This window comes from Streptomyces sp. NPDC006384 (genome assembly GCF_042870695.1).
Lineage (GTDB): Bacteria > Actinomycetota > Actinomycetes > Streptomycetales > Streptomycetaceae > Streptomyces.
In genome coordinates this window covers 81606-132256 of sequence record NZ_JBIAHR010000009.1, presented here as the reverse complement: position 1 = coordinate 132256, position 50651 = coordinate 81606, and the positions used below count along the sequence as shown (strand labels likewise).

The window sequence follows — 50651 nt, the reverse complement described above, 5'->3', positions numbered from 1 at the left end:
CCGTCGCCCGAATTGTCAATTCTATCCGAGGACGTGCGTCCGGAGATGCTATTTATGCAGGTTGGTGCTGGTTTCTGGGCATCTTCCGGAGACATGGCCCGATCGTACCGGGCGCACTGTTCGACGGCTGCGAGTGATACCCGACGCACATGTGGCCGGAGCCGGGCACGGTGCCGTGCGTGACCGTGAGGATGAGGGCATGAGTGAATGGGGTATCGCACTGATCGCCGCGGGCGCGGCGATCGCGGGCAGCGTCGTCACGGGTTGGTACAGCAGGAGCGCCGGTGTGCGACAGGCCGAGGCGGCCCGCCACGCGGGCGACCGGCAGGCGGAAGCGCTGCTGGAGTCGGTTCGGATGACACTCCGGGGCGCGGAGGGCCAACGCGCGATCGCTCTTCGGCAACAGGTCTACGCGCAGTTCCTCGCCGCTGCGGAGACCAGGATCCTGGCCGAGCGCACGGGCCGGGGCAACGGTGACCAAGAGCTGCTTCTGCAGCGGGCTTACGCCGGAGTCGTTCTCGAGGGTCCTCCAGAAGCGGCGGCCGCCGCGAGCGCCTTCCTGGAGAGCCTTCGACGCCACGAGAAGCTGGATGACCTGCACCGTGCGAAGACGAACTTCGTCGAGGAGGCCCAGCGGGCGATGACCGCCCTCAGGAGTCCTTAGCGCTGGTCGGGAGGGGGTGGCCGTGGGAGGAACCGGGGTCGGCGTGCAGGCCGGGATCGGTGGGCAGCAGACCGCGTGAAGGGCGCCTGACGGATGAGAACCCGGGCAGGCGCCCTTCTCCCTGTGTCTAGAAGAAGCCCAGCTTCTTCGGGGAGTACGAGACGAGGAGGTTCTTGGTCTGCTGGTAGTGCTCCAGCATCATGCGGTGGTTCTCCCGGCCGATGCCCGACTGCTTGTATCCGCCGAACGCGGCGTGGGCCGGATAGGCGTGGTAGCAGTTCGTCCAGACGCGGCCCGCCTGGATCGCGCGGCCCGCGCGGTAGGCGGTGTTCATGTCGCGGGTCCACACCCCGGCGCCTAGGCCGTACAGCGTGTCGTTGGCGGTCCTGATCGCGTCGTCGAAGTCGTCGAAGGACGTGACCGACACGACCGGGCCGAAGATCTCCTCCTGGAAGATCCGCATGCGGTTGTGGCCCTCGAAGATCGTGGGCTGGACGTAGTACCCGCCCTTCAGCTCGCCCTCGTGCTCGAGGCGTTCGCCACCGGTGAGGACCTTGGCGCCCTCCTGCCTGCCGATGTCCAGGTAGGAGAGGATCTTCTCCAGCTGGTCGTTGGACGCCTGGGCGCCGATCATGGTGTCGGTGTCCAGCGGGTGGCCCGGCGTGATCAGTTCGGTGCGGGCGACCGCGGCCTCCATGAACTCCGCGTAGTGGCCGCGCTGGACCAGCGCCCTGGACGGGCAGGTGCACACCTCGCCCTGGTTGAGCGCGAACATCGTGAAGCCCTCGAGTGCCTTGTCGCGGAAGTCGTCGTCCCGCGCCCAGACGTCGTCGAAGAAGATGTTCGGCGACTTCCCGCCGAGCTCCAGCGTGACCGGCTTGATGTTCTCCGAGGCGTACTGCATGATCAGCCGCCCCGTGGTGGTCTCCCCGGTGAACGCGACCTTCGCCACCCGGGGGCTCGACGCGAGCGGCTTGCCCGCCTCCGCGCCGAAGCCGTTGACGACGTTGACGACACCCGGCGGCAGCAGGTCCGCGACCAGGCTCAGCCAGTAGTGGATCGACGCCGGGGTCTGCTCGGCGGGTTTCAGGACCACCGCGTTGCCCGCGGCGAGGGCGGGGGCGAGCTTCCAGGCCGCCATCAGGATCGGGAAGTTCCACGGGATGATCTGCGCGACCACGCCCAGCGGCTCGTGGAAGTGGTACGCGACGGTGTCGTCGTCGAGCTCGCCGAGCGAACCCTCCTGGGCGCGGATCGCGCCGGCGAAGTAGCGGAAGTGGTCGATGGCGAGCGGGATGTCGGCCGCCAGCGTCTCGCGCACCGGCTTGCCGTTCTCCCAGCTCTCGGCGACCGCCAGGCGTTCCAGGTTCGCCTCCATGCGGTCCGCGATCCTCAGCAGGATGCCGGAACGCTCGGTCACCGAGGTGCGGCCCCAGCCCGGGGCGGCCTCGTGCGCCGCGTCGAGCGCCCGCTCCACGTCCTCCGCCGTGCCGCGCGCGATCTCGGTGAACGGCTGCCCGTTCACCGGTGACGGGTTCTCGAAGTACTGTCCGCGCACCGGCGGTACGTACTCGCCGCCGATGAAGTGGTCGTAGCGCGACTCGTAGGAGACGATCGCGCCCTCGGTGCCGGGCGCCGCGTAACGGGTCATCCTGGTCTGCCTCCCTCAGCGTGCGCTGCCCGCCGTCGGACAGCTCCCGGCGAGGCTAGGCGGCGTGACGTTGCGGGGACGTTGCGTGCGCGGCGGCCCGGAGCCGGGGCGTAACCGGCTCCGGTCGACGGCCGTCGGGCCGTCATCGGGCGGGCGGGGCCGCCAGCTCGGACTCCAGCGCGGCGAGCCGGGAGCGGACCGCGGCGCTCGGCCGGACGGCGGCCAGCGCGCGCCAGACGTCCAGGTCGTCCTCGCCCCACGGCGCGTGCGCCCAGTCGGCCAGCAGGTCCGGGTCGCGGTGGGCGACGAGCGCGGTGCGCAGCCCGTCCGCGAGCCGGCGCCGGTGCCGTGCCACCGCCGGAGCCCGGGAGGCGGGCAGCAGTGGACCGGCGTACGCCCTCGCGGCCGCCCTCACGGCACCGGCCCGCAGACGCCGCTCGACGACGGCGGCGTCGGACTCGACCTGCACTGTGAGCCGGTACGGACGGGACGCCAGCAGCCCGGGCCCCAGCACCCCGCGCAGCCGCGCCAGTTCTGCGCGCAAGGTCACCGGCGGCACCCGCTCGTCCTCGTACAGCGCGCACAGCAGCTCGTCGCCGGTCAGGCCCTCCGGGCGGAGCGCCAGCAACGCCACGATCTCGCTGTGCCGCCGGCTGAGGCGCAGCCTGCGACCGCCGAGGTCCAGCAGCGCCTCGTCACGGCCCAGCAGGGTCAGCTCGGGCGTGCCGGTACCGGGCTGCCGCGGTGTCAGCAGCGCCAGCTGGGACTCCGCGGCACGGGCGACCGCCTGGACCAGGCCCAGGCTGTGCGGATGCGCCAGCCCGTCCCCGCCCGTGATGTCGACGGCGCCCAGCACCCGTCCGGTGCGCGGATCGCGCACCGGGGCCGCCGCGCACGTCCACGGCTGCACCCGCCGGATGAAGTGCTCCGCGGCGAAGACCTGGACCGGCCGGCCGACGGCCACCGCGGTGCCCGGCGCGTTCGTCCCCACCGCGGACTCGGACCACCGGGCGCCCGGCACGAAGTTCATCCGCTCCGCCCGCCGCCTGGTGACCGGGTGACCCTCGACCCACAGCAGCGTGCCGCGCGCGTCGCAGACCGCCAGCAGATGCTCGCCGTCGTCCGCGAACGTGCCCAGGAGCTCCCGGAACAGGGGCATCACCCGTGCCAGCGGATGCTCGGCCCGGTACGCGCCGAGGTCGCCGTCCATGAGTTCCACGCGCGCGGTGCCGTCCGGGCCGACGCCCGCCCGGACCGACCGCCGCCACGACTCCGCCACCACGGCGCGCACGGGGCGCGGGACCGTGCCCGCCGCGGTGAACGTCTCGTGCGCGCGCCGCAGCGTCCGCGCGCGCTCGACCGGATCGGCCCCCGGTTCCAGAGCCAGCCATGAATCGGTCAACTCGGCCTCCCCGGACGGTGATGCGTGGGCGGAGTGGGGACATCGTCACTCCGTGGGCGGGCGTGGACAACCTCTTCGACCGGTCCGGCCGGCCGATCACCGGAACGTGGTCCTCCGCCGCCGGTCAGACGGAGCCGACCAGCCGGATGTACCGGGTCCAGTCCCACAGCGGCCCGGGATCCGTGTGGTCGCTGCCCGGTACCTCGTGGTGGCCGATGATGTGCGCGCGGTCCCTGGGAATGCCGTACCTGGCGCAGATCGCCGCGGTGAGCCGCGCCGACTGTTCGTACATGGCGGCGGTGAAGTACTCGGGCCGGTCCACCCAGCCTTCGTGCTCGATGCCGATGCTGCGGGTGTTGTAGTCCCAGTTCCCCGCGTGCCAGGCGATGTCGGACTCGCGGACGCACTGCGCCACGTGTCCGTCGGAGGACCGGACGACGTAGTGCGCGGACACCTGTCTCCGCGGGTCGCGGAAGATGGACAGCGTGTCGGCGTACGTCTCCTGGGTGACGTGGACGACCACGTGGGTGACGGGGTAGGAGGCGGGGCGGGTCGACCGGGTGTAGTTGGAGGTGCTCGCCGGCTGCCATTCGGCGGTGGGGTGGTCGACGGCCGGCGGACGTGCGGCGGCGCGGGTGCCGGTGAGCAGGGCGGCGGGGACGGAGGCGAGTGCGGCGCTCCGCAGGAGCAGCCGCCGGGTCGGATGCGCTGGTGCCTTTTCCGTTTCCACGGGAGGACCGCCTTTCGTCGAGGGCTCTTGAGGCGTGCGGTTGCGGTTGCGGTCGCACGACGCGGTCGTCGCGTCGCGCACGGTCACCAACGGTGAGGTGACGGGTTGGTTGCGAGGGGCAGGGTCGAACGGAGAGAAGCGGGGTGGGGCAACGAGGCGGGACGATGCCGCGGCCCCGAGACGTGACCGCGTGAACCACCGTACGAGAGGGGCGGGTTGGGCAGAAGGACGCGTCGCTTACCGGTGGACGGCCGCCCGGTTGTGGATACCGGGCTCACTCGATCCGGTGACGGTGACGGTGATGGTGGCGGTGGACGGTGACAGTGACGGCTGTGGCTGTGGCTGTGGCTGTGGCTGTGGGACACGGGCTATGGCGACGGGGTTCGCCCGCGGGTCCGGGTCCGGGCCCCTGCCCGGCCGGGAACGGGCTCCGGCGGCGTCGGCCCCGGAACCCCGTTGCGCGGTTCAGGCCCGCTCGGCGACCGCCGCCGGATCGTCCAGCACGCCCCGGACCACCGAGTGGGCCGCCCCGAGCAACGGCCCCTCCGGGCCCAGTTCCGACACCGAGACCCGGCAGGCCGGACCGGCCGTGCGGCGGGCCAGCTCCTCCCGCAGCGAGGGCAGCAGCCAGGGCGCCAGTGCGGCCAGCGCCCCGCCCAGCACCACACTCTCCGGGTCCAGCAGGTTCACCGCCCCGGTCAGCGCGATGCCGAGCGCGGTACCCGCCTCGCGCAGGGCGCGCCGTACGCCCTCGTCGCCCGCGTCGGCGCGCCCCGCGAGCACGCCGACGCGGTCCTCGCCCGGCTCCACTCCGGCCGCGCGCAGGACCGCCTTCTCACCGGCGTACTGCTCGAGGCAGCCGCGCCCGCCGCAGGCGCACTCCGGCCCGTCCGGATGCACCGGGACGTGCCCCAGCTCGCCCGCGAAACCGCGGGTCCCGCGCAGCAGGCGTCCGTCGACGACCACGGCTCCGCCGATGCCGATCTCGGCGGAGACGTGCAGGAAGTCCCGCGGGGTGCCCTCCCCGAGCCACAGCTCGGCGAGGGCGCCGAAGTTGGCCTCGTTGTCCACGGTCAGCGGCATGTCGTACGGCAGCAGGGCGCCCAGGTCGGCGTCGTGCCAGTCGAGGTTCGGGGCACGTACGACGGTCCGTCCGTCCCGTCCCACCAGGCCGGGCACGGCCACGGCGAGCCCGGCCGGCCACAGTCCTTCGGCCTCCGCCTCCGCGACGACCTGTCGCACCAGGCCGGTGAGCTGCTCGGTCACCGGCTCCAGCGAGCGGCCCCGGTTGCTGCCGTGGCGGACGGCCCGCGCCCGGACGTCGCCGCGCAGGTCGACCGCGCAGACCGCGAGGTGGTCGACGCCGACCTCCGCGCCGATCCCGGCCGGGCCCCTGGCACTGACGGCGAGCGCCGACCCGGGCCGGCCCACCCGGCCGGGCCGCTCGGGGCCCAGCTCCTCCAGCAGGCCCGAGCGGATCAGCTCGTCGACGAGAGTCGACACCGCCGCACGCGTCAGCCCGATCCGTGAGGCGACGGAGGCCCGGGACAGTGGCCCCTCGGCGCTGACCGTGTGCATGACCCGGGCGAGGTTGCGGCGGCGCATGCCCTGCTGGGTGTCCGGCAGCGCGCGCCCGGGGCGGGGCGGACGGGCTTCGTGCGGCGGTGCGGTCATGCCTGTGTCAGTCCTGCTCCGGTGTCGTTCCTCGTCGTTCCCCACGGCCCCGTCGTTCCCCACGGTCCACGGCCCCGCGGTCCACGGCCCCGCGGTCCCCGCCGGGCGGCGGCATCGCCCGCCCGGCCCCTGACGGCGGGGTCAGCGGGCGTTCCGGTCCCGCTCCAGCAGCGGTGCCGCGTCGGAGACTACCCCGGCGATCCTGGCCAGTGTCGCCTCGTCCCGTTCCACGGCGTCGAGCACCGGCCCGGCGGCCGTGTTCCAGCGCCGGGCGACCGCCGCCGGGTCCTCGCCGGTCAGCAGGCCGGCCGCCTGGGCCGCGGCGCCGAGCGCCACCAGCTCCTTCGCCTCGGGGATCTGGACCGGACGGCCCGACAGGCGCCGCACGGTCTGCTGCCACGCCGTGCCGCGCGCCCCGCCGCCGATCAGCAGCAGCGGCGCGGAGGGGTCCGCGTCCGCGTCGAGGACCAGGTCGAGCGCGCCGAGCAGCGAGTGGACGGCGCCGTCGTACGCGGCCTGGAGCAGCTGGCCGGCGGTCGTGTCGTGGCGCAGCCCGTGGAGGAGGCCGGAGGCGTGCGGCAGGTTCGGGGTGCGTTCGCCGTCCAGGTAGGGCAGCAGCGTGACGTCCGTGCCGGGTTCGACGGCCTCGCGGTCCAGGCCCAGCAGGGCCGCCACGCGGTCGACGGCGAGCGTGCAGTTCAGGGTGCAGGCCAGCGGCAGCCAGTCGCCGCGCGCGTCGGCGAAGCCGGCCACGGTGCCGGTCGGGTCGGCGGGCCGCCGCCGCGTGACGGCGTACACCGTGCCGGAGGTGCCGAGGCTCATCACCGGCACGCCCGGGCGCACACCGAGGCCCAGCGCGGCGGCCGCGTTGTCGCCGGTGCCGCCGGCGACCAGGGTGCCCTTGGCGAACGGCAGGCCGTGGCTGTCGCGCACGGTGCCGGCCACCTCGCCGGGCCGGACGATCCGGGGCAGCAGCGCCGGGTCGAGGCCCACGCGCGCGAGGGTCTCCTCGTCGTACGCCTCCGTCCCGGCCGCCCACCAGCCGGTGCCGGACGCGTCACCGCGGTCGGTGATGCCCTCGCCGGTGAGCCGCTCGGTCAGGTAGTCGTGGGGGAGGCGTACGGCCTTGACGGCGCGGACCGCCTCCGGCTCGTTCTCGGTCAGCCAGGCCCACTTGGTGACGGTGAAGGAGGCGCTGGGCACACTGCCCGTGCGCTCCGCCCAGGCTCCCGGGCCGCCCAGTTCCTCGATCAGGCGGCGGGCCTGCGGTGCCGAGCGCACATCGTTCCAGAGCAGCGCCGGCCGTACCGGCTCGCCCGCGGCGTCCAGGGTGACGAGGCCGTGCTGCTGCCCGCCGATCGACACGGCGGCGGCCTCGCGGGCCGCGTCGCCGCACTGGTCCAGGGCCGCGCACAGGGCGTCCCACCACTGCCGCGGGTCGCTCTCGCGGCCGGCGCCGGAGGACACGGTGTGCGGTGCCTGACCGCTCGCGACGACCCGGCCGGTGGCCGCGTCGACGACCAGCGCCTTGGTGGACTGGGTGGACGTGTCCACACCGACGACGAGCGGACCCTCGGCTGCTGACATCGGGCTACTCCCTCTTCCGGGGCTCTGCGGCTCTGTGGCTCTGCGGGCTCGGGGCAAGCCTTGAGCCGGGGTTCTGTGGCGGACCGGGACGCCTGGGACCCGGACGCGATCCGTCGGGGGGACCTTGTTCCCTTCCCGGGACCGCGTGTGCATACTAATTTGTAAACCGCGATGACGAAATAGTCGCCAGCGAGCAAGGAGCCGTGAAATGAACTACCAGCCCACTCCCGAGGACAAGTTCACCTTCGGCCTGTGGACGGTCGGCTGGCAGGGCCGTGACCCGTTCGGTGACGCCACCCGTCCGGCCCTGGACCCCGTCGAGACGGTGCAGCGGCTGGCCGAGCTGGGCGCGTACGGCGTCACCTTCCACGACGACGACCTGATCCCGTTCGGCTCGGACGACACGGAGCGGCAGGCCACGGTCAAGCGGTTCCGGCAGGCCCTGGACGCGACCGGCATGAAGGTGCCGATGGCGACGACCAACCTGTTCACCCACCCGGTGTTCAAGGACGGCGCCTTCACCGCGAACGACCGCGACGTGCGCCGCTACGCGCTGCGCAAGACGATCCGCAACATCGACCTCGCCGTCGAGCTGGGCGCGTCGGTGTACGTGGCCTGGGGCGGCCGCGAGGGCGCGGAGTCCGGCGCCGCCAAGGACGTCCGGGACGCGCTCGACCGCATGAAGGAAGCCTTCGACCTGCTGGGCGAGTACGTCACCGAGCAGGGCTACGACATCCGCTTCGCCATCGAGCCCAAGCCGAACGAGCCCCGCGGCGACATCCTGCTGCCCACCGTGGGACACGCCCTGGCGTTCATCGAGCGGCTCGAGCGCCCCGAGCTGTACGGCGTCAACCCCGAGGTCGGGCACGAGCAGATGGCCGGCCTGAACTTCCCGCACGGCATCGCGCAGGCCCTGTGGGCGGGCAAGCTCTTCCACATCGACCTCAACGGCCAGTCCGGCATCAAGTACGACCAGGACCTCCGCTTCGGCGCCGGCGACCTGCGCTCCGCGTTCTGGCTGGTGGACCTGCTGGAGCGCGCCGGGTACCAGGGCCCGCGCCACTTCGACTTCAAGCCGCCGCGGACCGAGGACCTCGACGGCGTGTGGGCCTCGGCCGCCGGCTGCATGCGCAACTACCTCATCCTCAAGGAGCGGGCCGCCGCCTTCCGCGCCGACCCCGCCGTGCAGGAGGCCCTCGCCGCGGCCCGCCTGGACGAGCTCGCCCAGCCCACCGCCCCCGACGGGCTCAAGGGCCTCCTCGCGGACGCCACGGCCTTCGACACCTTCGACGTCGACGCCGCCGCCGCCCGCGGCATGGCCTTCGAGCAGCTCGACCAGCTCGCCATGGACCACCTCCTCGGCGCCCGCTGAGCGGCCCCGGCCCCGGACGACCGCCGCGGCCCCCGTCCCCCGGAACACGCCGGAAGGGGCGGGGCCGCGGCGGCCGGCGTGCGGCGACCGCGTCCGGCTTCCCGTCCTCCGGGCGTCTGAAAGGATGACGGACATGGCACAAGAGCGCGGCGTAATGGTTGCCCCAGGCTCCGATGGGTCCGGGTCCGAGGAGGGAAAGCCGCTCGCCGTCGTGGCTGCGGCGATCGTGCGACAGGGGCGGCTGCTGGTCGTGAGCAAGCGGGCCGCCCCCGACGTCTTCTACCTGCCCGGAGGCAAACCCGACGCGGGCGAGGGGCCGCTGGACGCTCTGACCCGCGAGCTGGACGAGGAGCTGGGCGTCGCACCACGGCGGCCCCGCCTGCTGGCCCGCATCGATTCCGTCGCGGTCCTCGAGAAGGTGCCGATGCGTCTGACGCTCTTCGAGGCGCACATCGACCGGCCGCCCCGGCCCGCGGCCGAGCTGGCGGACATGAGGTGGATCTCCGGGCACGAGAGCGGCATCCGGCTCGCTCCCGCGGTCACCGACCACGTCCTGCCGCTGCTCCGGCAGGCCGGCTCCATGGCGCCGTAGTCCGCGGCGGCCGGATCGGAGCGCGGGACCGCTCGCGGCCCGGCGGGACCACGCCCCGCCGTGCCCGTTCGTCCCCGCCGGACCGTGCGGCGGCACGGGGCGACCGGCGTGTCCGCCGGGCCCCGTGCCGCCGGGCGGTCACGGTGTCACGGTTCCTCCCCGTCCGCGGTCGCCGCCGAGGCCAGGGCCGTCGCCGGGTCCTGCGCCGGGCCGGCCACGGGCACCCAGCGGCCGTCCTCCCGGCGGAAGGGCCACCAGCGGCCGTACCGGTCCAGGCGGAGCTGGTACGGCGAACCGACGACGGTCCAGCGGTTGGCGTGCGCCCGCAGCGGCGGCCTCTCGTCCCCCTCCCACGCCGAGTCCAGCGCCGCACGCGCGCGTGCCAGCGCGTCGTCCCGCACCGTCCACTCCTCCTCGAGCACCGACAGCGCCGCCCCGCCCCCGAGCCGCCAGGCGCGTACGGCGTCGGCCAGCGACGCGCGGTCCCGGCCGGACCCCTCGGCGAGACGGTCCCGCACGGCCGGCCCCGGCTCGCCCGCGGCCAGCCGCACCGCGTCCCGCGCTGGCGTCGGCTCCGCGCCGACGGGCCGCCGGTCGTGCCCGGGGCGCAGGGCCTCGGCGAGCACACGGTGCGCCTCGGCCGCGGTACGGGAGGCCAGGAAGACCAGCGCCGCCGGGTCGACACCGGGCACGGGCGGCGCCGTCCCCGTGTCCAGGGCGGGCGGTTCGCCCGGCCCCTCCGGAAGCACCGGAGGCGTGGGCAGCGGGGGCAGCACATACCCGTCCGCGTACGCCTCGACGGCGTCCACTCCCTCCTGCGCCGACGCCTCGCCGGACGCCTCGTCACGCGTCCGCAGCGCGGCCAGTACGGCGTCCTCGCCACGTCCGCGCATCAGCAGAAGGACGAGGGGGTCCCGGTCCAGCAGCCGCGCCACCTGGTAGCAGAGCGCGGCGGTGTGCCCGCAGTGGTCCCAGGCCTCGCAGTCGCACTCGGGCTCCAGGTCGCCGAGGCCGGGCAGCAGGTCGATGCCGGCCGACGCTGCGTCCTCGACGAGATGCGGCGGCATCTCCCGGTCCAGCAGCGCCGCGACATGGCCGGACCGCTCGACCGCCAGGCCGGCGAAGCGGTCCCACTGCTCGTCGGACAGCCTCTCCAGCAGGACGTCGGCGCGGTGGGCCGTACCGTCCCGGTCCTGGACGACCGCCGTGATGCGTCCCGGCCGCACCGAGACCGCCCCGACCGCTCCCGCGCGCGCCAGCCGGCGTCCCGCCTTCAGCTGCGAGCCGTCCAGGGCCGTGTCCTCCAGGGCCTTCAGCCAGGCCAGGCCCCACCAGGTCTCGGCGAACCCCCGGCCGTGCGCGGGCGGAAGCGGGGCGAACGTCCGCTCCGGGTCACCGTCGTGACGACTCATCGCACACCTCCGCGCAGCTCCACCAGTTCGGCCAGTTCCTTGTCCGTCAGCTCCGTCAGCGCGGCCTCCCCGGCTCCCAGCACGGCGTCGGCCAGCGCGCTCTTGCGGCTCAGCAGGGCGGCGATGCGGTCCTCGACCGTCCCCTCGGCGATCAGCCGGTGCACCTGCACCGGCCGGGTCTGGCCGATGCGGTGGGCCCGGTCGGTGGCCTGCGCCTCCACCGCCGGATTCCACCAGCGGTCGTAGTGCACGACGTGCTCCGCGCGCGTGAGGTTCAGTCCCGTGCCCGCCGCCTTGAGGGACAGCAGGAAGACCGGGACCTCACCGTCCTGGAACCGCCGCACCAGCGACTCGCGTTCGGTGACGGACGTTCCGCCGTGCAGGAACAGCGACGGCACCCCGCGGGCGGCCAGATGCCGTTCGAGGAGACGGGCCATCTGCACGTACTGGGTGAACACCAGCACGCTCGCCCCCTCGGCGAGGATCGTGTCGAGCAGCTCGTCCAGCAGCTCCAGCTTCCCGGAGCGGCCCGCGATCCGCTCCGGGTCCGCCCCGTCCTCCTTGAGGAACTGCGCCGGGTGGTTGCAGATCTGCTTGAGGCCCGTCAGCAGTTTCACGATCAGCCCGCGCCGCGCCATGCTGTCGGCCCCGGAGATCGCCGCCATGGCCTCGCGCACCACCGCCTCGTACAGGCCCGCCTGTTCCGGGGTCAGCGACACGGGGCGGTCGGTCTCGGTCTTCGGCGGCAGCTCCGGCGCGATGCCCGGGTCCGACTTGTGGCGCCGCAGCAGGAACGGCCGTACCAGCCGGGCCAGCCGCTCGGCCGCGGCCGGGTCCTGGCCGCCCTCGACGGCCTGCGCGTAACGCCTGCGGAAGGTGCCGAGCCGGCCCAGCAGCCCCGGGGTGGCCCAGTCCAGGATCGCCCACAGCTCGGAGAGGTTGTTCTCCACGGGGGTGCCGGTGAGCGCGACGCGCGCGCGTGCGCCGATGGTGCGCAGCTGCCGTGCCGTCTGCGAGTACGGGTTCTTCAGGTGCTGGGCCTCGTCCGCGACGACCATGCCCCACGGCACGGCGGCCAGGCGGCGGGCGTCCAGCCGCATCGTGCCGTAGGTGGTGAGCACGAACCCGCCGCCGTCCAGGTCCGTCAGATCGCGCCGGGCGCCGTGGAAGCGCCGTACGGGCGTGCCGGGCGCGAACCGCTCGATCTCGCGCTGCCAGTTGCCCATCAGGGAGGTCGGGCAGACGACCAGGGTCGGCCCCGCGGCCGACGCGTCGCTCTGCCGGTGCAGGTGCAGGGCGATCAGCGTGATCGTCTTGCCGAGCCCCATGTCGTCGGCGAGGCAGCAGCCCAGGCCCAGCGAGGTCATCCGGGCCAGCCAGTTCAGGCCGCGCCGCTGGTAGTCGCGGAGTGTCGCGGCGAGCGCGGCCGGCTGGTCGACGGCGTCCTGCGCCTCGGGGTCGGCGATCCGTTCCCGCAGGGCCGCCAACCACCCGGTGGGCCGCACCTCGACGCGGTGGCCGTCGACCTCCGTCGAACCCGCGAGGGCGGCGGCGAGCGCGTCGACGGGCGTGACCTTGCGGCCCTGCCGCGCACGGGCCCGGCGCACATCCTCGGGGTCCACCAGGACCCACTGGTCACGCAGCCGCACCAGGGGCCGGCCGGCCTCGGCGAGCCGGTCCAGCTCCTCGCGCGTGAGCCGGTGGCCGCCCAGGGCGAACGACCAGTCGAAGGCCAGCAGCGCGTCCGCGGACAGGAACGACGGCCCGCTGCCGGAGGAGACGTCCCCCGGCCGGGACTCGTCGCCGGACGGGCCGACCTCCGCGCGGGTGACCAGGCCACGGGCCAGTCCACGCGGCCAGTGCACGTCGACCCCGGCGCCGGCGAGCGCCAGGGCGCCCGGTCCGAGGAGCTCGGCGACCTCGTCGTCGTCGAGTCCGACGGCTTCCGGCACGGCCGCCGACAGCAGCGGTGTCAGCGGCGGCCAGGCCCGTGCCGCACGGCGCAGGGCGAGCAGGGTGTCCGTCCGCGCGTGCGGGCCGAACGCGTCGCCCGTGCCGCCGGCCCACACCGCGGCGGCGTCCGCGACGAGCGCGGGGTCGCTCACGCTGTGCACCTGGGGCACGGCCCGGAACACCGGGGCCGCGGGGGACGTCGGGGAGGCCGGAGTGGCCGGGGAGGCGTCCTCGCCGTCGGCCGGCAGGCCCCGTACCTCCACCCGCAGCGACAGCCGTACGCCCGTGTCGTGCCCCGCGGCGACGTCGGCGGCCCAGGCGCGCAGCCCGGGCAGCCGCTGCGGCCGCGCCACCGCGTAGGCGGGGCCGCCCGTCACGAGCGCGGCGGCGGGGGAGCGGGGCAGCGTGTCGGCGACGGCGTCCAGGAAGGCGCGCACCAGCCGTTCCGGGGCGGGCAGCCGCAGGGGACCGGCGCCGGGCAGCGGGACCGCGTGCGCCTCGGGCGGCATGGCGGCGGCGAGATGGCGGATCCGCTCGACGTCCCGGGCGTCCAGCGGCCCCGTGCGCCAGGCGTCGTGGCCGGCCGCCGACAGGCCGGGCAGCAGCAGCCCCCGCGCCACGAGGTGCAGGGCCTCCACGGCGACGGCGCCCCAGAACACCGCGGCCCGGTGACCGGCGGCGCCGGCACGCGCGCGCGTGAGGACCGGCAGCGCGGCCCGCACCGGCAGCAGGACGGCGGGCACGTCGACCGCCACCACGCCGTCGCCGTCGTCGTCCGGCAGGACGACCGTCAGCTCCTCGACGGAGCCCGACGGGACGGACGGGACGGACGGGACGGACGGCGGGGACTCGCCGTCGGGCCGCCAGAAGGCGACGGTGCCGAGGCGTGCCGGGTCACCGGGCGTGAAGACGGCACAGCACTGGGCGAGTTCGGAGAGTGCGGAGAGGTCGGGAAGGCCGGAGGAGGTTGCCGGGAGGGGCGTCTGCGCAGCGATGATGGGATTCCTCAAATTTGACTACTGGAGTCGCGACCGCTGATGATACATCACCTCGACCTCTCCGGGGAGTGGCTTTTGTATGGCGTGGGTCACGCGGGGGTCGGGGGTTCAGGGATGTGCAGGGGCCCTTCTCAGGGATACGTCAGGGGATCCTCGGGGGCGGGACACGGAACCGCGGGAGACGCGAGCCCGTTCTCAGGACAGAGAGCGGCAGTGGCCGCGAAGGAGGCGCATCATGTCGAAGAACGCCAAGATCGCCGCAGGGGGTGTGGCGGCCGGGCTCATCCTGCTCATCTGGCTGCCCTGGTGGGCCGCCCTGCTGATAATCATCGGAGTCCCGGCCGCGGCGTACCTCACGCTGGACCCCTCGCAGCGGCGCAGGCTGCGCCGCGTCACCCGTAAAGAACTCGGTCGCTGAGAGGGCGACGCCGAGCCTCGTCCCACCGGTTCCACCGGTTCCACCGGTTCCACCGGTCCTGCCGGTCCGGTCGAGGCGTGTGCCCGGTGCCCGCCGGCCGGTGGTCCGCCGGTCCGCCGGTCCGGCGGTCGTCAGCTGGGCCGGACGGCCATCCTGTCGAGGGCGTCCAGGAGACCGGGCAGTTCGGGGCCACGGCCCACCGGCAGGACCTCACCGGGCTCCTCGTCCAGCAGGACGAAGGCGATGTCGTCGGTCCTGGCCACGAGGGACCAGCCGGGACCGTCGGCACGCAGGGTCCGCGCGTCGCCCGGCGCGAACGACGACCGGACCCGGCCGAGCGGCGGTGGCGTGGCGAGGTAGGCGCGTGCCTCCGCGAGCACCCGCCGGACACCGGGGTGCCCCGTGGCACCGGCCGCTGCCTCGGACCGGGCCCCGCCCGGCGGTGCGCCGGCTCCCTGCGGAGTCCCGCCGGCGGGCACTTCGTCCTTCTCCCCCTTCTCCGCGGCCTGCCGCACGCCGTCCCCTTCTCCCGGGCCCCCGGCCGGCGCGGGGAAGTCGGCGTCGTCGACCTGCTCGCGCCACTGCGTCCACCGCGCGGCGATCTCGTCGGCCCCCAGACGCCGTTGCGCCGGGCCCCACGCCGTCGTGTCCGGCGGAGCCAGCGCGGGCATGCCGGCGGACTCGGGGCCGGGATCGTGCGGTGCGGGCACGCCGGGCGCCGCCACGGCGACGGCCAGGGGCCAGCCGGGCAGGGCGGCGACGACCGTCCGCTCGTCCGGCGACAGGTCGTACTCCATGCCGCAGTCCCAGGAGGCCACGGCGACGGCGACCAGCGAGACGTCGTCGACGACGACGGTCCACCGGGCGCCGTTCCCGTCCTGGCCGAGCACCAGGCCGTAACCGTCGGCCGACGGCGGGAGGCCGAGCGCGGCGCACGCCTGCGGATAGTCGTCGCCCAGCACGCTGGGGAACTGCGCCGGTGTCAGCAGCACCGCGGTGAGCACGTAGAGCGCGTCGTCCGCGGCGGCGACGGCGTCCTCGTCCACCTCTGCCATCCCAGCCTCCCCGTCGGTCCGTCCAACGGCGCGCACCCTAGTGCGACCGGGAACCCCTTGTCACGGGCCCCGGACGCACCCGGGCCGCGGCGGCCCACCGCCAGGACGGGACGGACCGGCCACGCCGCGGTGCCACTCCCGTCACGCTGTGGTGCCGTCGCCGTCCCGTCACGCCGTGGTGTCGCTCCCGTCACGCCGCGGGAAGCCCCAGCAGCGCGCGGGCCACGTCCCGGGGCGACTCGCCGCGTTCTCGCGCGAGCGCGACGACCGCCCGGCACGCCAGCTCGTTCACCCCGAAGGACAGTGCCTCCGGCGACACCCACCCCGCCGCCTCGTCGGCGCCGTCCCGGTCGTCCTCGGCGCACGCCGCGACGTACACGGCGGCGGCCTCGAACAGATTGTGCGAGCGGGCCGGCCCCCTCTCCGCACCGGCCTCCGAGCGCCGGGTGCCGACCCACCTCTTCCACGCCTCACGGCTCGTGCCGAACAAGCCGACCACCCCCCTGTCGTTGCTGTCCGAACGTACATGTCCTGCTGCTCAACGTAGAGTTGAAACCTCGACGACAGAAGGGGGCGGCCACGGTGAAGCGTTACGACCGGCTGGCGGAGATCCGGCGGATGGACCCGTACCGGGACGCCTCGGAGATCTACCGGCTCTCCTCGGCCTACGAATTCCCGTGGGACTTCACCCGGGCACTCGAACTCGCCCTCTACCGCACCTACGCCGTCCCCAGCATCGGCCGGCTGCTGGCGCGGACGGCGGAACTCACGGACCGCGCCCAGAAGCGGTACGACGACACCGTGCTGCTCCTGGACGCGATCGTCGAGCACGGCTTCGACAGCGAACAGGGACGCACGGCCGTCCGCCGCATCAATCGGATGCACCGCAGCTACGACATCACGAACGACGACATGAGGTACGTCCTGTGCACTTTCGTCGTCATGCCCAGACGGTGGATCGACGCCTACGGCTGGCGCAGGATGTCCGGCCACGAGACCGTCGCCTGCGCCGTCCACTACCGCACGCTGGGGCGGCACATGGGCATCAAGGACATCCCCGAGTCCTACGAGGAGTTCGAGGCCTGCCTCGACGCGTACGAGGAGGCCCACTTCGCCTGGGACGAGGACTCCCGCCGGGTCTCCGACGCCACGCTCGGCCTCATGACCTCCTGGTACCCGCGCCCTCTCGCCCCGCTGCTGCGCACCGGCACGCTCGCCCTGCTCGACGACCCCCTCCTGCGCGCCTTCCGCTACACCCCGCCTGCTCCCGCCACCCGCGCGATCGTGCGCGGCGCCGTACGGCTGCGAGGACGCGCGGTCCGGCTGATGCCGCCGAGGCGGACCCCGCACCACGCCCGGCAGAACCGGGAGATCAAGAGCTATCCGAACGGCTACCGGATCGCGGAGCTGGGCACCCACCCGGTCCCTGGGACGGGAGGCTGCCCCGTGCGTCATCTCGGCACATCGGCCCACCGGTGAGCCGCTCCGCCGTCGGCCTCCGGCGTGGCTCGGAGCCCGTGATGCGCACCTTCCTCGAAGGGCCGGCGGCCGACCGCGTGTGCCCGCAGGGCGGACTCGGCGGCGATCCGGCGGACCGGGAGACCCCGGAGGCCCTGGTGCGCTGGAGACCGCCGGCGTACGGGTGGTGACCGCGCCGGACGCCGGGGACGACGTATGTCCGACGACCCCGGCGCCTCCGCGGCGGCCGTCGCCGGACGGACCTGAGCGTCAGTCCGTGCGGACGGCCAGGGCGAGGAAGCGGGTGTCCTCGTCGGTGTACGAGGTCAGGCGCCAGCCGGAACCGGCCAGCAGCGGCCGGAGGCGGGGCTCGGCGCGCAGGTCGTCCGGTGTGATGCGCCGCCCCTGCCGGGCGGCGAGCGCGGCCCGGCCGACCGGGTGGAACAGCGCCAGCGTCCCGCCGGGACGCACCACCCGCGCCAGCTCGCGCAGGTTCCCCGCCGGATCGGGCAGGTGCGCGATCAGCCCCGCGGCGAAGACGGCGTCGAACGACCGGGCGCGCAACGGCAGGGCGGCCACGTCGGCCAGCAGCAGGCACCCGTCCCGCTCCCTCCCGGCCCGTACGGCGGCATCGAGCATCGCCGGGGTCAGATCGGCGCCGACGACCAGCCCCGACCGGCCCACGGCCGCCCGCAGCGGCGGCAGGGCGCGACCGGTGCCGCACCCCGCGTCGAGCACCCGCGCCCCCTCGCGCAGCCCCATCCCGGCGACCGCGGCCGCGTAGGCGGGACCGTCGTCGGGGAACCTGCTGTCCCAGCCGGCGGCACGGGCGGCGAAGAACTCCTGGACGCGTGTGCGGTCGTCGCTCATGCCTCGCATGATCCCTCACCGGTACGGAGGGCACAGCAGTGCACATGTTCGAGCATGGAGCGATCGTTCCTGTATCCCTTGGCGTCATATCCCGCCAGCTTTCGAAACGTGCCCCCGTCGCACCCCCCTGACAGGGCTAGCGTCCCGGGGCCATGGGACACCTGGACCACGCCGCCCTGGGCTGGCTGACACCCGCGCTGTCGTACGCGATGGCCTGCGTCGGCGCCGCCCTCGGCCTGCGCTGCACCGTGCGCGCCCTCGGCACCACCGGGCGCTCGCGCCGCAACTGGCTGCTCACCGCGGCCTCGGCGATCGGCACCGGCATCTGGACGATGCACTTCGTCGCCATGCTCGGCTTCCGCGTCGGCGGCACCGACATCCGCTACGACGTGCCGCTCACCCTCGCCAGTCTGCTCGTCGCCGTGCTCGTCGTCTGCGCCGGCGTCTTCGCGGTGGGCTACGGCCGCGACCGCGGCCGGGCACTCCTGCTGGGCGGCCTCACCACCGGGCTCGGCGTCGCGAGCATGCACTACCTCGGCATGGCGGCCGTACGCCTGCACGGCGACGTGCGCTACGACCCGACGCGCGTCGCCCTCTCCGTCGTCATCGCCGTCGTCGCGGCCACGGCGGCGCTGTGGGCGGCGCTCAACATCACCTCGCCCCTCGCGGTCACCCTGGCCTCCCTGCTCATGGGGGCGGCGGTGAGCAGCATGCACTACACCGGGATGTTCGCGGTGAGCGTGCGGGTCACGCCGTCCGGCGAGGCCCTGCCGGGGGCCACGGCGATGCAGTTCGTCTTCCCGCTCGCCGTCGGTCTCGGCTCCTACCTGTTCCTCACCTCGGCCTTCGTCGCGCTGTCACCGACGGCGGGGGAGCGCGGGGCGTCCGCCCCGGCCGGGCGGCCCGCCGGGAGCCCGGCACGGTAGCGGACCCGCCCCGGGCGCCGGCGGACCGGAGGAACCGGAGGACCGGCGCGAACGCCCCGCACCGAACCGGACGGAACCGGACAGAAGCGAGAAGGTCATGCGCACACCCCGTACGAGCCCCATGGGCCCCGCGCGCCCCGCGGGCCGGGCGGCCGGCGCCGAGGCACCGGCCCCGCCGCCCGTGCGCGGCCGTCGCGCACACGCGGGACCACCGGCGGACGAGAGCCCGGCGGACACCGTGGACGGACCGCCCGCCCCGGCCCCCGCCCGCGCCTGGCGCCACCGTCTGCGGCCGCGCACGGTGCGGGCCAGGATCGTCTGCCTGCTGATGGTGCCGGCCGTCTCCCTCCTGGCCCTGTGGGCCCACGTCACGGTCACCACCGCCCAGGACGTCGCGCGCCTGCGGCAGGTCCAGCGGGTGGAGACCCAGGTGCGGGCACCCGTCGGCGACGCCGTCGCCGCACTGCAGGCCGAACGGACGGCGGCCGTGCGCCGCGCCACCGACCCGTCGGCGGTGCCGGCCGGCGACTACGCGGAACTGTCCGCGCGCACCGACCGGGCCGTCGGAAAACTGCGGCTCGGTGAGCACGGCACCGTCGCCGACAGCGGGGAACTGCCCGTCGAAGTGGCCCGGCGCCTCGAGGCGTTCGTCACCGGCGCCGAGAACCTCGGCCCGCTGCGCACCGCCGTACGCGACCGCGCGGCGGGCTGGGAGGAGACGTTCCGGCGGTACACGGCGGTCATCTCGACGGGGTTCGGGGCCGGCGGCGCGCTGAGTGGTGTCCAGGACGCCGGCGCCGGTTCGGACGCGCGTGTCCTGGCCGAGTTCGCCCGTGCCGGCGAGGCGCTGGCCCAGGAGGACGCCGTACTCGCCGGTGTCCGGCCCGGCGGCGGACTCGACGGGGCGCGGCTGCGCCTGTTCGCCGGTGCCGTCGGGGCCCGCCGCGCCCTCACCGAGTCCGCGGCGGCCGATCTGCGCGGCCCGGACCGCACCGCCTGGCGGGAACTCGCCGGCAGCCGCGCCTACACGACCGTGCGCGCGGCCGAGGACGGCCTGCTCGGCGCCGGGACGGGCGGCGCGCCCGCCGGGACGGGCGGCGCGCCCGCCGGGACGGGCGGCGCGCCCGCCGGGACGGGCGGCGCGCCCGCCGGGGCGGCGGCGCGGGGCGCCTGGGACACGGCGCACGCGCAGGTGCGGGACGGCATGCGGAGGATCGAGCAGGACGCGGGGCGGGGAGTCGCGCGGCGGGCCGACCCGTTCACCCGCGGTGTGCTCACCCCGGCCGGAGCCGTGGTCCTCTTCGGCCTGCCGGCGGTCGCCGCGTCGCTCGTCATCTCCGTCCGCATCGGCCGCGCGCTCGTGGTCGAGCTGGTGAGCCTGCGCGACAGCGCCCTGGAGATCGCCCGGCACAAGCTCCCCGAGGCCATGCGCCGGCTCCGGGCGGGCGAGGACATCGACGTCGGTGCCGAGGCCCCGCCGGGAAAACCCGCCGAGGACGAGACCGGCCAGGTCGCGGAGGCCCTCGGCACCGTGCACCGTGCGGCCCTGCGGGCCGCCGTGGAACGTGCCGAACTCGCCGACGGCATCTCCGGGGTCTTCGTCAACCTCGCCCGCCGCAGCCAGGTCCTCGTCCACCGCCAGCTCAGCCTGCTCGACAGCATGGAGCGCCGCTCCGACGACCCGGACGAACTGGGCGACCTCTTCCGCCTCGACCACCTCACCACCCGGATGCGGCGCCACGCGGAGAGCCTGATCATCCTCTCCGGCGCCGCCCCCGGGCGGGCCTGGCGCAGACCGGTCCCGCTGACCGACGTGGTCCGCGCGGCCGTCTCCGAGATCGAGGACTACGCGCGCGTGGAGCTACGGCGGCTGCCGGAGGCCTCCGTCGTCGGCGCGGCCGTCGCCGACCTCATCCACCTCGTCGCCGAACTCCTCGAGAACGCCGCCCAGTTCTCGCCGCCGCACACGCGCGTGAGCATCACCGGCGAGCCTGTCGGCAACGGGTACGCGCTCGAGGTGGAGGACCGGGGACTCGGCATGGGGTCTCAGGCGCTGGCGGAGGCCAACCACCGCATCGCCCGCTCGGAGGCGCTCGACCTCTTCGACAGCGACCGCCTCGGCCTGTTCGTGGTCAGCCGGCTCGCGGCCCGGCACGGCATCAAGGTCCACCTGCGGACCTCCCCCTACGGCGGCACCACCGCCGTCGTCCTCCTGCCCACCGCGCTGCTGCACGACGAAGCGGCGGAAGGTTCTCCCGCGGGGGCCGGCCTGCCCGCCGGGCGGATCCGGCCGGCCCCGGACCAGGCACAGTTGGCCCCGGGGCAGGCGCAGCCCTCCTCGGAACAGGACCGGTCGTCTCCGGGCCAGGCCCGGCTCACCGCCGTACAGGCCCGGTCGTCCTCCGGAGAGGTTCCGCCCCCGCCCGGGAGGAGCCGCCCGCCCCGCGGGGGAGCACGGCACCTCCCGGCAGGGGCCCGGCAGCCGGAACAGGACGACGGGCCCCGCGGCCACGGCCCCGCGCACCGTCCCCCCGCCGCCGTCCCGCTCGGGCAGCCTGCCCCCGCCCCCGCCGGCCGGCCCGCACCGACGGCCCCGGCCGCGGCACCCGCACCACCGGCCCCGGCCCCGGCCCCGGCGGTGCCCGTACACCCCACGGCGGACACCACGCCCCCGAGCCCGCACCCAGGAGCCCCCGCCGTGCGACCGCACCGTTCCCCCGACGGATCCCCGGGGTTCCCCGGGGCCCCCGGGCCCGACGGCCTCCCCCGCCGCGTACGCCAGGCCAGCCTCGCCCCCCAACTGCGCGGCGGGCGACCGGAGGAGCAGGCACGGCCCCGCCCGCCGCACGACCACGGACCCGGCCACATCCCCGACGAGCGCACCCCCGAACTCGTCCGCGACCGCATGGCGGCCTACCGCGACGGCTGGACGCGCGGGGGCGGCAGGCGGCCCGGCCGCAGGCCCCCGCCCGGCGCGGCGGCCACCCGCGACAGCAGCGAAGGAGACCCCGCATGATCCCGGACGACCCCCGCACACAGCACTCCCGCCGGACCGGCGAACTCGACTGGCTGCTGGACGACATGGTCGGGCGCGTCGGCGAGGTGCGGCACGCCGTCGTGCTGTCGAACGACGGGCTCGCCGTGGGCTCGTCGACCGGCATCGGACGCGAGGACGCGGAGCACCTGGCCGCCGTCTCCTCCGGCTTCCACAGTCTCGCCAAGGGCGCCGGCCGGCACTTCGGCGCCGGGGACGTGCGCCAGACCATGGTGGAGATGGACGACGCCTTCCTGTTCGTGGCCGCCGCCGGCGACGGCTCCTGCCTCGCCGTCCTCACCACCGTGACCGCCGACATCGGCCTGGTCGCCTACGAGATGGCCCGGCTGGTCAGACGCGTCGGCGAGCATCTGCGCACCCCGCCGCGCGTGACGGCCCGGCCGTCCGCCGCGGGATGAGACGGGAGGGCGGTCCGGGCAGATGACCGACGACACGACCGGCGACACGACCGGCGACACGACCGGAGACACGACGGACGGCGCACCGCCCCGGCCGGGCGGCGGCCGGTGGTACGACGACGAGGCGGGCCCCCTCGTCCGTCCCTACGCGGTGACCGGCGGCCGTACCCGGCCGGGAGCCGCGGGGGTGGACTTCGACCTGATCGCCCTCGTCACGGCCGCCCCGGACGCGCCCGGCACCGACCACGCCGCGCTGGGACCGGAGCACCGGGCCCTGCTCGGCCTGTGCCGCACGGAGACCCAGTCGGTCGCGGAACTCGCCGCCGGCGCGGACCTGCCCGTCGGCGTGGTCCGGGTCCTCCTCGGCGACCTGGTCGAACTCGGCTCCGTGACCGTCACCCGTCCCGTCCCGCCCGCGTACCTCCCCGACGAACGCATCCTGCGCGAGGTGATCGACGGACTGCGCGCCCTGTAGCGGCGCCCGGACGCCGACCGGAGACCCACCGAGACACCGAGGCCCGACGAGGCCCGACAAGGCACCGAGACCGACCGAGACCGATCAGAGGCCGGACAAGCCCCCCACGGCGATGAACGCGCACCCCGCGGCGGCCGCCCCCTGGCCGTCGCCCGTACTCCCGGAAGAAGTGACCGATGCTCACCGAACACTGCGACGTCACCGACGCGGACACGACCGCGCTGGCGCTGAAGATCCTGGTCGCCGGAGGTTTCGGCGTCGGCAAGACCACCCTGGTGGGCGCGGTCAGCGAGATCAGGCCGCTGCGCACCGAGGAACTGCTCAGCGAGGCCGGCCAGGGCGTCGACGACACCGCCGGCGTCGACCGGAAGGTCACCACGACCGTCGCCATGGACTTCGGACGCATCACCATCCGGTCCGGGCTCTCCCTCTACCTCTTCGGCACCCCCGGCCAGGACCGCTTCTGGTTCCTCTGGGACGAACTCGCCCAGGGCGCCCTCGGCGCGGTCGTCCTCGCGGACACCCGGCGCCTGGAGGACTGCTTCCCGGCGGTCGACTACTTCGAGCACCGGCGGATCCCGTTCGTCGTGGCCGTGAACTGCTTCAGCGGCGCCCGCCGCCACCGCGAGGAGGATGTCCTGCGCGCCCTCGACCTCGACGCCGGGACCCCCGTGGTGCTGTGCGACGCGCGTGAACGCGACTCGGGGAAGGAGGTGCTGATCCGGCTGGTCGAGTACGCCGGGCGGATGCACACCGCCCGGCTGCTCGACTCCGTGCGCTGACCGGCCGCTGACCGCCCCCGCCCCGGCGGCGGCCTCAGTCCGCGACGGCCGCCTGGGCCAGGACCTTGTCGAGGGTGACGCGGACCAGCAGTTCGCCCGGTACGCCGTTGCGGTCGCCGAACTCCTCGGCGCGCTCCTCGCCCATGTACCGGGCCCCGATCCGCGCGGCCCAGTGCCGGAGTTCGCCGGGGTCCTCCGAGATCCGCGCGCGGCCCTGCAGCACGACGTAGGCGAACGGCGGACGGTCGTCGTCCACGCACAGGGCGACCCGGCCGTCCCTGGCCAGGTTGCGTCCCTTCACGGTCTCCTTCCCGGTGTTGAACACGATCTCGTCCCCGTCCAGCAGGAACCAGACCGGTGCCACGTGCGGACTGCCGTCCGCGCGGACGGTGGAGAGCTTGGCCGTGCGGGTGCCGTCCGAGACGAACGCCCGCCACTGATCGTCGGTCATCATCTGTGCCATGCCCCGATTCTTCTTGCCCGGGGCACGGGTGTGGGGAAGGCTTGGCGGGCAGATCCCCCGGGCAGGGGGAGACGAACGCATACGGGGACAACACGGGGAGACCGGATCATGATGCAGAAGCAGGGACTCGGCTGGCTCCTGGACGACCTGACCGAGCGCGTGGAACACGTACGGCACGCACTGGTGCTGTCCAACGACGGCCTGGTGACCGGCGCGAGCACGGGACTGCGGCGCGAGGACGCCGAACATCTCGCGGCCGTCTCCTCCGGGCTCCACAGCCTGGCCAAGGGATCGGGCCGTCACTTCGGCGCCGGCGGGGTACGGCAGACGATGGTCGAGTTCGACGACGCGGTGCTGTTCGTCACGGCGGCGGGCTCGGGCAGCTGCCTGTGCGTGCTCAGCGGGGCGGAGGCCGACATCGGACAGATCGCCTACGAGATGACGCTGCTGGTCAACCGGGTCGGCGAACACCTCGCCGTCGACGCCCGGCAGCCGGACCGGTATCCGTCCATAGACCTCTGACACAGACCTCCGACAGGGATCTCCGGCACAGACCTCTGACAGACACCTCCGGCACAGATCTCCGGCCGGTACGGCCGAGGCTCGTCGCCGGTGCGGGCGGAGTCATCCCCAGGACGCCCGTACCGGACGGGGCCCGTGCCTGCCCGGCCGGGGCGCCGGGACAGGCGGCCTACAGCGCCCGGAACAGCCCTTCCTGGACGACGGACACCAGCAGGCGCCCCTCGACGTCGTAGATCCGGCCGCGGGCCAGCCCCCGCCCGCCCGTGGCGATCGGCGACTCCTGGTCGTACAGGAACCACTCGTCGGCGCGGAACGGCCGGTGGAACCACATGGCGTGGTCCAGCGACGCCATGTCGAAGCCCCGCGGCCCCCACAGCGGCTCCACCGGGATGCGCACGGCGTCCAGGAGGGTCATGTCGCTGGCGTAGGTCAGCGCGCAGGTGTGCACGAGCGGGTCGTCACCGAGCGGTCCGACCGCGCGCATCCACACCGCGCTGCGCGGCTCGGCGCCCTCGACCTCCTCGGGGCTCCAGCGCAGCCGGTCGACGTAGCGGATGTCGAAGGGCTGGCGGCGGGCCATCCGCTCCAGCTGCTCCGGCAGCGCGCCCAGGTGCTCCCGGATCTCCTCGGCGACCGTCGGCAGGGACTCCGGGGCCGGGACCTTGCGGGCCGGCGGCAACTGGTGCTCGAAGCTGCCCTGTTCGGGCTTGTGGAAGGAGGCGGTGAGCGTGAAGATCGTCCGCCCCTGCTGCACGGCGGTGACCCGGCGGGTCGTGAACGACCTGCCGTCCCGGTCCCGTTCGACCTGGTAGACGATCGGCACGCCCGGGCGCCCGGGACGCAGGAAGTACGCGTGCAGCGAGTGCACCGGGCGGTCGCCCTCCGTGGTGCGCCCGGCGGCGACCAGCGCCTGGCCGGCCACCTGGCCGCCGAAGACCCGCTGCAGGGACTCCTCGGGGCTGCGGCCGCGGAAGATGTTGACTTCGATCTGCTCCAGGTCGAGCAGGTCGACGAGGCTCTCGGCCGGATTGGTCATCGGTTGGGTCTCTCCTGTGTTCACAGCTGACCGACATCGGTCACGCGGACGACGGCCCGGCCCTCGGCGTCCGAGGCCGCGAGGTCGACCTCGGCGCTGATGCCCCAGTCGTGGTCGTCGTTCGGGTCGTCGAAGATCTGGCGCACGCGCCACAGACCGTTCTTCGGCTCCTCCTCGATCACCAGCAGCTTCGGGCCGCGGGCGTCGGGACCGGTGCCGAGGTCGTCGTACTCGTCCCAGTACTTGTCCATGGCCTCGCCCCACGCGTCGGCGTCCCAGCCGGCGTCGCCGTCCATCTCGCCGAGCTCCTCCACCTGGTCGAGGGCGGCGAGTTCGACGCGGCGGAACATGGCGTTGCGGACGAGGACGCGGAAGGCGCGCGCGTTGGCGGTGACCGGCCGGACCTGGTCGGCCTTCTCCTGGGCCTCCTCGGCGGTCATCACCTCCGGGTTGGCCAGCTGCTCCCACTCGTCCAGCAGACTGGAGTCGACCTGGCGCACGATCTCGCCGAGCCACTCGATCAGGTCCTGGAGGTCGTCGGACTTCAGGTCGTCGGGGACGGTGTGGTCGAGGGCCTTGTAGGCGCTGGCGAGGTAGCGCAGCACGATGCCCTCGGTGCGGGCCAGTTCGTAGTGGGAGACCAGTTCGGTGAAGGTCAGCGCCCGCTCGTACATGTCGCGGACGACCGACTTCGGCGACAGCGGATGGTCACCGACCCACGGGTGGCTCCTGCGGTACGTGTCGTAGGCGTGGAAGAGCAGCTCCTCCAGCGGCTTCGGGTACGTGATGTCCTGGAGACGCTCCATGCGCTCCTCGTACTCGACGCCGTCCGCCTTCATCGCGGCCACGGCCTCGCCGCGCGCCTTGTTCTGCTGGGCGGCCAGGATCTGCCGCGGATCGTCCAGCGTGGACTCCACGACGGACACCATGTCCAGCGCGTACGACGGCGACTCCGGGTCCAGCAGCTCGAACGCGGCGAGCGCGAAGGTGGACAGCGGCTGGTTCAGCGCGAAGTCCTGCTGCAGGTCCACCGTCAGGCGGACGATGCGGCCCTCGGCGTCGGGCCGGTCGAGCTTCTCGACGATGCCGCCGTCCAGCAGCGAGCGGTAGATGGCGATCGCCCGCCGGATGTGCCGCAGCTGCTGCTTGCGCGGCTCGTGGTTGTCCTCCAGCAGGTGCCGCATCGCGGCGAAGGCGTCGCCGGGCCGGGCGATCACCGACAGCAGCATCGTGTGCGTGACCCGGAAACGGGAGGTCAGCGGCTCCGGCTCGGAGACGATCAGCTTCTCGAACGTGCTCTCCGACCAGGCCACGAAGCCCTCGGGAGCCTTCTTGCGGACCACTTTGCGGCGCTTCTTCGGATCGTCGCCGGCCTTGGCGAGCGCCTTCTCGTTCTCGATGACGTGCTCGGGCGCCTGGGCGACGACGAATCCCGCCGTGTCGAACCCGGCGCGTCCGGCCCGGCCGGCGATCTGGTGGAACTCGCGGGCGCGCAGCGTGCGCACCCGGTTGCCGTCGTACTTGGTCAGCGCCGTGAACAGCACCGTGCGGATCGGGACGTTGACGCCCACGCCGAGCGTGTCGGTGCCGCAGATCACCTTCAGCAGACCGGCCTGGGCGAGCTTCTCCACCAGGCGCCGGTACTTGGGCAGCATGCCGGCGTGGTGCACGCCGATGCCGTGCCGGACGTAACGGGAGAGGTTGCGGCCGAACTTCGTGGTGAAGCGGAAGCTGCCGATCAGCTCGGCGATCTTCTCCTTCTCCTCGCGCGTGCACATGTTGATGCTCATCAGCGCCTGCGCCCGCTCCACGGCCTGCGCCTGCGTGAAGTGCACGATGTAGACGGGCGCCTGCCGGGTCTCCAGCAGGTCGGTGAGCGTCTCGGTGAGCGGCGTGTAGCGGTACTCGTACGACAGCGGCACCGGGCGGGTGGCCGAGCGGACCACCGCCGTGGGGCGGCCGGTGCGGCGCGCGAGGTCCTTCTCGAAGAACGAGACGTCACCGAGCGTGGCCGACATCAGGACGAACTGGGCCTGCGGCAGCTCCAGCAGCGGGATCTGCCAGGCCCAGCCGCGGTCCGGCTCCGCGTAGAAGTGGAACTCGTCCATGACCACCTGGCCGATGTCCGCGTACTTGCCGTCGCGCAGCGCGATCGAGGCCAGCACCTCGGCGGTGCAGCAGATGACGGGGGCGTCGGCGTTCACCGAGGCGTCGCCGGTGAGCATGCCGACGTTCTCGGTGCCGAAGAGCTTGCACAGCTCGAAGAACTTCTCCGACACCAGCGCCTTGATCGGGGCCGTGTAGAAGGTGACCTCGTCCCGGGCCAGCGCGGCGAAGTGGGCACCCGCCGCGATCATGCTCTTGCCGGAGCCGGTGGGCGTCGACACGATCACGTTCGCGCCGGAGACCACCTCGATCAGCGCCTCCTCCTGATGCGGGTAGAGCGTGAGACCACGCTCCTGGGCCCACGACTCGAAGGCTTCGTAGAGGGCATCGGGATCGGCGGTCGGCGGGAGCTGGTCGATGAGGGTCACGCCCCCATCTTGCCTGGCCCGGGCCGGGATGAGGGAATCGGATGCCGAGGCGAAGATCACGACCGCTACGCTGGGTCGCCGACGGCGCATCAGCGGATCCCGGGCGGACCCGGACAACTGGACAGCGGCACACGAGGAATGGGGCGGGCAACGGCGATGATGGGACCAGCGCACTCACTGTCGGGCGCCGCCGCCTGGCTCGGCGTCGGGGCGGCGACCGCCGCGGCCGGCCGGCCGATGCCGTGGCCGGTGCTGCTCGTCGGGGCCCTGATCTGCGCGGGCGCCGCCCTCGCCCCGGACCTCGACCACAAGGCGGCCACCATCTCCCGGGCCTTCGGACCCGTCTCCCGGTGGCTGTGCGAGATCGTCGACAAGCTGTCGTACGCCGTCTACAAGGCCACGAAGAAGCAGGGCGACCCGCGCCGCTCGGGCGGGCACCGCACCCTGACGCACACCTGGCTGTGGGCCGTCCTGATCGGCGCGGGCGCCTCCGTGCTGGCGATCACGGGCGGCCGGTGGGCGGTGCTCGCGATCCTCTTCGTGCACATGGTGCTCGCCATCGAGGGCCTGCTGTGGCGGGCGACCCGCGGCTCCAGCGCCGACGTGCTGGTCTGGCTGCTCGCCGCGACGAGCGCGTGGATCCTCGCCGGCGTCCTGGACGGGCCGGAGGGCGGCTCGGACTGGCTGTTCACCGCACCCGGCCAGGAGTACCTGTGGCTGGGGCTGCCGATCGTGCTGGGGGCGCTGGTGCACGACATCGGCGACGCGCTGACCGTCTCGGGCTGCCCGATCCTGTGGCCCATACCGGTGGGCCGCAAGCGCTGGTACCCCGTCGGCCCGCCGAAGGCCATGCGGTTCCGGGCGGGCAGCTGGGTGGAGCTGAAGGTCCTGATGCCGGCCTTCATGCTGCTCGGCGGGGTGGGCGGCGCGGCGGCGCTCAACTTCATCTGAGCCGCCCGGCGGACCGGAGCCGTGCCGTGCCCGGCCCGTCCGGAGGGCACCGGTGCACCCAGCCCCCGTACCCGGGCCGCTCAGTCCGCCCCGCCGGTGCCGCCGCCGGTTCCCTGGCCCTCTCCGCCCCCGTACCGCCGCTCGAAGCGGGCGACGCGTCCCTCCGAGTCCACCGTCCGCGCCTTGCCCGTGTAGAAGGGGTGGCTCTCGGAGGAGATCTCCACGTCCACCACCGGGTAGGTCTCGCCGTCGTCCCACGTGATGGTCCGGTCGCTCGTCGCGGTGGACCGGGTGAGGAAGGCGTATCCGGCGGCGCGGTCCCGGAAGACGACGGGCCGGTACTCCGGCTGCTTGTCCTGCTGCATGTCTGCTCCTCGTACGGCGCGGATCATCGGTGGACCGGCGCGGGAACGCCGGCGGGACGGTGTCAGCCGGGCAGGGTGTCCTCGTCGACGACGTGCATCGCGGCCTCCTCGGCGGACGCCGCCGCGCCGTCGATGCCCACGTCCATGGCGACCAGCGCCGGCTCCTCGTCCTCGTGGACCCCCTCGTCGGGAGCCACGAGCCGGCCGGAGCGCGCCGCGCCGACCTCGTTGTCCAGGAGTTCCCCGTCGGTGCCCTCGGAGTCGCCCAGCCCGTCGCCGTCCGGGGCGAGGAGATCCGGCTGCTCCTCGGCGAGCCGCTGGTCCAGCGTCTCGCCGTGCCGGCGCTCGGCGGCCGTCACGCCGGTGTGCTCGACGGCCCAGGGGCGTTCGGGCGGGGACCAGCCCCGGTCGAGGGGGTCGTCGACACCGTCGTACTCGAGGGTGTCCTCGCCGTCGAGGACTCCGGTGTCCTCGCGCTGCTCGGACCCGTCGGGCTGGTAGACGTCATCTCCCCATCCGTCGGCGCTGTTCACGGGTACCTCCAGGGGGTGGGGACGGGCCCCTTCTCTCCGTGGCGGCGGCGGACCGCCGCGGCCCGCGGGGCACGGGCGTCGCCCGTCGCCGGACCGCACGCCTCCCGGGGCTTCCCCGGGGCCGTGTCTCCTCCCAGCCTTCCACCCCCGTTCGGGACCCCGCAACGGCACGGCCCCCGCCCGCGCCCCCGGCGGCCTTCCCCCGGGGACGCGGCGGGGCCCGCCCGGCACGCACCGCACCGGGCGGTTCTTCCGGCACCCGCCCGGTGCGGGGCATGTGCCGGTCAGCCGTGCGTCAGCCGTGCCAGGACCGCCAGAGCGCCGCGTACGCGCCGTCCGCCGCGACCAGCTCGTCGTGGCTGCCCAGCTCGCTGATCCGGCCGTTCTCGACCACGGCGATGACGTCCGCGTCGTGGGCGGTGTGCAGGCGATGCGCGATCGCGATCACCGTGCGGCCGTCCAGGACACGGGCCAGGGACCGCTCGAGCCGGCGCGCGGCCCGCGGGTCGAGCAGGGACGTCGCCTCGTCCAGCACCAGCGTGTGCGGGTCGGCCAGCACCAGCCGGGCCAGCGCGATCTGCTGGGCCTGCGCCGGGGTGAGCGCGACCGCGCCGGAGCCGACCTCCGTGTCCAGACCCTCGTCGAGGGCACGGGCCCAGTCGTCCGCGTCGACCGCGCCCAGCGCCGCCCACAGCTCGGCGTCGCTCGCGCCGGTGCGGGCGAGACGCAGGTTGTCGCGCAGGGAGCCCACGAAGACGTGGTGCTCCTGGTTGACCAGGGCGACGTGCGAACGGACCCGCTCGGCGGGCATCCGGGACAGCTCCGCGCCGCCCAGGGTGATGCTGCCCTCGCGGGGCCCGTAGATGCCGGCCAGCAGCCTGCCCAGCGTCGACTTGCCCGCGCCCGAGGGCCCCACCAGGGCCAGCCGCGTGCCGGGGGCGACCTCGAGCGACACCTTGCGCAGGACGTCCACGCCCTCCAGGTAGCCGAAGTGCACCCGGTCCGCGTGCACGTGCCGTCCCTGGGGCGCGAGCGAGGCGTCACCGGTGTCCGGCTCGATGTCCCGCACGCCCACCAGCCGGGCCAGCGACACCTGGGCCACCTGCAGCTCGTCGTACCAGCGCAGGATCAGGCCGACCGGGTCGACGAGCATCTGCGAGATCAGCGCGGCCGTGGTCAGCTGGCCGACCCCGATCCAGCCCTGCAGCACGAACACGCCGCCGATCATCAGGACGGAGGCGAGCACGGTCACATGGGTGATGTTGACGACCGGGAAGAGCACCGACCGCAGCCAGAGCGTGTAGCGCTCCCAGGCGGTCCACTCCTTGATCCGGCGCTCCGACAGCTCGATGCGGCGGGCGCCGAGACGGTGGGCCTCCACGGTGCGCCCGGCGTCCACGGTCTCCGCGAGCGCCGCGGCCACGGCGGCGTACCCGGCGGCCTCCGAACGGTAGGCGGCGGGTGCCCGGCGGAAGTACCAGCGGCAGCCGATCACCAGCAGCGGCACGGCGAGCAGCACGGCCGGCGCGAGCGGCGGCGCGGTGACCACGAGCCCGCCGAGCAGCAGCACCACCCACACCACGCCGATCGCGAGCTGGGGCACGGCCTCGCGCATGGCGTTGGCGAGCCGGTCGACGTCCGTCGTGATCCGGGACAGCAGGTCGCCGGTGCCGGCCCGCTCCAGCACGCCCGGCGGCAGCCCGACCGAGCGCACGAGGAAGTCCTCGCGCAGATCGGCCAGCATCCGTTCCCCGAGCACGGCGCCGCGCAGCCGCACCTCCCGCACGAACACGGCCTGGACGACGAGCGCCAGCACGAACAGCGTGGCGGTCAGGCCCAGTCGCAGCTCGCGGGTGTCGTCCGAGACGCGTTCCACGAGCCCGCCCAGCAGGTAGGGGCCGGCCATGGAGGCGATCACGGCGACGGTGTTGACGGTGACGAGCAGGAGGAACGCGCGGCGGTGCCGGCGCAGCAGCTCGCCCACGTACGCGCGTACCGTCGCGGGGGCTCCCACGGGCAGGGTGTGCGCCGTCGTGGGGGCCGCCGGGTCGTACGACGGTGGTGCCACGCCGATCATGCCGTCTCCTCGATCTCTTCCAGCCGGCCCTTTGTCAGCCGTTCCTCTGCCAGCCGTTCCTCTTCCAGCCGGTCCAGGACGTCGTCCCCGGTGTGCCGCGCCGCGGTCTCCTCGTCGGTCTCCCGGGTGACGACGGCCCGGTAACGGGGCTCCGAGCGCAGCAGGTCCCGGTGGGCGCCCGCGGCCGCCACCTTGTCCTCGTGCAGGAACACCACGTGGTCCGCGCGGTCCAGCAGCAGCGGCGACGAGGTGAGGACCACCGTCGTGCGTTCCGCGCGCAGGCTCCGCAGGCCCTCGGCGATCCGGGCCTCGGTGTGGGAGTCCACGGCGGAGGTCGGCTCGTCCAGGACGAGCGCCTCCGGGTCGGTGATCAGGGACCGGGCCAGGGCGAGCCGCTGGCGCTGGCCGCCGGACAGGGAGCGGCCCCGTTCCGTGATGCGGGCGTCCATCGGATCGCCGTCGCCGAGCGACCCCTGTGCCAGCGCCGCCAGCACGTCCCCGCACTGGGCCGCCTCCAGCGCGTCCCGGGCGGCGACGGCGCCGGACGCGGGCACGTCGAGCAGTTCGCGCAGCGTCCCGGAGAGCAGCACCGGGTCCTTGTCCTGGACCAGGACGCAGGTGCGTGCGGATTCCAGCGGGAGCTCGTCGAGCGGCACCCCGCCCAGCAGGGCGGACGTACCCTGGTCGGAGGGGTGCCCGCCCAGGCGTTCCGCGAGGCGGCCCGCCGCGTCGGGGTCGCCGCACACCACGGCGGTGAGCAGCCCCTTCGGCGCGAGCAGCCCGGTGGCCGGGTCGTACAGGTCCCCGGACGGCGCCTCGGCGGCACGGGAACCCGCGGTGTCCGTGGCCCGCTCCAGGGACAGCACCCGCGCGGCCCGCCTGGCCGAGGGCCGGGAGAAGGAGTACGCCATGGCGATCTCCTCGAAGTGCCGCAGCGGGTAGGTGAGGATCATGACGGAGCTGTAGACGGCGACGAGTTCACCGACGCCGATGCGGCCCTCGCGGGCCAGGTGTATGCCGTGCCAGACGACCGCGATCAGCAGCAGTCCCGGCATCAGCACCTGGATCGCGGAGATCAGGGACCACATGCGGGCGCTGCGGACGGCCGCGTGGCGCACCTCCTGCGAGGCGCCGCGGTAGCGGTCGAGGAAGAGCTCCTCGCCGCCGATCCCGCGCAGCACCCGCAGTCCCGCGACGGTGTCCGAGGCCAGCTCGGTCGCCCGTCCCGCCTTCTCGCGCTGGACGTCGGCCCGCCGGGTGGCACGGGGGAGCAGGGGCAGCACCGCGAGGGCCAGGACCGGCAGTCCCAGCGCGACGACGGCGCCGAGCGACGGCTCGTAGACGACCAGGCCGACGCAGACCAGCACGATGGTCACCGCGGCCGCGGTGAAACGGGACAGGGCCTCGACGAACCATCCGATCTTCTCGACGTCGCCGGTGGACACGGCCACCACCTCGCCGGCCGCGACGCGACGGGTCAGCGCCGAGCCGAGCATCGCGGTCTTGCGGGCCAGCAGTTGCTGGACGCGGGCCGCGGCGGTGATCCAGTTGGTGACCGCCGAGCGGTGCAGGAAGGTGTCGCCGAGGGCGTTGCCCGCGCAGCACAGCGCCATCAGGCCGCCGGCCAGGGCGAGGCGCGAGCCGGACCGGTCGACGACGGCCTGGACGGCGAAGCCGACGCAGAAGGGCAGGGACGAGACGGAGACGAAGTGAAGCAGGCCCCAGGCCAGGGACTTGAGTTGGCCACCCAGCTGATTGCGGAACAGCCACCACAGGAATCGGGGGCCCGAGCGTGCGTCCGGCACGCCCGGGTCGGGGTACGGAAGGTCTTGGATCTGCATGGCGTCCCAGTGGCTCGTGTCAGGGGTGCCGCACGGTGCGGCACGAAGAGACTGCAAACCGTGCAAGGTTCGCTTCGCCGGACGCGCGAAAGCAAGCGGTTTTCCCCGGGAGGAGAAGGATCCGGCTGCCGCGCGGGACCCGGGCGGCGGTGCCGTGCCCGGCCGTGCCCGGACGGCGCGTGCGGCGTCCTCTCGTTCCCGCCCCGCCCTCGCTCTGTTCCTGCCTCTCGCCTTATCCCTGTCCGCGCCCGTGGCCGTGCTCGCGCCTGTGTCCGCGTCCGTGCCCGTGTTCCGCTCCGGGGCCGTCGACCAGCGCGTCCAGGAGGCCGCCGAGCACGGCGCGCTGCTCGTCCGTGAGCGGGGCGAGGATCTCCTCCGCCGCCAGGCGGCGCGCGCCGCGCACCTCCCGCAGGGCCGCGAGCCCGTCGTCCGTGAGCTCGATGCGGATCACCCGGCGATTGGCCGGATCGGGCGCACGGCGCACCTTCCCGGCCGCCTCCAGCCCGTCGACCAGTGTCGTCACCGCCCGCGGCACGACCTCCAGCCGTTCGGCCAGGTCGGCCATCCGCGGCGGCGAGTCGTAGTGCGCCAGGGTGCGCAGCAGCCGGGACTGGGCCGGTGTGATGCCGAGGCCGCGCTCCTCGAGATGGCGCTTCTGGATGCGGTGCACCCTGCGCGTCAGACGCAGCAGCTGCTCGGCGAGCGGGCCGTCGGGGTCGGGGGCAGGGGCGGGGGCGGTCATGCGGGAACAATAACAGGACGACGTTCATTGTGAGTACAGGTAACAATGGGCTGTGGTCCGTCGTCCGCCGGGCCGGCGGTCCGCGAAGCCCCGCCGCCCCTTCCCCGTCCCGTAGGAGCCCATGCACCCCGACCGTGAAACCAGCTGGACGCCGCCCGCCGACGCCGGGGAGCAGCCCCGGCAGGTGCGCCGCATCCTGAAGCTCTTCCGCCCCTACCGGGGCCGCCTCGCGATCGTCGGACTGCTCGTCGGCGCCGCGTCGCTGGTCTCGGTCGCCACGCCCTTCCTGCTCAGGGAGATCCTGGACGTCGCGATCCCCGAGGGGCGCACCGGCCTGCTGAGCCTGCTCGCCCTCGGCATGATCCTCGGCGCCGTCCTCACCAGCGTCTTCGGCGTGCTGCAGACGCTGATCTCCACGACGGTCGGCCAGCGCGTCATGCACGACCTGCGCACCGCCGTCTACGGCCGGCTGCAGCGCATGTCCCTCGCCTTCTTCACCCGCACCCGCACCGGCGAGGTCCAGTCCCGCATCGCCAACGACATCGGCGGCATGCAGGCCACCGTCACCTCCACCGCGACCTCCCTGGTCTCCAACCTGACCAGCGTGGTCGCCACGATCGTGGCGATGATCGTCCTCGACTGGCGTCTGACCGTCGTCTCGCTCCTCCTCCTGCCGGTGTTCGTGTGGATCAGCCGCCGGGTCGGCCGGGAGCGCAGGAGGATCACCACCCGGCGGCAGAAGCAGATGGCGGTGATGGCCGCGACGGTGACCGAGTCGCTGTCCGTCAGCGGCATCCTGCTCGGCCGGACCATGGGCCGCTCCGACTCGCTCACCCGCGCCTTCTCCGAGGAGTCGGAGCGGCTGGTCGACCTGGAGGTCAGGTCGAACATGGCGGGCCGCTGGCGGATGGCGGTCATCACGATCGTCATGGCCGCCATGCCGGCCGTCATCTACTGGACCGCCGGCATCGCCCTCCGGCTCGACGGGCCGGACGTCTCCCTCGGCACCGTCGTCGCCTTCGTCTCGCTCCAGCAGGGCCTGTTCCGCCCCGCCGTGAGCCTGCTGTCGACGGGCGTGCAGATCCAGACCTCGCTCGCCCTCTTCCAGCGCATCTTCGAGTACCTCGACCTGCCGGTCGACATCACCGAACGCGACGAGCCCGTCCGCCTCGACAGGATCAAGGGCGAGGTCCGCTTCGAGAACGTCGAGTTCCGCTACGACGACAGGAGCGGCCCGGTCCTCGACGGCATCGACATCACCGTTCCCGCGGGCAGCAGCCTCGCCGTCGTCGGCCCGACCGGCGCCGGCAAGTCCACGCTCGGCCACCTGGTCCCGCGGCTGTACGACGTGACCGGCGGCCGGGTCACCATCGACGGGGTCGACGTGCGCGACCTCGACTTCGACACCCTCGCCCGGGCGGTCGGCGTCGTCTCGCAGGAGACGTACCTCTTCCACGCCTCGGTCGCCGAGAACCTGCGCTTCGCCAAGCCGGACGCCACCGACGCGGAGCTGGAGGCGGCGGCACGGGCGGCCCAGATCCACGACCGCATCGCCGCCCTGCCCGACGGCTACGACACGGTCGTCGGCGAGCGCGGCCACCGTTTCTCCGGGGGCGAGAAGCAGCGCCTGGCCATCGCCCGCACCATCCTGCGCGACCCGCCCGTCCTGGTCCTGGACGAGGCGACGAGCGCCCTGGACACCCGCACCGAGGCCGCCGTGCAGGAGGCCATCGACGCGCTGTCCGCCGACCGCACCACCCTCACCATCGCCCACCGGCTGTCCACCGTCCGCACCGCCGACCGGATCGTCGTCCTCGACTCGGGGCGCCTGGCCGAACAGGGCACGCACGAGGAGCTGCTGGAGCGGAACGGACGCTACGCGGCCCTGGTGCGGAAGGACGCCCGACTGGAGCCGACGAGATGAAGATATGCCAGGTTTGGAATGATATGAGGGTTACCGTGCCCGCATGCACAAGAACACTCCGTCACGGAGCGCGAGGAGCCTGAGAAGCCTGAGAAGCCCGGGGAACCTGAGGAGTCCGGGAAGCCCGGGGAACCAGGGGAGACGCAGACCTCCGCGGGGCACGGTCCGCCTGACGCGCCGGGGACGCGTCGCCCTGATCGCCGCCGGTGCCCTCGTGGCCGGGACCGCCGTGGCGGTGCCGCTGCTGACGGCGGACGAGGAGGGCGAGTCCCGGCCCACCTCCCTGGTGATCCCGGAGGGCTGGCGGGCGTCACAGGTGTACGAGGCCGTCGACAAGGTCCTCGCCCTGCCCGCCGGCACCACCGAGAAGTCCGTGGCCGGCGCCGGCCTCGCGCTGCCGAACGACGCCGAGGGGAACCCCGAGGGCTACCTGTTCCCGGCGACCTACCCGCTCGGCGAGCAGCCGTCCCCGGGGAAGCTGCTGGCGGCCATGGTCGACACGGCCAACCGGAAGTTCCACGCGGCCCCGGTCGCCGCGGGCGCCCAGCGCAACGCGCTCAACGTCTACCAGGCGGTCACCATCGCGAGCATCGTCCAGGCCGAGGCCTCGGCCAAGGACGACATGGGCAAGGTGGCCCGCGTGATCTTCAACCGCCTGGAACGGGGCATGCCGCTGCAGATGGACTCCACCATCAACTACGCACTGAAGCGCTCCACGCTCGCGACGTCCACGAAGGACACCCGGATCGACAGCCCCTACAACTCTTACCGGCGGATGGGCCTGCCGCCCACACCCATCGGCAACCCGGGCGACGAGGCGATGCGCGCGGCGACCGACCCGACGCCGGGCGACTGGCTGTACTTCGTCACGGTCAAGCCGGGCGACACCCGCTTCACCGCCGACTACGCCGAGCACCAGCGCAACGTCGCCGAGTTCAACCGCACCCGGCAGAGCGCGTCGGCCGCCGCGAAAGCCACGGCGAGGGCCGAGGCCGGGTGACCCGGCGGGGCGTCACGCGGCGACCGGTTCCTCTTCGGCCAGCAGCCGCCTGATGTCCCGCACGGCCGCGCGCCCGGCCCGGCCCGCGCCGACGGTGCTGGCCGAAGGGCCGTAGCCCACGAGGTGGATCCGCGGGTCGGCGACCGCGCGGGTGCCCTCGACCCGGATGCCGCCGCCCGGCTCGCGCAGCCGCAGCGGCCTCAGATGGCCGACGGCGGCCCGGAAACCGGTCGCCCACAGGACGACGTCGGCGCTCACGCGCCGGCCGTCGTCCCACTCGACCCCGTCGGGAGTGATCCGGTCGAACATGGGACGCCGGTCCAGCACCCCGGACTCCAGCCCCGCCCGGACCGCGTCGTTCAGCGGCAGACCGGTGACCGAGACGACACTCTCCGGCGGCAGTCCCCGCCGGACCCGCTCCTCCACGAGCGCCACCGCAGCCCGGCCCGCGTTCTCGTCGAACGGCCCCTCGCGGAACACGGGGGGCCGCCTGGTCACCCACGTGGTGGCCGCGGCGTACGGCGCGAGCTCCAGCAGATGCTGCGTGCCCGAGGCCCCGCCGCCCACCACGACCACCCGCTGCCCGGCGAACTCCTCGGGCCCGGCGTACTGCGCGGTGTGCAGCTGGCGTCCCCGGAAGGTCTCCTGGCCCGGGTAGCGCGGCCAGAAGGGCCGGTCCCAGGTGCCGGTCGCGTTGATCAGCGCCCGCGTAGACCAGGTGCCGTCCGAGGTCTCCACGAGCAGCCGCCCGCCGTCCCCCTCGCGCACCGCGCGCACGTCGACGGGGCGCCTCACCCGCAGGCCGAAGGCGTCCTCGTACGCCGCGAAGTACTCGGAGACGACCGCGGCGGACGGCCGCGCCGGATCGGCGCCGGTCAGCTCCATGCCCGGCAGGGAGTGCATCCCGTGCACCCTGCCGTACGTCAGCGACGGCCAGCGGAACTGCCAGGCGCCGCCGGGCCCGGGGGCGTGGTCCAGCACCACGAAGTCACGCTCCGGCTCGAACCCGGAGCGCCGCAGGTGGTAGGCCCCGGCCAGCCCTGCCTGACCGGCCCCGACGACGACTGCCTCGACCTCACGTATGTGGTTCACGTTTCCACCAACGGCGTGCCGGCTCCCGGTCTTCCCGGTGACCGGGTCCAGCCCGGCGCTCCCGCCGGTCACGCGCCGTGTGCGTCAGGATGGGAGGCATGTCAGACGCCTTCACCACCCGAGTCATCACCCTCGCCACCGGCTCCGCGGAGCGCGTCGCCGACATCACCGGCGACTGCGAGTCCTTCCTCCGCGAGGTGGCGGCCGGCCGCGACGGCCTCCTCAACGTCTTCGTCCCGCACGCCACCGCCGGCATCGCGATCATCGAGACCGGCGCGGGCAGCGACGACGACCTGCTGGCCGCCCTGCACACCCTGCTCCCGGCCGACGACCGCTGGCAGCACCGCCACGGCAGCCCCGGCCACGGCCGCGACCACGTCCTGCCCGCCCTCGTCCCCCCGCACGCCACCCTGCCGGTGACCGACGGCCGCCTGGAGCTCGGCACCTGGCAGTCGGTGTGCCTGGTGGACACGAACAGGGACAACCCCGAGCGCCGGGTGCGGCTGTCGTTCCTCGGCTAGGACGGAGCGGGGGAGGACGGCCCGGCGTCACCGGGCGGAGCGCGGACCCGTCCGCGGTCCGACGTGGACCGTGGCGTACGCGTACGCCTCGCCCTCGCGCGGTGCGCGGTTCCAGGAGCGGGTGGTCAGCTCCGGGAGGATGCCCTCGCGCAGGGCGAGGCGGGGGAGGGCGAGCCCGAACTCGCTCTCCACGGCGGTCAGCAGGCGCCGTTCGCGCGCCTCCTCACCGGCGCCTTCGAGGAGACGCTCCGGATCGAGCGTCCCGGGAACCGGTCCCGAACGTTCGACGTCGGTGCCGCGCAGCGTGAACGCGTACTGTTCCTCGCCCCGCAGCGCGACCGACAGGTGGAACACCGACAGGCCGCCGCGCCGGGCCCTGCGCACCCACAGCACCACGGCCCGGCCGTCGCGCGAGGCGGCGGCGGCCGGGGAGACGAAGAAGCTCCCGGCCGCCGACGTGCGTGGCGCCGGGTCGAAGCCGAACGCCCACCCGGAGTCCGTCCGGCCCACCGCCATCACCGCCCGGTCCTCCCACGGCGCCCGCTCGTCGCGCCGAGGGGACCCGGCCGTGTGGTGGAACCAGGGGTCCCGTCGCCAGGGAGGGAGACCGAGGCCCTCACCTCCCTCCTCGCCGACCAGGGCGGGCAGCGCCTCCGGCTCGGCACCCTCCACCCACAGACACCGGTAGGAGTCGTACGGCGTGTGCCACCGGGCTTCGTCCGCCAGCCATGACAGGCCCGGCGGGTCCAGATCGGGCACCGGGTCCGGGAGGTTCCCCGGCAGGCCGGCCCGCGGCGTGGCCAGCAGCTCCCGGCCGCGCTCCGGTGTCACCACCGGCCCGAGCACGGGATCCGCGAGCAGTCCCAGCGGCGCCAGCAGATCCGGCCCCGGCGGCGACCACGACGGCAGCGCGGCTCGGATCACCCGCCACGCCCCGTCCGTGTCCCCCCACCGCGCCGACTCCCGCGCCCGGTCCACCGCCCGGCCGAAAGCACCGTCCGGCGCGTAGCGGTGGGTGCGGTCCCGCACCCGGGCGAAAATCGCGTCGGCGGCCGCCTGGACGGTGCCGTCGGTCTCGGCGCCCAGCGGGAACCGGTCACGGGGGACGGCGCGGTGGTCCTGCCGCAGGTGGGCTGCGGCCATGACCGGCACCAGCTCGTCCGTGTACCGCGGGTCGGCCACGAGCTCGCCGAAACCGTGGCCACCGCCGGTGTGCGCCAGCGTCTCGATCTGCCGCAGCATGCCCCAGGCGGCCGGCCGGCCGTAGCGCTGCGCCCCGGCCAGCAGCTCGCGGGCGCTCTCCCAGCGTCCGGCCAGCGCCTCCAGCCGCGCCCGCTCGACATCGGCGTCCAGGGCGCGCGTGGTGTCGTTCACGAAGCCGGGAGTGCCCGCGCGGCCCGCGTGGAAGTCCTGGTACTGCTTCTCCATATAGGCGCGGAACGACGGGTACCGGTCGGGGAACTCGCCGCTCCACCCCTTGTACACGTACAGCGCCCACTCGCCGTCCTCGCCGGTGTCGCCGGGGTCCAGCAGGGCGTACGACATGTCCGAGTCGGTCTCCAGCTGCAACGCCCGCTCCCACATGCCGGCGAGGAGCACCTCCTGCTCGGTCGGACGCTCGGACAGCGCCTGCCGGTAGGCCTCGGTCATGCCGAACGGGTCACCGAACCAGCCGATCTCGTGCGCCCCGCCCAACCGGTGTACGGACGATTCGAGCCGCCAGCCGTTGCTGGCCCCGAGGAAGCCCCGGTAGGACGGGGGGAGCCGGGTGCCCAGGCGTTCCTCCGCCGCGAGGATCTCCTCCTCGGTCGCGGGCGGCGAGGCGAGCGCGAGATCGGCGAGGGTGACGCCACCCTCGCCGATGTCCTCCATGTCGTCCTCGCTCGGGACCCACTCGTCCTGCCAACGACGAAGGAACGACTGCCAGTCGAGACTCTCGATCATGCGTGGATTGTGGCAGCCGCCACTGACAGCGGACCGCCACCGGCCCCGTTGCCCTCCCGAGAGGCGCCGGGAGGACGGGGTCAGGCCTCGGTCCGGCCGCGTCCGCGCACCACCGCCCGCCTCAGCAGCGGCCACGCCAGCAGCAGTACGACGATCGCGTACACCGTCACCGCGAACGGCGTGTTCACCAGGCCCGTGACGCTGCCGTCGCTGATCTGCAGGGCGCGGCGCAGCTGCTGTTCGGCGTTGGGGCCGAGGATGACGCCGAGCACGGCGGGCAGGACCGGCAGCCCGTAGCGGCGCATGCCGAAGCCGACCAGGCCGATGACCAGCAGGATCACCAGGTCGACGACCTCGCCGCCGACGGCGTACGCGCCGACCGCCGCGAAGAACATGATGCCCGCGTAGAGGTAGGGGCGCGGGATGCGCAGCAGCTTGGCCCACACCGGCGCCAGCGGCAGGTTGAGCGCGAGCAGCAGCACCATGCCGACGAACAGGGAGGCGATCAGGCCCCACACCAGCTCGGGTTCGCGCTCGAAGAGCAGCGGGCCGGGCTGGATGCCGTACTGCTGGAAGGCGGCCAGCATGACGGCGGCGACCGCGGTGGTCGGCAGCCCCAGGGTCAGCATCGACACCAGCGTGCCCGCCGCCGAGGCCGACGCCGCCGACTCGGGGCCGGCCACGCCCTCGATGGCGCCCTTGCCCCACTCGTCCTTGTGCTTGGACAGCCGCTTCTCCGTCACGTACGACAGGAAGGTGGGGATCTCGGCGCCGCCCGCGGGGATGGCGCCGAAGGGGAAGCCGATGAACGGGCCACGCAGCCACGACTTCCAGGTCCGCCTCACGTCGCCGCGGCCGAGCCAGGGCCGTCCCACCGGGATCGGTTCGGCCGCCGCGCGCCGCAGGTGCGCCGCCACCCACAGCGCCTCGCCGATCGCGAAGAGGCCGACCGCCACGATCACCACGTCGATGCCGTCGGCGAGTTGCAGCGAACCGAAGGTGAGCCGCTGCTGGCCGGTCATCTGGTCCAGGCCCACCAGACCGATCGTCAGGCCGATCAGCAGGGACGCCAGGCCCCTGATCCGCGACGAGCCCAGCACCGAGGTCACCGCGATGAACGCCAGCACCATGATGGCGAAGTAGTCCGGCGCGCCGATGTCCACCGCCAGGTCGGCGACGACCGGCGCCAGCGCCACCAGCAGGACGGTGCCGATCATGCCGCCCGCGAAGTGGCCGATGGCGGCGGCGGCCAGCGCCTGGGCGCCGCGTCCCGCCTTGGCCATGGGGTTGCCCTCCATGGCCGCGACCACCGCGGCGCTCTCGCCGGGGGTGTTGAGCAGGATGGAGGTCGTCGAACCGCCGAACATCGCGCCGTAGTAGATGCCGGCGAACATGATGAACGCGGCGACCGGGTCGAGGCCGTACGTCACCGGCAGCAGCAGCGCCACGGCCATCGCGGGGCCGATGCCGGGCAGGACGCCGATGGCGGTGCCGAGCAGGACGCCGAGGGCGGCCCACAGCAGATTGATCGGGGTGAGGGCCGTGCCGAAACCGTCCATGAGGGAGGTGAGGGCGTTCATGTCAGAGCACTCCCATCAGCGGACCGCCGGGCAGCGGCACCCCGAGAAGCTTGTCGAAGACGACATAGGTGAGCAGGGACAGCACCGCGGCGATCAGCGGATCGCGGTCGACGCGCCGGCTGCCCAGGGCGAAGGCGGCACCCCAGAACAGCAGCGCGCCCGCGACGGGGAAACCGGCCGGCTCGATCAGCACGGCCGCGCCCAGGAAGATCCCGGCGAGCAGCAGCACCGTGCGCCAGTCGGCCGGTTCGGACAGGTCGACGTCCTCACCGCCCTCGGCCTCGCCCCGGCCGCCGCGCAGGACGTCCACGGCGAGCAGCGCGGCGATCACCAGCAGGCCGGCGCCGACCACGACCGGCACGGTCCTCGGGCCGACCGGTCCGCGCTGGGTGATGTCGACGTCCATGGTCAGCGCGTCGGTCAGGACCAGCGCGCCCAGCGCCAGCAGCAGGACGCACACGCCCAGTTCGGAGCGGTCGCGCAGCCACGCGCGCGGCCCGCCGGCCGGCCCGGTGGACGTCCCGGTCCCTGTCGTCCCGGCGGACCCCGTGTTCCCGGTCCGTGTCGTCACAGTCCCAGCTCCTTCAGCACCGACACCACGCGCTTGTCCTGGGCCTCCAGGAACGCGCCGAACTCCTCACCCGACAGGAAGGCGTCGTCCCAGCCGTTCTTCTCCAGGGACTCCTTCCACTCGGGGGAGTCGTGCAGCTCCTCGACCAGGCGGATCAGCTTGTCGCGCTCCGCGTCGGTCAGACCGGGCGGGGCCACGATGCCGCGCCAGTTGGTGAAGTCCACGTCGTAGCCGGACTCCTTCAGCGTCGGGGCGTCCGCGAGTTCGTCCACGCGCTCGGGGCCCGTCACCGCGAGCACCCTCAGCTCGCCCGCCCTGATCTGGTCCAGGTACTCGCCGACGCCGGAGACCCCGAAGCCGACCTTGTTGCCGAGGATCGAGGCGAGCAGCTCGCCGCCCCCGTCGAAGGGGATGTAGTTGACCGACCTGGGGGAGATCCCGGCGGCCTGCGCCATCAGCATCGGCGCGAGGTGGTCGGGCCCGCCCGGGGACGAGCCGCCGCCGACGGGTACCTTGCCGGGGTCCTTCTTCCAGGCGGTGATCAGCTCGTCGATCGTCCGGTACGGGGAGTTCCTGCCGACCACGACGACGTCCTGCTCCTCGGTGAGCCGCGCGATCGGCGTGGTGTCGGCGAGGGTCTTCGGCGCGTGGTTGGAACGGGCGGCGCCCACGACACCGAGGCCCATCGACATGGCCAGCTTGCCGTTGCCGTGCTCGCTCACCAGCCGGCTCAGTCCCACGGTGCCGCCCGCGCCGGGCAGGTTGAACACCTCGATGTTGTGGGTGAGACCGGCGTCCTCGGCGTTCTTCGCGGCCGTGCGGGCGGTGATGTCGTAGCCGCCGCCGGGGGTGTTGGGGACCATGAGGCGCAGGCCGGGGATCTGCGTGCCGGTGTCGGACTCGCTGCCCGTGGAGAGCAGCGGGGGACCGGCGAGGACGAGCACGGCGGCCCCGAGCAGGGCAAGGGGGGTGCGCAGGCGCACGAGTGCCACCACCTGTCGGTTGGGGAGAACGGTAAGGGTCCCGTGGGGGGAGGGGAAGTGGGCCACATGGTGCCCGCACGCCGCTGCCGTGTCGTCCTTGCGGAACCAAGGGATGTTGTGGTCTTTGCGTTCACCGCAGCCCCGGCGGGCGCCGCGCCGGAGCGGCCCGCGTGTCTCCGGTTCATTGCGAAGCCGGCACATCCCTTTCCTCCGCCGCAGGTGGGCGCCATGATGACGGTCCGGAACACCGGCCCGGTCCCGTGCCCCGCCGGGCGGTACCGGTACCGCCCGGGGTGGGCACCGAGCGCGGCACCGCCGGGGCCGTGTCCACGGCACGCACGACCGTCAGCCACCTCACCGACGCGGTGGCGGAAGGAGCAGCACGATGAGGGGTACGGGCGGCACGACCGACGCGTCCGCTACGACCGGCACGACGAGCGGGGGAGGCGGGGGTCACGCGCCCACGGCACCGGGCACGTCCCGCCCGCCCATGACCTCGAGCAGGCCCCGCACCTCCGTGACGGCCGGTGTGCCCCGTACCGCCGCGGCGCCGGGCGGGTCCCGCACCTCCGCCACGGCCGGTGTCTCCCGTGCCTCCGCGGCCCCGGGCGTGCCCCGCACCTCCCCGGCGCCCACGTCCCGTACCTCCTGCGCGGCGGCACGGGACGCCGACGCGATCGGCGTCCTCGTCGTCGACGACGACTTCATGGTGGCCCGCGTCCACCGCGCCTTCGTCGAACGCGTCGAGTCCTTCCGGGTCGTCGGCGTCGCCGGCACCGGCGAGGAGGCACTCGCCGCGGCCGGCGAACTGCGTCCCGACCTGATCCTGCTCGACCTGTACCTGCCCGACCTCTTCGGCCTGGACCTCATCCCCCGGCTGCGCGCCGCCGGGCACGACTGCGACGTCATGGTCGTCAGCGCGGCCCGGGAGGCGGACACGGTGCGCGGCGCCGCGCGCCAGGGCGTCGTGGACTACCTGCTCAAGCCGTTCGACTTCGAGGACCTGCGGGTACGGCTGGAGCGCTACGCCCTCCAGCGGGGCCGGCTGCTCGGCACCGTCGTGCGCAGCCAGGCCGACGTCGACCGGGTACTGGCCAAAGCGGCCGCTCCCGCCGTCACGGACCCGGGGCTGCCCAAGGGCATGAGCGTGGAGACCGCCGAGCTGGTCGCACGCACGCTCCGCGACGCCGACGGCACGCTGTCCGCCAGCGAGTGCGCGGCGCTGACCGGCGTCTCCCGGGTCAGCGCCCGCCGCTACCTGGAGTACTTCCACACCGTCGGCAGCGCCGACGTCTCCCTGCGCTACGGCGTGGCCGGCCGCCCCGAACGCCGCTACCGCTTCCGGGACGCGGTCACCGGCCCGGCACACCCGCCCGCGGCCCGGCCCTGACGTACCGGCGCCGGCCGCTCACCCGGGCGTCGCGTCAGGCACGCCACGCTGCCCGTACCGGGCCGCCGGCCACCCCGTGCTCGGCCAGCGGCCCCACGGTCAGGCCCCTTCCGCGACAGTCGGCGACGAGGCCGGGAAGGGCTCCGAGCGCCGCCCGCCAGCTGCCGGGGGCGGAGGCGTGGTCGGTGTCGTGCAGCAGGACCGTGCCGCCGCCGCCCAGGCCGGCGGTGACGGCCGCCCGTACGGAGGCGGGTGTCGCGTCGTGCCGCCAGTCCTTGCCCCACGCCGTCCACAGGACCGGGCGCAGTCCCGCACGCCGGGCGGCGGCCCAGCGGCCGGAGGTGAGGATGCCGTAGGGCGGCCGGTACCAGTGCGGTGCGCGTCCGGTGACGTCGCCGACCGTGCCGGCCGCCCGCTCCAGCTCGCGGGCGTCCCGCGCCGGCGACGGCAGCCAGGGACGGCCGTGGGACCAGCCGTGGACGGCGACCTCGTGACCCCGCCGCACCAGCTCACGGGCGGTCGCGGGATGCCGGGCGACGTTCTCGCCGAGGACGAAGAACGTCGCCCGCACGCCGAGCTCCTCCAGCGCGTCCAGGAAGCGGGGCGTGGACGCCGGGTGGGGTCCGTCGTCGAAGGTGAGGGCGACGTGGCCGGGGCTGCCCAGACCGGCCAGGGCGGGGAACCAGCGCCGGCGCAGCCCCGGCAGCCAGGTCGCGGCCGGGCCGATGTGGGCCAGCGCGGCGAGGGCCGACACGGTGACGACCGGCAGGGCGGCGGCCGGCACGGTGACCACCGGCGGCACCGCGTACGCCACCCGTCCGGTTCCGCCCCGCCACGTCATCCGCGCCGCCTTCTCGTCCATTCCGCCTCCGTCATCCGTTCCGCCTCCGCCATCCGTTCAGTCTCTGCTCCGCCGGCTCTCCCGGCCCTCCGCCGTCGGGTGTCCGGGGTCCGCTCCGCCCCGGCGTCCCGGCCCGTCGCGTGCCGCCGTCGCGGTGTCCCAGGCGCCGTGCACCGACGGCGCCCGGGCCAGGCCCACGCTGCCGAGGCCGATCAGCGCCACGCCGATCAGCTCGGGCAGCAGCCGTACCCCGAGGACGATCTCCTCGCCGAACAGGGCCCAGCCGAGGCCCACGCTGGTCAACGCGTCCCCGAGGGTCAGCGCCGGCTGTGACGCGGCGAGCGTCCCGGCCCGCAGCGCGCTCTGCAGGAGCAGGAAACTGATCACGCCGACGGCTCCCGTCGCGTACAGCGGCCACTGCGTCAGCACCGCGCCCGCCCCCTGCGGGAACCGTCCGGTGACCTCCTTCAGCAGCGCCGCCGTACCGCCGAACGACACCGCGGACGCCGTCCCGAACAGGGCGGCACGGGGCGCGCCGTGCACCACCCGGCCGACGAGGGCGAAGCCCGTCACCACGCAGAACAGCACCAGCAGCGCCCAGTGCCACCGGCCCGGCGTCGCCGTGTCGTGCCCGGCCGCCGGGGAGGCGGCGCCCAGGAACAGCGCCAGCCCCGCGGCCAGGGCCACGAACGCCAGCCAGGTGCGCGGATCGGGACGCCGGTGGAAGATCATGCTGCCGACCACCAGGGTGAACAGCAGTTCGGTCGCCATCAGGGGCTGGACCACGGCCAGACTGCCCACCGCCAGCGCGGCCGCCTGCAGCACCGTCGTCAGGGCGAGCAGCGCCGCGCCGCCCACCCAGTACGGGTCCCGCACCAGCCGCAGCAGCGAGCGCACCACCGTGTGGACGGCGCCCGCGCGGTCCTCGTCCTGCGCCGCGGCCCGGCGCTGCAGCACCGACGCCGCCGCGTTGGACAGCGCCGCGAGCAGAGCGAGGACGACGGTGAGGACACTCACCGCACGGTGCTCCCGGTCATCCGAACCGGGCGGCCATCCACCGGTACAGCCCGGGTGCCGCGCCCCGGACCCGGCACGGCAACCGCAGCCAGCCGGGTACGTACACCTCGTCCCGGCCCCGGGCCACGGCCCCGCACACCGCGTCGGCGACGCGCTCCGCCGGCACCGGCCGGGGCCTGGACCGGCGGTAGGGCGCGCCGCGGCGTTCGAAGAACGGCGTGTCGACCACGCCGGGCACCACGTGGGTCACGCCGACGCCCGTGCCCCGCAGCTCGTAGCGCAGGGCGTCCGCGAAGGCGCCGAGCGCGGCCTTGGCCGCGGAGTACACGGCCTCGTCGCGCACGCCGACGCAGCCCGCCAGCGAACCGACGAGCACCACCCGCCCCGAGCCCGCCTCGACCATGCCCGGCAGCAGCAGCCGCACCAGCCGCAGCGTGGCCAGCACGTCGATCTCGAAGACCTCGTCGATGGCGTGCGGGGGCATGGTGCGGAACTCCCCGGCCCAGCCGATCCCGGCACCGGCCACCAGCAGGTCCACCGGACCGGCCGTGGTCAGCGTGAAGTCGGCGAGCCGGCGGTCGGCGCCGGGCACGGCGAGGTCCGCGGCGAAGGCGGTGGCCGACGCGTCCTGCGCCACCTCGCGCAGCCGTGCCGGGTCGCGTCCGCTCAGCACCAGCCGCCAGTCGCCTTCGCCGGCCAGCCGCCGGGCCACGGCCGCGCCGATGCCGGAGGAGGCCCCGGTCACGAGTGCCGTACGGGTCCGGGAGCCCTGCTCGCCGGCGGCCGGCCGTGGCTTCGCGCGGTCCGCGTCGGGGGCGGCGAGCCGCGGTCCGGGGGCGGACCGGGCGCGGGAGAACGCATCGACCATGGGTACCACCTTGGCTCGGGGCGGACGCCCCGGAAGCGGCCGGCCCTCCGGGGGCCGTGGCCTCCGGCGTCCGACCGGACGGGCGGTCAAGGAGTATCCCTGACAAAAGGTCCGAAACCCCTTGTGTGGGGTGGTTTGGGATAATCCGGTCGGGCTACCTGAACCGCCGTGCACCCTCGCAGCTCACCCCCGTCCCGCCGGGGCGAGGCCGTGCCCCGGGGCGTTCCGGGGGACGACGGGGACGGCAGGAGCGCCGGGGAGGGCGGGGACGGCCGGCGCCTGCTGCTGGTCAGCGCGAGCATGGGCGCCGGTCACGACACGGTCGCCGCCGAGCTGGCCCGCCGCGCCCGCGAACGCGGCGGCGACGCCCTGGTCGTCGACGTCCTCGCGCTCCTGCCGTACGGCCTGGGCAGTGCCCTGCGGCTCTTCTACCGCGGATCGGTGCGCCACTTCCCGTGGGCGTACGCCGCCCTGTACCGCCTGTTCCTGCGCCCCGGCCCCGGGCGCCGGCCCAGCGGCGCCCCGCTCGCCCGGCTGGCGGGCAGACGGCTGCGGGAGCTGGCCGACCGCGCGGACGCGGACGTGGTGGTCCCCGTCTTCCACCTCGGCGCCCAGCTGACCGGCCATCTGCGGGCCCGCGGGCTGCTGGACGTGCCCAGCGTGGTCCTGGTGATCGACTTCGCCGTCCACCGGCAGTGGCTGCACCCCGGCAACGACCACTGCCTGTGCCTCACGGACGACGCGGCGCGCGAGGTACGGCGGAGCACCGGCACGCCCGCCGGGACCTGCGGCCCGGTGGTGGCCCCCGAGTTCTTCACCGGGGCGGGCGGAGCGGACGGGTGGCGCCTGCTGTTCGAACGGCACGGCCCGGGGCGGCCCCCCGTCGTGCTGTCCGCCGGCGCCTGGGGAGTAGGCACCCGCCTGCGCGCCACCGTCCGGCTGCTGGCGGAGCACGGCTTCCTGCCGGTCGTGCTGTGCGGGAACAACGCGCGGCTGCGGCGTTCCCTGTCCCGCCTCCCGGGCGTGGTCGCGCTCGGCTGGGTGAGGGACATGCCCGGCCTGCTGCACGCCGCCCGCGCCCTGGTGGACAACGCCGCCGGCCAGACCGCCGTCCAGGCGCTCGCCGCCGGGCTGCCCGTCGTCGGGCACCGCCCGATACCGGGCCACGGCGCGGACGGCGTCCGGCGGATGGCGGCCCTCGGCGTGTCGGAGACGGCCGAGGACGACGCCGCGCTGCTCGGCGCGCTGCGGAGGCTGACCGCCCCGGGGCCGGCCCGCCGGGAGCGGATCGCCGCCGGACGCGCGCTGTTCGGGGACGACGCCGTGACCCGGGTGACGGACGCCGCCGACGCGGTGCGCGCCCGCGGGTGAGCCCGCCCCACCCCGCCCCACCCCGCCCCGCGCCGCCGCGACGGACGGCGGGGCGGGCCCCGTTTCCCCGTGCGGACCGGGGGCACCCGGAACCGGCCCGCCACCGGCGGAAGGAGGCTGTGCCGTGCGGCTCGACGAGTTCCTGACCCGGGTCCGTGACCGTGGCGAATACCACAGCGAGCAGGAGGCCGAGCAGGTCAGCACGGCCGTCCTGTGGGTGATCGCGTCCCGGATCGCACCGCAGGAGGCCGCCGCCCTGGCCGAGCACCTGCCGGCGCCCCTGGACGACGCGCTGCGCCTGGAACGGGGACGCCCCGAGACCTTCGGCCGCGAGGAGTTCCTGCGACGCCTGGCCCAGCAGACCGGAGCCCGGCCGCGCACCGCGGAATGGGACGCGGGCGCCGTCCTCTCCACCCTCGCCGAAGCCGTGCCCGCCGACCGCGCCGACGACCTGCGGACCGCGCTGCCCGCGGACTGCGCGGATCTCTTCGGAGGCCCCACGGCGGGCTGACCACGGCACACGCCCCCGTGCGCCGCGAGGTCCGCGCGCCCGGACGTTGCAAGCGGCCGGACCGGGGCACTCGTGGCCGTGGACGAGGCGGCCCGCGAAGGCGGGCGGCCGCGGAGAGAGGCTGAGGCGTTTCATGACGGACGGCGAACAGCGCTACGGCGCCGACGACGACACCCCCCTCGCGGGATACGCGACGCTCGCGACGGTCTTCGCGGCCGGAGCCGGACTGTTCGCCGCGGTGGCGCGGCGCCGCGGGGTCCGGCTGCCCGACACCGTCCCGCCCTGGGACGTGCTCCTGCTGGGGACGGCGACGTTCAAGGCCTCCCGGCTGCTCACCAAGGACAAGGTCACGAGCTTCCTGCGGGCGCCGTTCACCCGGCGGGAGCGCGACAGCAACGCCAACGAGGTGATGGACTCCGCGCGCGGCGACGGGATGCGCCGTGCCGTCGGAGACCTGGTGTCCTGCCCGTTCTGCACCTCCGCCTGGGTGGCCGGCGGGCTG

The 50651-nt window shown here is 74.4% G+C and carries 46 protein-coding genes (1 of these 46 only partly in view); 20 read left to right on the top strand and 26 right to left on the bottom strand.

Going from position 1 to position 50651, the window contains the following annotated elements; translation table 11 throughout:
- Nucleotides 1-199 precede the first annotated feature (199 nt).
- Complete coding sequence (locus ACFYOJ_RS14485) at nucleotides 200-664, top strand: hypothetical protein (RefSeq protein WP_356551084.1); 465 nt, start codon at nucleotides 200-202, stop codon at nucleotides 662-664.
- A gap of 127 nt (nucleotides 665-791) precedes the next feature.
- On the opposite strand, the gene ACFYOJ_RS14480 is transcribed toward ACFYOJ_RS14485, so the two are convergent.
- From ACFYOJ_RS14480 to xylB, 5 genes are all read right to left on the bottom strand, one after another.
- On the bottom strand, nucleotides 792-2315 hold the full coding sequence (locus tag ACFYOJ_RS14480; RefSeq protein WP_356551085.1) for an aldehyde dehydrogenase family protein: 1524 nt from the start codon (nucleotides 2313-2315) through the stop codon (nucleotides 792-794).
- 142 nt (nucleotides 2316-2457) lie between these two features.
- Nucleotides 2458-3717 (bottom strand): GAF domain-containing protein, encoded by a 1260-nt coding sequence (locus tag ACFYOJ_RS14475; protein ID WP_356551086.1) that lies wholly within the window; start codon nucleotides 3715-3717, stop codon nucleotides 2458-2460.
- 124 nt (nucleotides 3718-3841) lie between these two features.
- Complete coding sequence (locus ACFYOJ_RS14470) at nucleotides 3842-4447, bottom strand: N-acetylmuramoyl-L-alanine amidase (RefSeq protein WP_356551088.1); 606 nt, start codon at nucleotides 4445-4447, stop codon at nucleotides 3842-3844.
- A gap of 465 nt (nucleotides 4448-4912) precedes the next feature.
- The gene (locus tag ACFYOJ_RS14465; RefSeq protein ID WP_356551089.1) at nucleotides 4913-6121 is read right to left on the bottom strand and encodes an ROK family transcriptional regulator; all 1209 of its coding nucleotides are present in this window, start codon (nucleotides 6119-6121) and stop codon (nucleotides 4913-4915) included.
- Between the two features lie 141 nt (nucleotides 6122-6262).
- A complete protein-coding gene (xylB, locus tag ACFYOJ_RS14460) occupies nucleotides 6263-7708 on the bottom strand; it encodes a xylulokinase (RefSeq protein WP_356551090.1) in 1446 nt (481 codons plus the stop codon).
- 208 nt (nucleotides 7709-7916) lie between these two features.
- On the opposite strand from xylB, the gene xylA reads away from it, so the two are divergent.
- Complete coding sequence (xylA, locus tag ACFYOJ_RS14455) at nucleotides 7917-9080, top strand: xylose isomerase (RefSeq protein ID WP_356551092.1); 1164 nt, start codon at nucleotides 7917-7919, stop codon at nucleotides 9078-9080.
- Nucleotides 9081-9291: 211 nt separating this feature from the next.
- The gene (locus ACFYOJ_RS14450) at nucleotides 9292-9672 is read left to right on the top strand and encodes an NUDIX domain-containing protein (protein WP_356551093.1); all 381 of its coding nucleotides are present in this window, start codon (nucleotides 9292-9294) and stop codon (nucleotides 9670-9672) included.
- Nucleotides 9673-9818: 146 nt separating this feature from the next.
- On the opposite strand, the gene ACFYOJ_RS14445 is transcribed toward ACFYOJ_RS14450, so the two are convergent.
- Complete coding sequence (locus tag ACFYOJ_RS14445) at nucleotides 9819-11084, bottom strand: SWF or SNF family helicase (RefSeq protein WP_356551095.1); 1266 nt, start codon at nucleotides 11082-11084, stop codon at nucleotides 9819-9821.
- Nucleotides 11081-14032, bottom strand: a complete 2952-nt coding sequence (locus ACFYOJ_RS14440; protein WP_356551211.1) for a DEAD/DEAH box helicase — start codon at nucleotides 14030-14032, stop codon at nucleotides 11081-11083. Before ACFYOJ_RS14440 ends, ACFYOJ_RS14445 begins: the two co-directional genes overlap by 4 nt.
- Before the next feature lie 238 nt (nucleotides 14033-14270).
- Between ACFYOJ_RS14440 and ACFYOJ_RS14435 the strand changes: the two genes are divergently transcribed.
- Nucleotides 14271-14453: a hypothetical protein gene (locus ACFYOJ_RS14435; RefSeq protein WP_356551097.1), complete on the top strand. Its 183-nt coding sequence runs from the start codon at nucleotides 14271-14273 to the stop codon at nucleotides 14451-14453.
- 131 nt (nucleotides 14454-14584) lie between these two features.
- Here ACFYOJ_RS14435 and ACFYOJ_RS14430 read toward each other — a convergent pair whose 3' ends face one another.
- Nucleotides 14585-15508 (bottom strand): hypothetical protein, encoded by a 924-nt coding sequence (locus ACFYOJ_RS14430; protein ID WP_356551099.1) that lies wholly within the window; start codon nucleotides 15506-15508, stop codon nucleotides 14585-14587.
- Nucleotides 15509-15698: 190 nt separating this feature from the next.
- Nucleotides 15699-15998 (bottom strand): hypothetical protein, encoded by a 300-nt coding sequence (locus ACFYOJ_RS14425; protein ID WP_356551100.1) that lies wholly within the window; start codon nucleotides 15996-15998, stop codon nucleotides 15699-15701.
- Nucleotides 15999-16090: 92 nt separating this feature from the next.
- Between ACFYOJ_RS14425 and ACFYOJ_RS14420 the strand changes: the two genes are divergently transcribed.
- Both ACFYOJ_RS14420 and ACFYOJ_RS14415 read left to right on the top strand, forming a co-directional pair.
- Nucleotides 16091-16987, top strand: coding sequence for an oxygenase MpaB family protein (locus ACFYOJ_RS14420; RefSeq protein ID WP_356551102.1), 897 nt, complete (start codon nucleotides 16091-16093; stop codon nucleotides 16985-16987).
- Nucleotides 16988-17028: 41 nt separating this feature from the next.
- Nucleotides 17029-17157, top strand: a complete 129-nt coding sequence (locus tag ACFYOJ_RS14415; RefSeq protein ID WP_356551104.1) for a hypothetical protein — start codon at nucleotides 17029-17031, stop codon at nucleotides 17155-17157.
- Nucleotides 17158-17236: 79 nt separating this feature from the next.
- Here the strand turns inward: ACFYOJ_RS14415 and ACFYOJ_RS14410 are convergent, their stop codons facing one another.
- Nucleotides 17237-17836 carry a class I SAM-dependent methyltransferase gene (locus ACFYOJ_RS14410; protein WP_356551106.1) on the bottom strand — a complete coding sequence of 200 codons (600 nt, stop codon included), beginning with the start codon at nucleotides 17834-17836 and terminating at the stop codon, nucleotides 17237-17239.
- A 152-nt stretch (nucleotides 17837-17988) separates the two neighbouring features.
- Between ACFYOJ_RS14410 and ACFYOJ_RS14405 the strand changes: the two genes are divergently transcribed.
- From ACFYOJ_RS14405 to ACFYOJ_RS14385, 5 genes are all read left to right on the top strand, one after another.
- Nucleotides 17989-18762 (top strand): MHYT domain-containing protein, encoded by a 774-nt coding sequence (locus ACFYOJ_RS14405; RefSeq protein WP_356551107.1) that lies wholly within the window; start codon nucleotides 17989-17991, stop codon nucleotides 18760-18762.
- Between the two features lie 97 nt (nucleotides 18763-18859).
- Nucleotides 18860-21778 (top strand): nitrate- and nitrite sensing domain-containing protein, encoded by a 2919-nt coding sequence (locus ACFYOJ_RS14400; RefSeq protein WP_356551109.1) that lies wholly within the window; start codon nucleotides 18860-18862, stop codon nucleotides 21776-21778.
- On the top strand, nucleotides 21775-22215 hold the full coding sequence (locus ACFYOJ_RS14395) for a roadblock/LC7 domain-containing protein (RefSeq protein ID WP_356551111.1): 441 nt from the start codon (nucleotides 21775-21777) through the stop codon (nucleotides 22213-22215). The genes ACFYOJ_RS14400 and ACFYOJ_RS14395 overlap by 4 nt, the downstream gene beginning before the upstream one ends.
- Before the next feature lie 22 nt (nucleotides 22216-22237).
- On the top strand, nucleotides 22238-22690 hold the full coding sequence (locus tag ACFYOJ_RS14390) for a DUF742 domain-containing protein (protein WP_356551112.1): 453 nt from the start codon (nucleotides 22238-22240) through the stop codon (nucleotides 22688-22690).
- A 176-nt stretch (nucleotides 22691-22866) separates the two neighbouring features.
- Nucleotides 22867-23472, top strand: a complete 606-nt coding sequence (locus ACFYOJ_RS14385; protein WP_356551113.1) for an ATP/GTP-binding protein — start codon at nucleotides 22867-22869, stop codon at nucleotides 23470-23472.
- A 34-nt stretch (nucleotides 23473-23506) separates the two neighbouring features.
- On the opposite strand, the gene ACFYOJ_RS14380 is transcribed toward ACFYOJ_RS14385, so the two are convergent.
- Entirely contained in the window at nucleotides 23507-23935 is a 429-nt protein-coding gene (locus ACFYOJ_RS14380; protein WP_356551114.1) for a PPOX class F420-dependent oxidoreductase, read from the bottom strand.
- 108 nt (nucleotides 23936-24043) lie between these two features.
- On the opposite strand from ACFYOJ_RS14380, the gene ACFYOJ_RS14375 reads away from it, so the two are divergent.
- Nucleotides 24044-24457 carry a roadblock/LC7 domain-containing protein gene (locus ACFYOJ_RS14375; RefSeq protein ID WP_356551116.1) on the top strand — a complete coding sequence of 138 codons (414 nt, stop codon included), beginning with the start codon at nucleotides 24044-24046 and terminating at the stop codon, nucleotides 24455-24457.
- Nucleotides 24458-24626: 169 nt separating this feature from the next.
- On the opposite strand, the gene ACFYOJ_RS14370 is transcribed toward ACFYOJ_RS14375, so the two are convergent.
- On the bottom strand, nucleotides 24627-25493 hold the full coding sequence (locus ACFYOJ_RS14370) for an acyl-CoA thioesterase II (protein WP_356551117.1): 867 nt from the start codon (nucleotides 25491-25493) through the stop codon (nucleotides 24627-24629).
- Between the two features lie 20 nt (nucleotides 25494-25513).
- On the bottom strand, nucleotides 25514-28027 hold the full coding sequence (locus ACFYOJ_RS14365) for a DUF3516 domain-containing protein (RefSeq protein ID WP_356551119.1): 2514 nt from the start codon (nucleotides 28025-28027) through the stop codon (nucleotides 25514-25516).
- Between the two features lie 156 nt (nucleotides 28028-28183).
- On the opposite strand from ACFYOJ_RS14365, the gene ACFYOJ_RS14360 reads away from it, so the two are divergent.
- The gene (locus ACFYOJ_RS14360; protein ID WP_356551120.1) at nucleotides 28184-28978 is read left to right on the top strand and encodes a metal-dependent hydrolase; all 795 of its coding nucleotides are present in this window, start codon (nucleotides 28184-28186) and stop codon (nucleotides 28976-28978) included.
- An 80-nt stretch (nucleotides 28979-29058) separates the two neighbouring features.
- Here ACFYOJ_RS14360 and ACFYOJ_RS14355 read toward each other — a convergent pair whose 3' ends face one another.
- The 5 genes from ACFYOJ_RS14355 to ACFYOJ_RS14335 all read right to left on the bottom strand — a co-directional run bounded on the left by ACFYOJ_RS14355 (nucleotide 29059) and on the right by ACFYOJ_RS14335 (nucleotide 34536).
- Entirely contained in the window at nucleotides 29059-29343 is a 285-nt protein-coding gene (locus tag ACFYOJ_RS14355; protein ID WP_356551122.1) for a type B 50S ribosomal protein L31, read from the bottom strand.
- Nucleotides 29344-29405: 62 nt separating this feature from the next.
- Complete coding sequence (locus ACFYOJ_RS14350; RefSeq protein ID WP_356551124.1) at nucleotides 29406-29876, bottom strand: DUF5709 domain-containing protein; 471 nt, start codon at nucleotides 29874-29876, stop codon at nucleotides 29406-29408.
- A gap of 295 nt (nucleotides 29877-30171) precedes the next feature.
- Entirely contained in the window at nucleotides 30172-31953 is a 1782-nt protein-coding gene (locus ACFYOJ_RS14345) for an ABC transporter ATP-binding protein (RefSeq protein WP_356551125.1), read from the bottom strand.
- A complete protein-coding gene (locus tag ACFYOJ_RS14340; protein ID WP_356551127.1) occupies nucleotides 31950-33794 on the bottom strand; it encodes an ABC transporter ATP-binding protein in 1845 nt (614 codons plus the stop codon). Before ACFYOJ_RS14340 ends, ACFYOJ_RS14345 begins: the two co-directional genes overlap by 4 nt.
- Nucleotides 33795-34026: 232 nt before the next feature.
- A complete protein-coding gene (locus ACFYOJ_RS14335; RefSeq protein ID WP_356551129.1) occupies nucleotides 34027-34536 on the bottom strand; it encodes a MarR family transcriptional regulator in 510 nt (169 codons plus the stop codon).
- Nucleotides 34537-34657: 121 nt separating this feature from the next.
- Here ACFYOJ_RS14335 and ACFYOJ_RS14330 point away from each other — a divergent pair, with 121 nt between their 5' ends.
- Together ACFYOJ_RS14330 and mltG are read left to right on the top strand one after the other, a co-directional pair.
- Entirely contained in the window at nucleotides 34658-36460 is a 1803-nt protein-coding gene (locus ACFYOJ_RS14330) for an ABC transporter ATP-binding protein (RefSeq protein ID WP_356551130.1), read from the top strand.
- Nucleotides 36461-36689: 229 nt separating this feature from the next.
- Entirely contained in the window at nucleotides 36690-37460 is a 771-nt protein-coding gene (mltG, locus tag ACFYOJ_RS14325; RefSeq protein ID WP_356551213.1) for an endolytic transglycosylase MltG, read from the top strand.
- Between the two features lie 12 nt (nucleotides 37461-37472).
- Here mltG and ACFYOJ_RS14320 read toward each other — a convergent pair whose 3' ends face one another.
- Nucleotides 37473-38552: an NAD(P)-binding domain-containing protein gene (locus ACFYOJ_RS14320; protein ID WP_356551132.1), complete on the bottom strand. Its 1080-nt coding sequence runs from the start codon at nucleotides 38550-38552 to the stop codon at nucleotides 37473-37475.
- A 98-nt stretch (nucleotides 38553-38650) separates the two neighbouring features.
- Between ACFYOJ_RS14320 and ACFYOJ_RS14315 the strand changes: the two genes are divergently transcribed.
- Nucleotides 38651-39073, top strand: coding sequence for a secondary thiamine-phosphate synthase enzyme YjbQ (locus ACFYOJ_RS14315; RefSeq protein ID WP_356551134.1), 423 nt, complete (start codon nucleotides 38651-38653; stop codon nucleotides 39071-39073).
- Nucleotides 39074-39100: 27 nt separating this feature from the next.
- Here the strand turns inward: ACFYOJ_RS14315 and ACFYOJ_RS14310 are convergent, their stop codons facing one another.
- From ACFYOJ_RS14310 to ACFYOJ_RS14295, 4 genes are all read right to left on the bottom strand, one after another.
- Nucleotides 39101-41017 carry an SMI1/KNR4 family protein gene (locus tag ACFYOJ_RS14310; protein WP_356551136.1) on the bottom strand — a complete coding sequence of 639 codons (1917 nt, stop codon included), beginning with the start codon at nucleotides 41015-41017 and terminating at the stop codon, nucleotides 39101-39103.
- 80 nt (nucleotides 41018-41097) lie between these two features.
- Nucleotides 41098-42597: a tripartite tricarboxylate transporter permease gene (locus tag ACFYOJ_RS14305; RefSeq protein WP_356551138.1), complete on the bottom strand. Its 1500-nt coding sequence runs from the start codon at nucleotides 42595-42597 to the stop codon at nucleotides 41098-41100.
- 1 nt (nucleotide 42598) lies between these two features.
- Nucleotides 42599-43168, bottom strand: coding sequence for a tripartite tricarboxylate transporter TctB family protein (locus tag ACFYOJ_RS14300; protein WP_388596902.1), 570 nt, complete (start codon nucleotides 43166-43168; stop codon nucleotides 42599-42601).
- Entirely contained in the window at nucleotides 43165-44151 is a 987-nt protein-coding gene (locus ACFYOJ_RS14295; RefSeq protein ID WP_356551215.1) for a tripartite tricarboxylate transporter substrate binding protein, read from the bottom strand. The genes ACFYOJ_RS14300 and ACFYOJ_RS14295 overlap by 4 nt, the downstream gene beginning before the upstream one ends.
- 490 nt (nucleotides 44152-44641) lie before the next feature.
- On the opposite strand from ACFYOJ_RS14295, the gene ACFYOJ_RS14290 reads away from it, so the two are divergent.
- Complete coding sequence (locus ACFYOJ_RS14290) at nucleotides 44642-45541, top strand: response regulator (protein ID WP_356551140.1); 900 nt, start codon at nucleotides 44642-44644, stop codon at nucleotides 45539-45541.
- Nucleotides 45542-45575: 34 nt separating this feature from the next.
- Here the strand turns inward: ACFYOJ_RS14290 and ACFYOJ_RS14285 are convergent, their stop codons facing one another.
- From ACFYOJ_RS14285 to ACFYOJ_RS14275, 3 genes are read right to left on the bottom strand one after another with little or no spacing between them, the layout of a single operon-like run.
- Nucleotides 45576-46382 (bottom strand): polysaccharide deacetylase family protein, encoded by an 807-nt coding sequence (locus ACFYOJ_RS14285; protein WP_388596998.1) that lies wholly within the window; start codon nucleotides 46380-46382, stop codon nucleotides 45576-45578.
- Nucleotides 46383-46439: 57 nt separating this feature from the next.
- Complete coding sequence (locus ACFYOJ_RS14280; protein ID WP_356551143.1) at nucleotides 46440-47399, bottom strand: DMT family transporter; 960 nt, start codon at nucleotides 47397-47399, stop codon at nucleotides 46440-46442.
- A 16-nt stretch (nucleotides 47400-47415) separates the two neighbouring features.
- Nucleotides 47416-48267 (bottom strand): SDR family NAD(P)-dependent oxidoreductase, encoded by an 852-nt coding sequence (locus tag ACFYOJ_RS14275; RefSeq protein ID WP_356551144.1) that lies wholly within the window; start codon nucleotides 48265-48267, stop codon nucleotides 47416-47418.
- 300 nt (nucleotides 48268-48567) lie between these two features.
- Between ACFYOJ_RS14275 and ACFYOJ_RS14270 the strand changes: the two genes are divergently transcribed.
- The 3 genes from ACFYOJ_RS14270 to ACFYOJ_RS14260 all read left to right on the top strand — a co-directional run.
- Nucleotides 48568-49638 carry a galactosyldiacylglycerol synthase gene (locus ACFYOJ_RS14270; RefSeq protein WP_356551217.1) on the top strand — a complete coding sequence of 357 codons (1071 nt, stop codon included), beginning with the start codon at nucleotides 48568-48570 and terminating at the stop codon, nucleotides 49636-49638.
- A 124-nt stretch (nucleotides 49639-49762) separates the two neighbouring features.
- On the top strand, nucleotides 49763-50149 hold the full coding sequence (locus ACFYOJ_RS14265) for a DUF2267 domain-containing protein (protein WP_356551145.1): 387 nt from the start codon (nucleotides 49763-49765) through the stop codon (nucleotides 50147-50149).
- Between the two features lie 133 nt (nucleotides 50150-50282).
- Nucleotides 50283-50651, top strand: partial view of a DUF1360 domain-containing protein gene (locus ACFYOJ_RS14260; protein ID WP_356551147.1) — the 5' portion only. The gene runs 123 nt beyond the window's last position; 369 of the gene's 492 nt are visible here — the first part of the coding sequence; its start codon is at nucleotides 50283-50285; its stop codon lies beyond the right edge, outside the window.

Coding starts and splice junctions, on each gene's coding strand:
- ACFYOJ_RS14400 (WP_356551109.1), top strand. CDS start 18,860: ATGCGCACACCCCGTACGAGCCCCATGGGCCCCGCGCGCCCCGCGGGC.
- ACFYOJ_RS14305 (WP_356551138.1), bottom strand. CDS start 42,597: ATGAACGCCCTCACCTCCCTCATGGACGGTTTCGGCACGGCCCTCACC.
- ACFYOJ_RS14345 (WP_356551125.1), bottom strand. CDS start 31,953: ATGATCGGCGTGGCACCACCGTCGTACGACCCGGCGGCCCCCACGACG.
- ACFYOJ_RS14360 (WP_356551120.1), top strand. CDS start 28,184: ATGATGGGACCAGCGCACTCACTGTCGGGCGCCGCCGCCTGGCTCGGC.
- ACFYOJ_RS14465 (WP_356551089.1), bottom strand. CDS start 6,121: ATGACCGCACCGCCGCACGAAGCCCGTCCGCCCCGCCCCGGGCGCGCG.
- ACFYOJ_RS14395 (WP_356551111.1), top strand. CDS start 21,775: ATGATCCCGGACGACCCCCGCACACAGCACTCCCGCCGGACCGGCGAA.
- ACFYOJ_RS14410 (WP_356551106.1), bottom strand. CDS start 17,836: ATGAGCGACGACCGCACACGCGTCCAGGAGTTCTTCGCCGCCCGTGCC.
- ACFYOJ_RS14330 (WP_356551130.1), top strand. CDS start 34,658: ATGCACCCCGACCGTGAAACCAGCTGGACGCCGCCCGCCGACGCCGGG.
- ACFYOJ_RS14335 (WP_356551129.1), bottom strand. CDS start 34,536: ATGACCGCCCCCGCCCCTGCCCCCGACCCCGACGGCCCGCTCGCCGAG.
- ACFYOJ_RS14430 (WP_356551099.1), bottom strand. CDS start 15,508: ATGGCAGAGGTGGACGAGGACGCCGTCGCCGCCGCGGACGACGCGCTC.
- ACFYOJ_RS14385 (WP_356551113.1), top strand. CDS start 22,867: ATGCTCACCGAACACTGCGACGTCACCGACGCGGACACGACCGCGCTG.
- ACFYOJ_RS14310 (WP_356551136.1), bottom strand. CDS start 41,017: ATGATCGAGAGTCTCGACTGGCAGTCGTTCCTTCGTCGTTGGCAGGAC.
- ACFYOJ_RS14415 (WP_356551104.1), top strand. CDS start 17,029: ATGCGCACCTTCCTCGAAGGGCCGGCGGCCGACCGCGTGTGCCCGCAG.
- xylB (WP_356551090.1), bottom strand. CDS start 7,708: ATGTCAGCAGCCGAGGGTCCGCTCGTCGTCGGTGTGGACACGTCCACC.
- ACFYOJ_RS14340 (WP_356551127.1), bottom strand. CDS start 33,794: ATGCAGATCCAAGACCTTCCGTACCCCGACCCGGGCGTGCCGGACGCA.
- ACFYOJ_RS14275 (WP_356551144.1), bottom strand. CDS start 48,267: ATGGTCGATGCGTTCTCCCGCGCCCGGTCCGCCCCCGGACCGCGGCTC.
- ACFYOJ_RS14370 (WP_356551117.1), bottom strand. CDS start 25,493: ATGACCAATCCGGCCGAGAGCCTCGTCGACCTGCTCGACCTGGAGCAG.
- ACFYOJ_RS14445 (WP_356551095.1), bottom strand. CDS start 11,084: ATGAGTCGTCACGACGGTGACCCGGAGCGGACGTTCGCCCCGCTTCCG.
- ACFYOJ_RS14390 (WP_356551112.1), top strand. CDS start 22,238: ATGACCGACGACACGACCGGCGACACGACCGGCGACACGACCGGAGAC.
- ACFYOJ_RS14480 (WP_356551085.1), bottom strand. CDS start 2,315: ATGACCCGTTACGCGGCGCCCGGCACCGAGGGCGCGATCGTCTCCTAC.
- ACFYOJ_RS14405 (WP_356551107.1), top strand. CDS start 17,989: ATGGGACACCTGGACCACGCCGCCCTGGGCTGGCTGACACCCGCGCTG.
- ACFYOJ_RS14435 (WP_356551097.1), top strand. CDS start 14,271: ATGTCGAAGAACGCCAAGATCGCCGCAGGGGGTGTGGCGGCCGGGCTC.
- ACFYOJ_RS14290 (WP_356551140.1), top strand. CDS start 44,642: ATGACCTCGAGCAGGCCCCGCACCTCCGTGACGGCCGGTGTGCCCCGT.
- ACFYOJ_RS14375 (WP_356551116.1), top strand. CDS start 24,044: ATGATGCAGAAGCAGGGACTCGGCTGGCTCCTGGACGACCTGACCGAG.
- ACFYOJ_RS14380 (WP_356551114.1), bottom strand. CDS start 23,935: ATGGCACAGATGATGACCGACGATCAGTGGCGGGCGTTCGTCTCGGAC.
- ACFYOJ_RS14285 (WP_388596998.1), bottom strand. CDS start 46,382: ATGACGTGGCGGGGCGGAACCGGACGGGTGGCGTACGCGGTGCCGCCG.
- ACFYOJ_RS14270 (WP_356551217.1), top strand. CDS start 48,568: ATGGGCGCCGGTCACGACACGGTCGCCGCCGAGCTGGCCCGCCGCGCC.
- ACFYOJ_RS14315 (WP_356551134.1), top strand. CDS start 38,651: ATGTCAGACGCCTTCACCACCCGAGTCATCACCCTCGCCACCGGCTCC.
- xylA (WP_356551092.1), top strand. CDS start 7,917: ATGAACTACCAGCCCACTCCCGAGGACAAGTTCACCTTCGGCCTGTGG.
- ACFYOJ_RS14485 (WP_356551084.1), top strand. CDS start 200: ATGAGTGAATGGGGTATCGCACTGATCGCCGCGGGCGCGGCGATCGCG.
- ACFYOJ_RS14355 (WP_356551122.1), bottom strand. CDS start 29,343: ATGCAGCAGGACAAGCAGCCGGAGTACCGGCCCGTCGTCTTCCGGGAC.